Below are 57671 nucleotides of genomic sequence, written 5' to 3'. Positions count from 1 at the left end.
TCAGTTCAAATTCACGTTGGTTATTATGAAGATAGTTGGATTCCAGCCGTTTCACATCGAGCAGGAGCCGATCACCGGACAGGAGTCCTTTTTTCATAGTATCCCAGTAGTTATACTGAATCACATTGCTGTCTGCCGCCAGTTCAAACTGATAGCATTGTTCCGCTTGTTTGGCCATGGCAAATGCCAGCTGATATGACTGGAAGTAGAGCGTACTGATTTGCCCTGTCATCCATGCATACAGGTCTTTGTTGGTGTACTTACTGGTCATGAATGTATTTACTTCCTGTGCCTGTTGTATCCTTAGCTGTTGGGTGGTTGTTTCCTTCACAGCAATGTCCTTCCGGATATCCGCCACTACTATTTGCTGATCCATCTGTTCCAGTTCAAGGGAAGCCATGTCTTTCTGCAGGCCCCACTCGTCCATTCTACGCTGATACGCACCTATGTTACCAATAAGGCTGGAAGTAGAATGCAGGATGCCTGCGATGCCACGGAACAGGGTACCGAATTGCCCGGTAGAACTACCCACATTATTACCACCGAAAGAGACAGTCACCACTGGTGATCCGCCAAAACCGGCACCACCACCGGTGATGATCGGTATCATATGGGTGCCGCCAGAAGTGGCATCCAGTACGGTGGCTACTATTTCAGATATGATAGCACCTGCCGAAATACCTGCCTGTGCTATTTCCCAGCCATTCATAAAGTCACGGCTGCTGTAGTAATCGTATTTTTTCTGGGAAATTGCCTTGGTTTTCCGTAATGCTTCGATCGACTGTGTTGCTTCTTCCACCTGTACCTGTCGGATCAACAGTAACTGCTGTTGTAATTTTATTTCTTCTCCGGCTCTTAACAATGCCAATGCTTCATTGTCTTTCTTTTCCAAAGCAGACAACAAGGCTGCGCCTGTGGCTTTCACCTGTTCTGCCAGTTCAGTGGCTTTCTGCAGTATTACACGGAAACGGTATAATGGCAACGGCGCATTGAGCATACTGGTAACAGTACTGATATCCAAACCGGCGGCGGCAGCACGCACCAGCATACCAGGATCTATCGGCGGTGCAAACAATGCCAGTACACGGTGTACGCCATTGATATCTTCACTGTTCCGTATCTTGTACAACCTGTCATCAATCGTATCCCAGTAAGACAATAACTGCTCGTTAGCCGGTATGCAGAAGTAAAGGGAAGAAACCGTATTATGCGGAGTTGGTAATTCTGCTCCCTTATGCGGCAACACATTCAGGTCGGGTACCAGGTTTTCCAGGTCTACCATGGCGTTGCTGAAAGCATCCAACTTCACCTCCAGCTGATTGTAGGTTTCATCCGGAACGGGTACAACAGGCGGAATGATCATTGGCTTTGGTCCGAGCAGCTTATCTGCCAGGATATATAACTGTGTCGCCTGTACGAGCGATTCCATGGTATTCTGCATAAACAGGTTGTCACCCCAGGCGATCAGGTTGTCGAGGTATTTCATGAGCAGCGCCTTTTGATAGGCCAGCGGCCGGGTGCGGGCTACTTCATGTGGCATAAACGGATTTTCCCGCCAGCTCTCTACTGCATTAACCAGATCCTTGTAGACGGTACCGGTAGGGTCACTCGCAATGTCATTCATGATGGTATCAATACGTTGAGCCACGTAGTCAAAGAATTCATGGAAAGGCTTGGTGATCCAGTATTTCTGCGGAGCGCTGCCACCTGCGCCTCCAATAGGATTAAAGATGTAGTGATACCATTTACGTGCTTCTTCAAACCGCTGATTCTGGCTTAACTGATTGCCTATGAAGAAAGGCAGGTGATAAAATAATTCCCAGTTGTAGGATGAATAACTTCCGTCCGCATCAAAATCGATATTCTCTACCGGGTAAGGTGTTGCTACCGGTGATTGCGGCTGATAGGTGGTATCAAATTTAAAGCTGTTCACCTTCGACTGTACTTCATACGTCATGATAGCCGGCAGTCCTCCCTTGTACACGGTACTCTTGATATAACATACCAATGGGTGATAGAAGTTGCGGAACATCAGCTGCGGCTTATGTTTCTTATAAAAATCCCATTCCGCTGTGAGCCGGATATACTCCGTATCTGCGTGCAACTGCTGCAACATTTTATTGAAGTCATGCGCCGGATCTGCTATCAGGATTTTAACATACTTAACGACTAACGCAATGAGGTCAGTAACGAATTTGTAAATATCACTGAAGGTGCGCGCATCGGTACCATTTTCACCGAAGAAGCCAGGTATGATCACGTATTCCCTGGATCCATCGGCATAAAAGAACGGCATAAAACTGGCCATCGGCAGCACCAATCTTCTATGACCACCAAACTCGTTATTGGTAGGGTAGCTATTCTTAGCTGACATCAGCTCGAGTGCTACATAAATCCAGTCGATCAATGAGAACTCATGTGGATACGTAATCCGGAAGATGCCCGGGGTGGCATTAAGAACAGGATCAAAGTTGTAAGGACTTAATATGCTCCTCATCGAGAGGGTATCAAGTGATCTGCTGTCGTTTTCCCGGTACTGCATCTGCAGGAATTTGGTATCCATAAAATCCGGGATAAAATCGAGATAAGGAAGCGACTGATCGCCCCAGTAAGCCACTTCAGGGTAACCTTTACATCCGGTAAGATTGAACATACCAATAGCATGGCTATCGAAAGTGCAGAGAATACCATAGCCCACCGCCCCCATGTCGAAGTCCAGCATACGGAAGGTATCTTTCACCGGATTGAGATCAGCATAATAGTTTGTGTGCAATACATCCTGTGAAGTCCGTTTGGGTTGCCATACCCCATTGATACATTCACTGGTGGCCAGCTGTATTTTATACCGCTTCAATGGCGTTGGCGTTGCCTGGTTGATAGGTGTGCTGGGAATAGACACGCTCTGGCCTTGTTGTATTTCTTCGGTGGGCAGGTGCCAGGCCAGGAACAACCGGTTGTTAAGCATATATGCCAGCAGATGATCACCGGAAATATCCACATCAACTTTTGTCCATGGCTCCCACTTGCGTTCTTTCACTCCTGTTCGGTAGTAGTAGGTACTGCCTCCGCGCACCCGTGCAATAACGTGCATGGTATAAGTACTTACATCGTAGTAGCAGGCCCTTACATCGAGGGTGGCCACATCATCCAGTTTTTCCAGGTAATGTATGGCCGCTGTTTCTACGTTGTCATCTGTCACTTCATTTTGTTGCAGCTCAGAGATCAGGTCGGCAAAGAAATAGGATTGGTCGGCACGTAGTTCAGGCAGTATCCAGTTTTCCGGGTACAGGAAAATTTTCCGGTTGGCTACCCATACCTGGAAATTCTTCATCCAAATCCATTGGCTCCAGCCGTCATCATTCGTTACATCTGCAATAGCATCTGGTTCCAGTGCCATCAGACAGCGTTGTATGAATAGTTGAAGTATACCGTGTGCCATGACAATACGGGAACTTGGCTGCCCGGGTTGCATCATTACGTCCATGAGGAAATAGTCGTACAGATCATTCGAACCGTTCAGGTCAGGGTTAGATGCCAGCAGATAAGCAACGAGTGCATCTCTTTTCCGCGGACGCAACGCATCTTCCACCGGCTGAATGACGTTCAGCCATTGTTTGTCATCGTATTTATTACGCAGCGCCTGTGTGATCAAAGCTGCTTCCACTTCCGTGAGTACAGGCTGGATGAACTGTGTGGCCGTGGCCGTTGGTACGCCCAGCAACCGTAATGCCGCCGTAGCAGCTTCCAGTCGCAGATAGGTAGCGGGAAGTTTAAAATCTGCCGGGTACGTATAGCCGTACCAGGTAGTAAGATCACTGACGTCGGCAGGATCCCATCCTGTGAACAACGTGAGGGTCTGGAAAGTATCCGGCTGTGAAGCACCCGATGCCACCTGTCCCCATACATCCGTCCAGGACAACACCACATTGGCATCTGCCGGACTTTGTACCGTTCCATAATTTTGCATCAACAACAGTGCTTCCTGCCATTTTACCCATTTACCAAAATCAGCTGCCGGCACATCTCCCGTATACCGAAGCGTATCAGGTTCTAACCAGCCCATAGTAGCATTATTCTGCAGGAACCATTGCAGGTCTTTTGCGGAAATGCTGATCTTACTGAGATAACTGACCATCACCTTCAGCAGGCGGGTAGCCCGGTATTGCGCATCAAATGCAGCGGGTGTTATCAGCGGCGGAACTGGCGGTGTACTTACAGTATCAATCAGCGAATCGTCCGACAGGATGTCTCCAAGCAATGCGGCAGGGCCAGGGAATTTCAGTGCCCCATATTGCAGCAGTACCAAGGTGATTGTATCCGTTGTACCAAATGTGCCTTGCACCGCATTGTACAAAGCCGTTTGTTTACCGGCATGAAAAAGGTAAATGGAGATGGGCGTACTGAATGACTGTATCAATGCATTCTGGGCGGCAGGCAGACCAGGATCCCCCGGCAACAACGCCAGCAACGCGGTAATTTTAGCCTGGATATCAAGAGTACTGAAATAACCTCCCAGGTTGGCATCTACATATGCCTGCGGCGTAAGTGTATCCGCGAAAGCACCGCTGATGATAGCCATGATCTTATCGACCACCGCAGCAGTCAGACCGGGTAACAGGCTCATTTGTTGTTTGAGTCCATTCTTGTTTTCATCAGGAGACAATGCAGCATTAAATCCCGACCGGGTAGTATTGAAGGCCTGTTGATACGCCGTCTGTAAAGCAGTCAGCCAGATGGTAATGGTAGCATCCTGCATCGCTAATAAGCCGCCGGGATCACTATTCTGCAGGAACCATTGCAATTCACTCACCGTGAAACCTGCCGTCTGCATAAACCGTACACTGGCCACCAAAGCGCTGGTATCAGCAGGTGTGGTAAATAACGGTAAAGCAGACAACGTACTGAATGTAAACATATCCGGCAACTTCAATCCGAGCAGGTTGGCCAGCAACGCATGACGATACAGGAAGGCCAGGTTGTCGCGCGTCAGCGTGGTATCTGCCGGGTTTAACCGGCTAATGAGAAAAGTAATATCATCTGCCTTCGCTTTCAGGCTTAATCTCAGGGTAGTAAGATGTGCATTTAACGTATCACGGGTACCCAACGGCAACAGCTCATTAGCCGCGATGTTTTTAATTGTAAATGCTTCATCTATCGGATTGGTCGCGATCCTGTTCAGGTACACGGAGGTATATAATGCAGCTGGTTGCTGTCCATAAAAAGACAAGGCCTGTTCCAGTGTAATACCAAGACTGTTTTGCAGTTTGAATAGATCTACTATCACCACCAACGTGGCATCATTAAGTTGTTGATTACCCAACGCAGTATACATGATCATACTGTTCAGGTTATCCATGCTAACTCCTGCTTTCCGGTATAGGCGCAGGAAACGGTGCATACGATCCAATGCCGGTTCATCCAGGTTGGCAATTATTTTCTTTGCCGTATCACAGGTATTATCCAGGTGCTGGATAAAGAGATTGTTACCAGGATTAATGAAAGACTGATTCAGCAGTTGTTGCAGGTCTACATAACTCAATCCGCTTTTCTTTAAAAACACATCGACCTCCTGCAGAGTAGGCAGCAATGGAAGAGCGCCTGTGCTCCAGTAGACAGCCTGTCCGGCGGTAGTAGTATCAGGGGTAACGATCAGCGTTCTTTCTGCCGGCGATATTTTCAGGTACACAGCTGCTTTGGAAGGAGCATCCGGACCTGCGGTATTACCCAGGGTGTTCATCAGATCGGCCCGTTCGACACCTACAATTTCCAGCAGACTATTGCCTCTTTCCTGGTAGATATCAAACGGAAGCCCGAAGGAAATATGTGAGATTGCGAGCGTATCATACGCATCCCCATTTACATATTCCGGCGCAGCATTTAGTTCGGCAGCACTCAGGTGTGTTTGCCGCAATTGCCTTACCCGCCAGCCGGTACCTTCTGCGGATATTTTGGTCGTACTTTTTGCATCCCGCAACATATAAGTATCTACACCGGCAGCGGAATATTTCGGATACAGCAAAGCCTCATCAGTCACATTCTTTATACCGTTATCTGTAAGACCTTTCAGCAGGTGGGCATTGATTTTTCCTTTTACCATGTCGGCGGTAAAAGTGTTATCCAGTAATATGCCCAAATCGGGATTCACAGCATCTTCCAATACTTCGCATACGAGATCGATATAAGGAATGGGGGTATTGGCATTATCACAATTGAGATCTATATCGCCGATGTCCGGACGTCTGGCAAACAATACGTCTTTAGCCGTTTTGGTGCCATTGGCCAATAAGCGGTTCTTCAGGAACTGCAATACATCTGCCAGATAAGCAGCCGGGCCATACACCGATCTGCAATCCATGCATTCGCAAAGATCTATTTCCTGGAACAGGCTTTTCAGGTTAGGGAAATCTTTCGATATCTGTTCTATCTTCAACGACAATGCTTCTCCATTCAGTGCTTTCAGTTTACCTGCACCGGCATATTCCTTCAGTTCTGCACCGAGTGTTATCGCGGCGGTATGGATGTTTACCGCTTTCTGATAAACGGCGGTCGCTTCCTTTTCGGTAAAGGTCTGATCTTTACTATACCTGCTAACGAATTGTTTCTGTCCTAGTCCTACAATGTGATAAGCTGCTGTTAACTGATCATCCTGTAATTTTTTTGCTTTGCTATAATCCGGTGTGAGCTTATACAGTCTTTGCAGGGAACGCAATTGTGCTTTGGCATCGTCAGACACTTTCGTATCCTTCAACTGTGCATCTATGGAATTACCACCAAGATCTACATCCGGCAACTGTTTCAGTTGATCCATTGCTGCGGGTTGATCTCTTTTGAAATCAGCCATAAATGCCACATGCGGATATTTTTGCCGGAACCGGCTTTGCAGTATAGAGGCATGCATGTGTAATGCATCTTTACTGGCGGTCATGCTGGCTCTTAGCTGATGATTGGGAAGGCGGTTCAGCAAATCTTTCCACTCATCGGTAGATAGTGCAGCCAGTTGAGATACGTCTTTTTCTTCTTTTATATTGGCCGTCTCTTTTACGTGCTGTATCAGGGTTTCATCGGTGCCCAGCAAACTGGCGATATTAATATCTACAGTTGCTCCGTGCGCTGCGGTGGCATTAAGAAAGGGATTGGCAGCTACCAGGTTGTTCAGCAGTTGCGGTAGATTGCCAAAAGCATTTTTACTGATCAGCTCTACCAGGTTTTGGTAAGATCCGTTTTTGATACTACCCACAATCAGGTTAGCCCATTGCTGTGGTCTTTCTTCCTGTATATATTTTTTTGCTTCTTCCCGTAAGTCCAGTAACTGACGCAGCAGACGAGCTAATGTTTTACTGATATCGGGGATGATATTTGCGGCGATAGCATCCGAAATCGCAGCCTTGATGGTATCGGAATCTATCAATGCCGTTTCATACACCAATGCTTTCACATCTGAGGAAATGCTGATGGCCACACGTGTGGTCAACCATTGTTGCAGGTCATTCTTTAATAAGGTACCTTCCCTAAACAGGCCATAGAAGAAGGCCGGTTCAAACTGAAACTGTTGCTGGATTTTAAAGGACAGCGCCAGGTATTCGATGCGGTTATAATCGATACCTGTTTCCCGGCTAAGGAAAGTTACGTCCGGGTGTGCCGTTGTTTCTTCCAGGGTATCCAGTGTTATTTTGCCTGTTACGGGAGATAATATCTGCAGATAGTTTTCGTATTCACTGAGCGTACGTCCGGCTCTTTCTTTCAGGTGGATATCGATATTCACTCTGCTGGGCGCGTTGAATACAACATCGTTGATACCTGTTTCAAACAGTAGTTGTTTTTTCTGATATACTCTCATCAGTATATCTGCGCTTTCATACTCATTTTTTTCCACCACCTTCTGATCGTAAGGAATGCTGTATTTTCCGTCGGAGTCGGTGATCGCTTCTCCTAAAGCAGTTTCGGAGCGGAGGTCTTTATCAAATGCCTTCACCGTAAGGCCCGGGGCCGGTGTATTATCGGGTTGAAAAACGGTGCCTGTTACGATGGCGCTTTGTACGTTGGCGCGACTACCTTTTGCTTCCACTTCCAACACTATTTCTTCCACTGCTTCATGAACATTCCAGCTTTTGGTATCGTGGCTGCCGGAGAGTATAATTTCTTCATGCCAGATCCGGAAATAGATTTGCGGATTATGCCGGAGTAATTCCTGCACCAGGCCTTCGTTGAAAGTCAGCAGAAACCGGCCATTTTCGTCGGTCATTCCTTTGGCGAGCGGCACATTGATAAGTGCTTCTGTGCTCCAGGCCTCAATCCTCAATCCTTGGAGGGGGTGGCCTGTTCGGGAACTTTTAATGTGCCCTTTGATGAGGTTTGCTTTCATTTTTTTGGAATTAGAACAATGAAGATGGATTTACAGTGTACCGTGGCAGCCTGTTGGCTACCACGGTACCGACTACACGTTTTTATTGCTGCGCCTGTACGCCTCCTACCGTGGCGGCTGCGGGAGCAACCACATTAGGTGTCAGGCTAAGATATGGGCTCAGATAAGCCGGATTGAATACTGTCGGAGTAGCAAGTCCTGTCATAACGGGTGGCAATACGGGGCCTGTGAGATGTGTGCCCGCAAAGCTCACAATATTGTTGTAATCTGCAGCACCTACAAAGTTGGTGTAAGCAGTGATACTCCGTCCGGTTTCATTGGCCAGTGCCTGCACTGCTGCAGGGTCATGTGCCACGTTACAGGCAAGTACTACCGCTCTGCCTCCTGCAGTGCTTTGTATGGTAGGTGCCAGCTCTGCCAGCGGTACCATAGTACCTCCTACATCCACCATTCCGGGTATGCCATGTGTACTTAATACCTGCACACCTCTTGGCACAGTGGGGGCAAAAGTGCTGGCCTGTCCTGCGAGGGCAGGATCGGGAGACAGCATCCGATAAGATCCTCCGGAGAACCTGGATATACCAAACCTGGCGACGCCTGTTCCCAGCTCTGCAACATTGCCGATCAATGCACCTCTTTCCAGTCCTCTCTCTCCATCTACTGCCGCACCTACTGTACCGCCTACCAGTCCGCCTGGAGAACTGAGGGAAGACACTGTACTCAGTGCATGAGACATTTCCTGGTCTTGCGCAGCAGTAGTACCACCACTGTAGGAAACGCCCAGTTGTACGGCGCTGGCAGTCGTTACTGCGATACCTCCGGCTGTGGCCATGGCACCAGCTGCCAGCACCAGCAAAGGTGTGGCTGCACCGGCAGTAAAGATGGTCAGCAAGCCGGCGCCCAGCAATAACAAACCAGTGAGTAAGGTGGCACCACCGCGGCTCCAGAAAGAACGTTCTCCTCCGCCGCCTCCACCGCTGCCGGTACCTCCGGGCGTACCACTGGAGCTTCCTCCGGGAGTTCCCTGCGGGCTACCACCGGGACTACCGCCTGGGCTACCGCCAGGACTACCGCCTGGAGATCCGCCCGGAGATCCGCCAGCCGCACCACCCGGCGTGCCGGTGGAGCCACTTTGCGGGTTCGTATCCGGAGGAGGCGCTCCTGGCGCGCCTCCGGAAGAGCCTCCTGTTGGCGGCGGCGTAGTACCACCACCAGAGCCGGAGCCGGCCCCACTTCCACCTGGGTGAGTGGCGCCTGAACTATGGGAACTGCTGCGACGTCCACGTGGTAACCGGTAAAGATTGTCATCACCGAAATTCCATCTTCCACCAGTACCACTCGCATTTGGTACCCAGGTAGGCATTCGCCGGAAACCATAGCCCTGTCTTCTTAAAACCCTGGCAATATCTGCTTCCGTTTCATGACCCGTGGCATGACCGCGAATCGTTACCCCGTCCATGCCGGTAGGATCATGTTTCATCACAGGATTATTGGAACAATAACAATACAAATTCAGACCATCCACAAATCCCGCCGGATCGCTGCTGGTCCAGCGCCCCAGCCAGGCCGCATAGTAGCGCGCGCCTACATAATAAAAGCCCGTTTCCTCATCTCTTTCCTTACCACAGAACCGGTAACGTTTCATACTGAGGTCAGCCCCGGGTTTCGCAATGCGGTAGGCCGAAGTACCAAAAGGGTGATATTCTTCATAGGAAATCACTTCCCCGGCAGCATTAGTTTCCAGTACGGCCGAACCAATCAGGTTGCCATACTGATAACGTATCACCGGCACGTTTAGCGCCGAACCCGGATCGCTACCCAATGTATCAATGGTTTTGGTATCCACCTGGGCAATAGCACCGGCATTATCGGCCACCCGCAAAGTATAGCGCTCAAAATCAGGTGCTCCCATACCTGTGCTTTCACGGTAGATCTCCACAGCACCGAAGTAAATACGCTCCAGTTTTCTTCCACCAATACGCTCAATAATTTTCCGCGCCCGTTGTCCTCCGGAACCGTACACATAATATGCATGACCACCGCCTCCCAGGTTCACCGCACTTAGCTGCGACTGGAAATTCCAGGTGATGCTGTTGGCACCCGGCAAATGTGGCATGGAAGTCATATTGCCTCCGGGATTATGCACATAAGTACCAGAGAATACCCCCGGTGCATCTCCCGGCATACTGGTCGCCTTCAACCGGTTGGTGACATTGGAAGGATCATCTTCATATTCATAACGATAACGTTGTTGCCAGGTAGCCCCGGTAGCGCTGTGTTTCAGCGACTGAATATTACCACAATCATCAAAAGCATACTGCTCTGTATATATCCGCACCGCCGTACTGTTATTCATTTCCGGCAATTGCGGAATGAAGGCTATATCTGTATTATTACGCTGCGCATCCATCGATAAACCCGAGTGCTCTCTTCCGCTGGCTTTAGTCAACTGGTAAATAGCATCGTATTCAAACAGCGACTCCGGATACACCACGGTATTTTTAAAAAAGTGGGTTTGCTGCGCATCATCCCTGATCTGGGTGATATTGCCCACTGGATCGTATGTGAATGAAATGTTTTGCAGGGCTGCAGGAGTAGTATCCGTATCTTTCTGCAATGTTAACAGGTCCGTTAAACGGAAGGTCAGCGGATCATAGAAATATTTTGTCACGGTACCATTACCATATTGTGCCATTTGCCGTTGTCCTCTCGCATCATAATCCTGGCTTTTCAGGAATGGAATAAACGCACCGGCACCACCAATTTTCACGTTCAGGGTGGCAATAAAATTAGCTTCATTATACGTTGGCTGTACTACAGAGTTATCTGGCAAAGTAGCCGTGACAGGACGATTCAGCGCATCAAATGTTCCGGTGGAAGAATAAGTGGCTGTTTCCAGCAGTGGCTCAGCGGCAATGAGAATATCCGGTATAATGATGAGCCCTTTTAAAGGGGTCCAGTCTATGAGTTGTTTATAATCCTTGGTTAACCTTTTCTCTGCCTCGGTGACATTACCTTTGAAATCAATCTGCTTAATAGTGCTTACACCGCTCTGATCATATACCTGGTATACCTTTCCCTTCATGTTCAGTAATCTGGCCTGTGCATCGGGAAACAGATCACCATACACCACACGCGCAAACAACCATTCAATAGCACCTACTTTCAGGTAACTGCTCACTGGCCGGTCCAATGCATCAAACTCAAAGCGGTAATACTGACCAGCGGCATTCCACATTTTATAAATGCGGCCCTGTACATCCTGGAATACCCATTTATCTCCTTTCTCAGCAGTATTGGAATACATAGGTGCACCGGCCAGGTTGCTCACACCATGACTAACGAGGCGGTTCAGCTGATCAAACGACTTAGAATACCTGCCCAATGGATCTGTTTCTACCCATACGGCCGTTGTTTTACCACCGCCGTAATCTGATATCGTCATCAAAGGCCGGCCAATGGAGTCTGCATGAAAAGTAGCTGGTGTATGGTTATGCCGGGCTGCCAGCCATGCCGCCCTTGTTTCCGGATCAGATGGTTCAGGATCTGCCGGCAACGGGCTACCACGGTCACTGTACCATTGGCTGGCCACCACGTTATCATTTACATCGAAAGAGCTAAAATACCAGGGATTAAATTCAATATTGGAAAAAGTGCCATTGGGGAATACTGTTTTTATTACCCGGCCGGTAGGATCGTAATATCGTGTTGCCGTTGCACCGGTTTCCACCAGTTCACTTTCAGATTCGTAATCAGAAGTAGTACTGAAATAAGGTTCATATTTTTTCACCACATTTCCCTTATTGTTATAGATCGTGCGGCCGTTGCCGATCCAGCGGGGATTGGCGTCTACTTCATCTACGGTGTGGGTAACAGGATTCCAGACTTTGGCTTTACCTGGGTTCACTTGATTCTTAGTCATGATCACACCACCGTTGCCATTGGAATAAACGTAGCTTTCCTGCCACCGCGGATTGGAGGCGCCATGTTGTTCCCTGCTGAAGCAGTGTACATAATTGGGTTTTCCATTATTCACCCAGTTAAAAAGATCATACTCCATGCGGTTGGTAGGATCTGCCAGGGTATCCCCATCACTGCTACCCGCCTTCCCCATGACAGCTATTTTAACAACAAAGCCCAGTTCATCTGTTTCCACCGCGGAGCGGTTTCCGTTAGCATCGGTCAGGAGCCACGGCTTCAGTACCCGGTAATCATTATCTGCTGTCACCGTGTTACCGATAGCATCCGTGCTACTTTCCACCAGTATATGCAACGCATCATACTGCATATGATGTTCCCGTCCGAATACATCTTTTGTTCCCACCGGGATATAAAAATCAGCCGCCGGTGTACCAGAAAAAAGATCTATACCAGAAGGCGCCCACCAATGTGTATCGGCTTCCGTATGTGTGTAGCCCGCATCTGCCAGCATCACCGGTGTTACTTCTGCACCGTAATATTTGGTGACCAGGTTTTGTGTAAACGTGAGCTGGTATTTTTTATGTACAAAACCCAATGCGGCCAGCGTTCCCAATGCCAATGGACCGGAGAGATCATCTTTCAGATAATAGATCCGCCCGTGAGCGGATAATCTTTTCTGAACACCACCGGTAAATTCTTCTTCATATTGGATAACTGTGGCCCCCGGAGCGCCTGCCAGATTTATTTTATGCAGATAAAAACCGGGAGGGAGAGCAATGCCTGCTATTTCATATGCTTTCGATTCACATAGCTCACGGAGGCGATAAGTATCATCTCCTATCACATCTTTCGTATACGCTGTTTCATTGTAGGTGATATGCAGCTGTCGCTGTTCATCCCATACTTTATCGGGGATATCGTTGGGGGCTACAGGCCTGTTCAGCCGCGGATATAATACTGCAGCAGCTTTGGTGGTATACCCCAGATCGTCTGTTTCCAATACAAATGAATGTGCAATACGGGGATCGCCCGGGTTTCTCTCATAAGCATAGGTAATACTTTCTGATGGCAACACCAGGAAGGAAGCATATCGGTTGCTGCCTTTGGGTTGTATCAGTCGTATTTCGTTGTTGGCCTGCATGGCAGTATAAGGACACGACTGTTGCAGACTGCCATCAAACGCATATATCTCTGTGCGCAGATGTTGTCCTTTACAGGCCCTTAGTGCCTCATGAATTTCATACGGCTGCAAACCTGCCGGCAGTATGGGCTCCGGCATATCGTAAGCGGTAATAGTACCGTTAAAATATTCTGCGGCACACTGATGCAACAGGCGCTGATTGGCCAGGTAAGCACCTGTATGGAACCAGGAGATGCTGGTAACAGGCGGCTGGTGCAGATCTTCTTCTACTACATTCAGCGCCACATTCAATTTAAACTGACTGAATACTTCCGTATCATTTTGCTCTACCCGGGCAAATCCCCGGAACTCCTTTTCTGTTGCATCGTAGTAGCCGTGGCGATAGCTGTAAGTATTGGTAAAAATGGTTTCCCTGATCTTGTCGGTGGTCGTTACGCGGGAAATGCAATGTACCGGGAATGGTAGTTTCGTTATCCAGGGAATGCCTTTTGACTTATCTTCCAGATAGTAAAATGTGGAAGATTTGTATTCGATGGTGACCTCTTTGCCACAGTTATTTTTATACCCGATCAACAAAGCAGGTTGCTTACTCCCCATCAGATCGATATACTGCAGTGGTTTGCTGGCTATCGGAGACGCATATACGACAGCTGCCGTACCAGCTCCCAGGAAATCCATAACGGAGATATGGGACATATTATCCACTGCCGGAAAAGCCGTGAGTACTTCCGGGGCAGCTGCCCATTCGTTACCGTTTAAGTTCATCCATATACTGAAATTATTTTTACCCAGGTAAATAATATCAGTGGTACCGGAGCCATCAACATCGGCCAGTCTTAAAAATGCAGGATTGAACTGATCGGGGTGATCAAATACCGGTGCATGATCCATGCTCACCTTGGCACCAAAACGGCCATAACCAAGGTTTGGCCAGTAACAGATTTCTCCGTTACGTATGCGTACAATATCTGTCAGCGCATCTCCACTCATATCCGCGAGGAAAATACATTGTTCCTGGTCTGCAAAAACAATGGCAGGCCCCTTTTCTTCATCAGCAGCTTTCATCACTGTTTCCGGCACTTGAAATCCTTTCTCACCCATTCCTGCATACCAGCGAAACTGGTATTCATCGGTATAGAGCATATCAGGCATATGATCTCCGGTGAGATCAATAAAACGCATGTTCTTTTCTTTCGGATAAAGTACCGGCGTTTGCTCAAAATACCTCATCCCTTCCCACCCGGCATCTTCTGTTAGTTTGAAAAAACCATTGTATTGTTTATCTACCTGTACGAGGTATTTGATTCCATTCCCTTCCAGCTCCTGTATCATTACTCCTTTGTTGAGTCCTTTATAAGACGGCTTCGGAGCTACCGGCTGCGCAGGAGAAAACTGTCCATTACCGAGATTGGATTTATAATACCATCCGCCTCCCTGTTCTGTCAGTATACCTGCAATCCCTTCACTATAGAGATCTACCCACAGGTAAGTTTTATCGTCTATACCTACCGGCGCATGTACCAGGTTATCGGCACTTACAGATTGTACACTGGTATTCCATTCATGGGGTTGATACTGCAGTTCCAGTTCAGGGAAATATTTTGTGCGATAAGTGTTCGTGCCGGCATCCCAGAGATGTCCGTTTTGCCGGGCCCTTACCAGGAAAGAGAAGCCATTTACCTGATCACCGTTGCCGGTCAGCGGAAGCGCATCGCCATAAAACAGTTGCAGTGATTTTACCAGGCAAGGATTTACCGGCAGCAGTGCATCCGGGAAGCAGTGAAACATCATCACCCTGTTACACCTGCGATAGGTACGAATCTCAAAGCCTGAGCGATAGGTAGAAAAAGGATCTTTGCGGCAGGTCCAGTTGCTTTTCTCCTGGTCAATATCTTTCGGGATATCGACGGCGGTATCATGTTCACCATAATCAAAAATCACTTTGAAGAGAAAATCACTTTCAGCTGGCAGCGGGTCACCCAGGTAATACGCCTGTTGATTACCGTATAGTACTTTTTTGATGTATAACTGGGTGCAGTGATGGAGCCGGTTAGTTTCATTTTTTTGAGCCGGAATACCGGCGAAATCTTCTTTTTTATATACCAGTTGCACCAGGTTTCCTTTGTCGTCATGTGTGCGGCAAAGCAGCCATTTAAACACCCGGTTTTCGTTGTCGGGATCAACGAGCCTGCTGTCTGCAGTAAAGCCGTAATAAGAGGTATGATTGTCGCTGGAAATTATCCGCCAGTGTACCAGTGTGGAACTGATGTCTGTCCATTCTTCAATACGGGTAAATGAACCTTCAATTCTCGGGCGGTAACGCATAACGGAATAGTTAATACCGTCTACCGTTCTGGGGACAGGTGTATTTTTCCATTCGCTGCCATTCCACTCCAGGAGAGGGATCAGGTCTTCTGCGCCGGACAGCACGAAGATATCTGATTTCGCAGTGTCCTGGTAACGGGGCAGGCCGTTTTCCGTTCTGCGGCTGATAGCAGGGATGGTAATTTCCCATCCCAATCCGAAACTGCCATTACCGCTACCGGAATGATAGGCCAGGTCAAAGCCGGGCAGGTATCCGTTGCGACCTGGACTATATGGAATGGGGATGGAAAAAGCGGCAGTGCCGGAAACTGCATTGACATTAAATTTCTCGTCTACACCTTTAATGGCGCCGCCTCCTTTGGGCAATGCAACAACGGGCATCTGAATGTCGCCGGAAGAGGATGAGGCTGAATCGTTGCCGGATGAGAATACGCTCCGTCCGGGATAATCCGAAGGATTACCCGTTTTTTTGGGGTCATGAAGAGGCATAATCTACTTTTTATTTTAGGGTTTGGGGTTCCTGTAATAAAATTAAATCTTTTCTTGTAACGATGGACGTTTTTTTTCTGTTGTGCAAAAAATTAACGTTTGGGTTCCAAACAGCCATGCGTATATAGTACACAAAGTTGTCGGATGTATAAAAGGCCACACCAGTTAAATATCTCTCATATTATGGCAGGCATGAAGACATGATTTTCTTCTTTCAAAAAACGTATATTCGTAAACGTTATCGGTCATTTTTATCTCACCTTAGATAGCCACTTCTTTTTCAACAGATCGTGTATTATAGTTACGAACCTGGAAAATGTAAATATAAAAATACCCCTGCGGCAACACCGGTGGCTTTCGTATATTTGCATTTTCAATTGTACCTATGTCCATGAAACATCTATCTATACTTTTCTTGTCAATAATTTTTTGCCTGACTGGCTTTACCGCCCAAAGCCAGTCTGCATGGAAAACATTTAAGCATAAAAATGGATATACCCTACAATTACCCGATTATTTTAAAGAAGGCTCCCTGGTAGCAGGTGGTACGCTACAGTGGTATCCCACAAAATTAGACAATGACATATCCGTTACGGTTGAAATGTGGGGAAATGGGACGCAGGAAGAATTACAATCTTATTACAACAATGACCTGAAATCAGAGAAGGGCATTACCTACAAAATAATAAAACCCACCTGGTATGTGATCAGTGGCCATCTAACCGATGGCATCGAGTTTATCTTCTACCAAAAAAGTATTATCAGCAATGGCGCGCTGTATCATCTGCGAATCAGGTATCCTGAAAATCAAAAGCAACTGTTTGATAGTATACTGGGAAAAATAGCTGCTTCTTTTAAATAGTCTCACCTCTTCGCTGTATTGCTGTGATTGAAAAGATCGCCTAACTCACTGTTTCAATATACAACCGCTGCATATCGTTGGCATCAAGTCCTGCAGCTTTGCAGGTATGCACCAGCTGTCCGCTTTTCATGATTCCTATATGTGTACCGATGTTAACAGCATTAAAAATATCATGGGTAGCCATTAAAATTGCCTTCCCCTGTGCAGTGAGGTCTTTTACAATAGCGCTGAATTCGGCGGTAGCTTTAGGATCCAGGCCGGAGGTAGGCTCGTCCATAAAAATCACATCTGCATTTTTTGCGATGGCAATTGCAATACCTACTTTTTGTCGCATTCCTTTACTATGGTTGCCTACCGGCTTATGAAGTGCCGCCGGCTCCAGTCCTGCCCTGATCAGGAAAGAATTTAATGCCGTTTTCTGATATCTGAATCCAGCTATCCTGCTAAAAAATTCAAGGTTCTCCAGGCTGGTCAGATTCGGATATAGCATCACCACTTCCGGGATATAAGCAATATGCCTACGGGTATCCTGGCTATCTGCCTTTACTTTTTTCTGCTTAATAAATGCCTCCCCTTCCGTAGCTGCAATAAATCCGAGGAACAAATTGATGGTGGTTGTTTTTCCTGCACCATTTTGTCCAAGCAAACAAAATGCTTCACCGGCAGCTATATTCAAATCAAGGTGATCGAGCGCCAGATGCCCATTGTAATTCTTTGTTAGTCTACGAGCAACAATCATAGTACATCATTTATAGTGCCACGGGGCGTCCCCGAGGCACTATCCGGTTTATAATTTTATACCTATTGTAAATTTAAAATTCACAGGATCTCCTTCTATAAAGAAATAGTTCACCGCATTGGGAATCGGGTAATCACTGCCAATGTCACCGGATGCCACATATCTTTTATTCAACAGGTTATCTACCACCAGGCTTGCATAATAATGTGACGCGGAGAAATTGATACCAACATCAAATTTTGTGTAGTCAGGAAGATTAACATCCTTTGTATAAGTACTCCGTTTTACCTGGGTAGTTTGCCCAAGACTTACCCCAATTATTTTATTTCCTTTCAGCGGCATACTGTATTGTACCCATGTATTAATGATCTCTTGGGGTGTGCCTGGTAATTTGTTACCTATCAGGGCAGATCCAGCGGTATCTTTAGTAATCCGGGCATTGACAAAGGTGTAATTGGCGGAAACGGATATGCGGGAATTTACGCGACCTAAAATATCCACTTCTATGCCATCACTGGCATATTCACCAATCTGCCGCTTAAAGTTGAGTGCCGCATTTTGTACATCTGGCATCAGTACATTACGTTTAACAGTATGAAAGGCATTGACAGAAGAAAGTAACCTGCCTCCGTACCATTGTTTCTTTACGCCCAGTTCAATATCATTGTTCCGTTGCGGATCTACGGGTACGCCGTTGGATTTACCCGTTGCTTCATTAATGCCACCTCCCGCTTTAAGACCACTTTGTGGCACAAAAGACTGATCATATAAAAAGAAAGCAGAGAAGGTACTATCTATCAGGTAAGTGAGTGCAGCCCTCGGTGAGAAGGCACGTTGTGAAAATAAATTCTCTTTTGCCGGCCTTGATGGCGTTACTTTCTGGATAGTTTTATTATTGTACCAGGTAAACCTGCCACCCAGCGATAATATCCAGTGGGGGGTAAATTTTATGTTGTCGTATACATAGGCAGATTCATACGTCAGGTTATTCCTGAATACACTTCCTGCCCCAGGGTTCATGATGGCTACGGAGTCCCTGTTTACGGTATAGTCTAATTTATTTCTGTAGAGAGGGAAGGTATATAGTCCAAATCCTGTTTGAAGACTGTCCCTGCTGGAAGTAATATCACCTCCGATAATAAGCAGGTGAGTGAATGCACCAGTGATGACCTTTCCGTTAAAATATAATTGAGAAGCAAATGTTTTTCCACCGATCGCAGCATGACTGGATAGCCTGGAGGTTTGCCCCTGCTCATCAAAGCTCACGCCTGTATAGGTTTCAGAAGAAAGCATGCTCCAGGTATCGTAGGGCGACAGGTTATATTGTGATTGTGACGTCAGTTTCCAGTTGCTGTTAATAACATGGCTAAACAGTAGCCGCATTGTTTGCGCCTGGTAATATGATTTAGGTAAACCAACAGCCGCACCGTAGTTCAGGCCAATCCCATCATGCAAGGCGTCTGCTGCTGTCCGTATCTTGGTAATATCAGACCCATTTCTGGTTTCACCCCTGATAAGATCGTATTCTGCTAACAGGTAGGTGTTGGGCGTAAAATTATATTGCAGCACAGGCGCCAATACATACTTATCCGTTTTCAATTCATCCAGGTAGCTGTTCCTGTGCTGGTATGCGGCATTAAAGCGATAGGAAAATCCGCGGCTTTTCACGTTACTTCCTGCATCTACGGCAATCCTTCCCATACCAAAACTACCTGCGGTGGCGGTTACGTTCAACAGCCGGCTGCCAGGCGTTTTGGTGTTGATATTAAGTGTGCCGCTTGCTTCTCCTACGGAGTTTACAAATCCCGCCGGTCCTTTGATCACATCCACACTTTCAAATAATGCCTCATCATCGAGCACCGCGCCGTAATTGGCGTGCCGGGGCATGCCATTGATAATAGAATAGGCACTGAATCCCCTTATTTGTATAGACGATGAATGATCAAAGGGTGTGCTGTTATACCCGAAGTATACGCCGCTGGCGTTGCGGGCTACATCTTTCAGCTCCAGTCCTCCCTGTTGCTTTATCAGCTCCGCTGAAATCCCTATAATATTCTGCGGCATCTCTATGTAAGATAGCTGTTGCTTCAGCGAAGCAGGCAAAGTATCTTTTACCAGGTTCCTGTTTTTCCTGGACAATACATCCACGGCACGTAAGTCACGGCGGTGAAGCGTACTGTCTTTACGTTGTGCGTTTACCACCGCAGTATGCAGGAAGCAGGCCAGGCAAAAAAAATAATGCGTTGTTCTCATTTGTATAGATTATTACATGTTATGCTGTGGGCGTATAAAAATGCTGATCAGGAAAATAAGGGCGGTCAGGAAGAGTATAGGCAAGCTCTCTGTTAACACTATCGCGGCCATATGCTCCTTACGCTGAAGCGAAAATTCGGGCAGCTGATCAAGGTCTTTTTCGCGGAGTTTTTTATCATAAAAAAGATAGCTGTTCATGAATTGCAGCCATTGCCACCTGAATGCTTTTACCTGCCCTTCATATTGCTCATACTGTTTTAATCCCGATGCTGCGATATCATTAAATAAGTATTGTGATTGCATGACGGGGTTAAACCAACAGGCATTTCGTTCCATCTGTAAATGATGGGCCACTTCCTGCTGATAATCCCGCGAAATCACATCCATCCGGCGACCCAGCAAATCGTAGTAGGCCATAAATCTCCGGTTACCATAAGCGGTGGTATCTGTCGCTTTTCTTGCTGATAGCAACTCCGGATGATACTGATAAAAACTATCCAGCAGTACAGGAACAGGCAGCTCCCAGGTTTCTTCTTTGCATTCACGCTGCCTGGAGGCCAGTTCAGATCTCAGTGGAACAGGTGCTACCAACGCGGCTATGCTGTTAATAATACCAGGTAAAATAATCGTCACTGTTAACCAGAACGAAAGCAGTATAATTAAGTTTTTCCGGGATGATTTCCGAAGTTTTACGACAAGGTAACAACAGGCAAACCAGAACAACAATAATAATGTGAGGATATATATCCACCATCCCAGATCTGTGAAGCTACCGGCTACATTGCTGCCGGACAACAGGTAACCGGCAAGGCTCAATGCCACCACCAGCAACCATATAGCTATTAACCGGATGGTAAATACGATCCGCACCATCCTTGCAATGCTACCACCCTGCAATACCAACAACTTCAGTGTATGTAATTCTACTTCTTTCGAATAGCAGTTATAAGTCACTGCAATGATCAGTAATGGTAGCAGGTAAATAATAAAATAAGAAAAGTCGAAATTCCCGGCGGCCAACACTTCAGCATTTACAAATTCCGCGTTGGGTGGTGTGAGTAGATCATACTTCGTATTCACAATATCAAAAAAGGGCAGTAAATCACGCTGCCCTATCGACAGTACCGCCAGGCGATGCGGTGGATTAGTAGCAACAGGAGGCCTTCTGAATTCAATGACCTGCGGAACACCTGCCTGATCCGATAATTTTACGCCCGCCACCACTGTTATATCGGCAGTGAAGCGTGCATGCAGCTCACCCAGCCGCTCTTGTTGCTGCTGCACCAATATTTCCAGGGCTTTCAATTGTTTGTTGATCACCTCATAACCGCAGCCTAAACTATATATCCCGGTGAGCAGTACCAACAAAAATAAAGCGATGGCTACCCTGCTCCGTTTAAGCTGACGGATTTCGAACTGGCAAACAGCGGTTAGTAATGACATATGTTAGTGTATGGATAATTTAGCAGTACAAAAAAGGCCGCAGGCCACTATTACTACCCAAAACATCAATGCAGCCAGTAATAACCAACCCCGTGCTGCTGTTACTCCACCGGTATCATCCTGGTATACAAAAGGTCGCATGTCCTTAAAAAAAGTAGGGTCTTCCTTGAAGCCTTCCGGCATTTTTGATGCTACCATCCGGAGATTCAGCGTACGGATAAAATCATTGCGGTAGTGGCGGGCCAGCCGGTAAAATTGGTGATGATGATCATAACTGCTGCCGGACAACAGCATAGACAGGCGCTTAACAGCCAGCAAAGGATTGATGAACGATAATTTGTCCAGCAGGGATTCCTGTTTCTCAAAAGCGGTAGCTACACCGGCATAGTAGTGTTCAAATACACGCTGCTGATAATCTTCGTTGTGTTGCAGTATCAGCCCCTCCAGGTAGGCGGGCAGCTGACTGATCGTATCTACATGATACCTGTCCATCAGCTCCCGGGCAAACTGTTCTCCCCTGCTGTAATAACTGCCATCATTACCCATCCCTTTAAGATATCCCTGTTTCACACTGTCTTCAAATGCGGCCCTGCTCATTACCGGCACCGATCTGTTGACGGCATTCACCATTAGTTTGGGCAACAGTATGCCCGTGAGTATCCAACCAGTCAACACGACCAGCGTGGCAGTAGACGATTGCCGGCTCAGTGAAGAAACTGTGATGGCGAGTAATACCACCAACAGGTAATACAGCTGGTAAATACCTGTTATCAGTAATGGTTGCAAATAATTTCCCTGGAGCCATCCTCCCAGCATCATCAATAACCAGAAGGGCAGCAGGATCAAACTAAACAAACCATAATAAGCAATGGCTTTGGAAAAGAGAATAGTTATCCTGCCGGCACCAGCCAGCAGTAACATTTTCAGGGTACCTCCCTCCTTTTCAGCAGTGATGGCTGCCGCCGTGGTAACACCGATAAACAAAGGAATGATCAGCTGCAGCAAAGTCGAGAGACTTAAACTCCCAAACCGCATCGCTGCGTCACTATCCTGTGCATTGCTGTAGTCCACTTCATGTTGTACATGTGCTTCAATGCGGAAGGTAGTACCACTATAATCATTCAGGCCCGGATCAAAAACCGATGCCGGTGTAATCGGTTTAAACAGGTAAGTACCAAAATGCGCCGCATGGTGCGGATTCCGCTCCTGCTTATTCCATGCTTCCCTGAATGCCTCATTGGCCGCAGCTCTTGTTGATACGCCATGCTGATACTGATAATAGGATAACACCGTAGCTGCTAACAGTAACAGCCAGGTGATACTACTTACAAGCAACCATGTCCTTTCTCTGTAAATACTGCTTAACTCCCGGTTGACAATCGTTCTAACATGCATCAGAAAAGATTCAGAAAAAAAATTAGTAACTATTTGCAACAAAGTTGCACTTTTATACTGATATTAGCAACATCGTTGCAAAAATCAATGAAAAAAAACAGAAGACCCGTTACAACAGATGATAAAACAATTTCTTACCTGGCAAAAATTTCCGTTCTACCGCCAGGCAGACTCCATGGATTGTGGACCCACCTGTCTGAAAATGATAGCTGCTTATCACAAAAGATATCTGCCTATCCAGTACTTCAGACGCATTTGCCGCATTGGTAAACAAGGCACCACACTAGCCGGACTGCAGGAAGCCTGCACTGTAATGAGCATGAAAAGTCTGGCGGTGGAACTGCCGCTATCAACGCTGATAGAAAAAGCGCCGCTCCCCTGCATACTGCACTGGGAAAAAAGTCATTATGTAGTGTTACTAAAAATAAATACAAAAAAAGCACTCATCGCAGACCCTTCCCTGGACCAGCTGATTACTATTCCAGTAACAGATTTTTTATCATCGTGGCAAAAAAACACCACCACCGATGTGGGAAGAGCCTTATTCGTAGCCCCAACACCACAATTCCATCAGGCGGAAGACACGGTTGAAAACAATACTTCTCTATGGAGTTTATTGCCCTATCTGAAAAAACATTCCCGCGCCGTTATTCCCCTGGCACTCAGCATACTGGCTGTTATTGGCTTTTCCCTGGCGCTCCCTATCCTCACGCAACAAATAGTTGATAAAGGGATTAAAGAAAGAAGTGTGCATATACTGGTAGTGATTTGCCTGGCACAACTAATGCTTTTCACCGGCAAAACCGTAATGGACTTTATCAGGGCACGCTGGCTATTCCGTATCGGTGCTATCACCAGCATTGCCTTATTGCATAAATATCTCGACAAACTATTAAAGCTTCCCTTCACTTTCTTTGATAACCGGCAGGCCGGCGACAACATGCAACGTGTTACTGATAATCAAAGAATAGAAGATTTTCTTACAGGCGCTGTTATCAGCTTTGTAATGGCCGTACTCACATTGCTGATCCTTGGAGGCGTATTGCTGTTCTACGATTTCAGGATATTCGGATTGTTCTTTTTAGGTGCTGCCGGTAGCTTTGCCTGGTCTATATCCCTGCAACAAAGAAGGAAGTTGCTGGACCAGAAAAAGTTTAAAGTGCTGGCGGCCAGCCAGCAATTACAACTGGAAATATTTTACGCAATGCAGGAAATAAAGCTGTCCGGCAATGGCGATGACAAAAAACAAAAATGGGAATCACTGCAACGGCAGGCATTTGATTTAAAATCGGAAAGCTTACGATTAGATCAGTTTATGCAGGGCATAGGCGTTTCTATTAATGAAGTGAAGAACATATTCATCAGCTTCACTGCCGCCTGGCTGGTGATCAAAGGAGATATCAGTCTTGGTACCATGCTGGCCATTACCTATATCTGCGGACAATTGAACACACCGGTACTGCAGCTGATCGAATTTATCAGGTCTTCCCAGAATGCCTCCTTCAGCTTAAAGCGAATAGCAGAAATATATGAGGAACCGGAAGAAGACTTTCATCTCCGGGAAGAAAAAATTTCCGGCACTGCGGCAGACATTACACTGCAGCAGCTGCACTTCAGCTATGGCCAGCCAGGTAGTCCGTTGGTGCTGAAAAATATCAATGTGGTCATTCCGGCAGGAAGGGTAACGGCCATTGTAGGCATGAGTGGCAGCGGTAAAAGCACCCTCATTAAAATTCTCCTGAAATTCTATCAACCGGTATCCGGAAAAATTCTGATCGGTCAGCAATCGCTGAACACCATTCACGCCAACCAATGGCGAAAAAAATGCGGCGTAGTAATGCAGGACGGCTATATATTCAGTGACAGCGTGGCCGAAAATATTTATGCCGGAGCCCCCGTTAAAAACGAACAGGCACTGTATGAAGCGGCGGCCATGGCCAACATGCATGACTTCTTTTTATCAATGCCTTTTGGATATGACACCGTGATTGGGAAAGATGGTTACGGCCTCAGTGAGGGGCAACAACAAAGATTGCTGATTGCCAGGATGATATACCGCAATCCTTCTTACCTCTTTATGGATGAAGCCACCAACGCACTGGATGCCAACAATGAAAAAGTAATTGTCAACAACCTGCAGGAATTCTTTGTAGGCAGAACAGTGCTGCTGGTAGCACATCGTCTTAGTACCGTAAAACATGCAGACCAGATCATTGTCATGCACAAAGGAGAAATTGCTGAAACAGGTACGCATGAAGAACTGATCCTGCAAAAAGGGCCTTATTATCATCTTGTAAAAAATCAACTGGAATTAGCTAAATAAGTGATGACTATGAAAGTACACCTCTTTCCATATACATTAGTGCGCTATGCCGGCATCCATACCTCCCTGCTGGAACAATGGCAGCTGCCGGATGCGCATCTTTATCATCTTCACACAGCATCGCAGCAACAGCAGCGGGAAGCCCTCTGCGATAAACTGTATGAACTGGTCATGCTACAAACAGACGATCACCTGCGCCGGAAAATCATTGCGCTGAAAAGGATGATATACAATGATAAGCTACCGGACAATGATTTGCTGGATCTGCTGCTGCCCCTATTCGGAAAAGAAGTAGCCGCTGATATCAACAGCTATATCTCCACAAAAAAAATTCATACACAACAGCTGGTGGAGCAACATAACAGGTATGATGCCTTCCTGTTACAACAACGGCGTCAACTTCATGAACTGCTGGCACAGTCGGGTATTGAAAAGGGCATCATATTATCCTCGCCGGTGTTATTCCGGCAACTGCCGCCTTTCCGGGAGAAAGACCCCGCCCACTATAAAAATGCAGAAAATAAAATCGAATTCAGCCTGTTACGATATCTTACCAGGTCCTGTTACAAAACGTCTCCCTTCAGTACGTTTACCCATACCCGTTTGGGTACTTTCGCTGACCCTGAAACAAATCCTCCCGGCCTGACAACCGGGCGGGTAAAGCTTAACAACAGTATTTTCAGGTACCTGACAGGCATACTGTGCCGGCATCCCGAGCTAAATGAACTCCTGATTGTTTCAAAGAATATGACACTTCAGGAAGAAGATAAAAAGCTTCATTTCCTTGTCAACTACTTAAATGTAGAAGCCTTCCAGTCTATTCCTGCATCAGCTGTCAACACCCTGATTCTTGAGTTGCTGGAACACGGACCACTCCCTTTTCACCGGTTGATCAATACGCTTACCGAAGCAGCATCTCCAATTCCCCGCACTGAAATTAAAGACTACCTGCTAAAGATGATCGCTACCGGGGCGTTGGAAATGAGTACGGGCATTTCCGGTATGGAAGAAAACTGGGCCAGTCAGGTGATCGCTTTTTTTGGTCCCCATTGCACCGCGCATGATCCGGCTCACCGCATCTGCGAAGCGTTGGCATCTCTCGAAAAATATAAAAACAACTTTACTATTGCTAATGCCGGCGAACGGGCCAACATACTAGCCACCGCTGAAAATATAATCAATCCTATATTCAGTGGTTTGCAGCTGGAAGCGGGACTGTCGGTAGAGATAGAACCAGCGGCCGTGGAAGACAACACCAACGGCGGGCTAAGAACGATGCAGTTTGCACCACACTTTTTTAAAGGAAATGAATTATTCTACGAAGATTGCTACAACCCGCAAACAGAAGTGATCTGCAAAGACACGGTGCAACAAATAACTGAAAACGTAGATGCCCTGTTGGAATTAATACAACCACTGGATCAACTCTATGAAGAAAGACAACGGATGCGTCATCACTTTTACTCGCATTACGATGTCAACGAATCGGTGCCGGTAATCCGCTTCTATCAATCCTATTATCAGCAGCTTCGTCAGGAAGACGCGGTCAATAATCCTGATCCTGAAACCAGCGCATGGAAAAACAATTTTGTGCAATCTCTCAATAACCTGTTATACGGACAACCAGCTGTTATCCAGCTGCGCGATGAACATTTCCCTGCCATAGCAACAGTCACCACGCCACAATCCAGGGGAATGTTCGTACAGTTTCATTCATCGGAAAATATTACCTGCGGAGTGGTGAATGCTATACTTCCCGGTATGGGCAAGGTAAATGGCAGGTTTCTGTCCTTGTTTGATAATAAGGTAACAACTGCCTTCCTGGATTACAACCGCACACAGCACCCCGACAAGAAGGTGATGGAACTAAATGATGCGTCCGGATTTAATGCCAATATCCATCCTCCACTGGCCGCCTATGAAATAAAAATGCCTGGCGGAAATAACAGCTATCCACCGGAGCTGCAAATCTCCTTAAACGATTTATATATTACGGCAGAAAATAAGCAGCTATCACTTTACCATTGTGGGCAACAGGTATATGCCTATGATCTGAGCCTGGAAAGTTTTCGTAATCGCTCTCGCCTCTATCAGCTACTTGCACATTTCAACCCGGATATTAGACCCTCCATTACAGCACTGGTAAAAATAATAGATGGGGAATACGAAAAAAAACATCCCCGTCACGATGCGCCGGTATATGTTTGGCCGAGGATCACTTACGGCACACGGGTAGTGTTGAGAAGAAAGACATGGGAAATAGACACCAGGGACTTCCCTGTGATCAGGAATAATGAAAAGGAGCTCGAATATTTCATCCGGCTGCAGCAGTGGCGGGAGCAACACCAGATCGATGCAACCGTATTTCTTTTCCTGCGGCGCCGGGGCAACAACAAAACAAAAGAAAAAGCCGGCGGTCTGGCTGATGACTATAAGCCCCAGTTCATTTCCTTTCAACAGCCTATCCTGCTAACCATGCTAAAGAAATTACTATCCAGGGCAGGCAGCCATATCTGGCTGGAAGAAGCCCTGCCGGTGCCAACCGGACAGGTAAAGGAATATTTATTGCAATGGTATAAACGCTGACCACATGGAAACCTGGGTATCTGCCTACATTTATTATGATGAATGCCTGAATGATTTATTACTTTACTGTATCCATCCTTTTCTTGAAAAGCATAGGGGACTTTTTAACAGCGACACTCCTTACTTCTTTATCCGTTATCCGGAGGGAGGCGATCATATCCGCCTGCGGATACAAACCACGCAGGAAGAAAAAGTACTCGCGCTGTTATCGGCACACATCGATGCATTTAACCGTACAGGTGCGACTGGCGCCCGTATGACGGTAGTAGTATACGTCCCTGAAATAACACGTTACGGAGATATTCATAGTATCAAATGGGCAGAGCAACTTTTCTACCATTCGTCTGCAGCGGTACTGGAATGGTTGGCTACAGCGGCTAATCCATCGGCTATGGCCAGTATACAGGCTATACCATTTCACCTGCAATTACTGCAGGCGGCAGATTTTCCCATTGCACAACAATTGGAAATATGCGATTATTTTATTGATGAATGGTTAAGAATCTTCCATCCCCAGCGTGCAGCACTAACAGATAAAACAGGCTGGCTCTCCACATTTGACAAAGCATTCAGTAGCAGGAAAGAAAAAATCACCACCGCCATACGTGAGGTGTACCTTTCGTATGAAAACGACTGCCCCTCTTTACTCGGGGGAAGCAGGCCTGCCATGCAACAGTACCGCCACAGCGGGCTATCGGAATCTCAGCTCATGGAAGCTATCACCGGCATTATGCATATGACACACAACCGCCTGGGCATAGCAAACAGCGAAGAAGCTTATATCATGTACTGCACCAAAGCGTGCCTTCAATACATTCAACAAAATGATACACACTTTTCTGTATAAAATAAGGGATCAAATCATGACCACCGCCGTGCAGGATGAAAAAGGGCCTTTCTGGGAAACACCTTACTACGACAAGAACAGCGGGCAATTTCTCCGCCGGGAATATCACGAAATATTCAATGGCGGCGCAGGCATTGCATTGTTCTTTCTTGCTTTGTTTGAACTGAATAGAGAAAAAGCAGATCTGGAATGGGCAGAAAAAATAACTACCAGGATCCTGAAAAGTACCTATTGCCGGCGCCCTAAATTTTATTGTTTCTATACCGGCATCTGTGGTATCATTTATTTATGCATAAAACTTTATGAAATCACCGGTAAAGATAAATACCTGGAAACCGCCCTGTCGCTGGCAAAAGAACATCATTCCAACATTATTTATATTCAGGAGATGGACCTGCTGAGCGGCGCTGCCGGCAATACGCTCGTGATGACGTTACTATATCATCATACTGCGGATGCTACCATTTATTCCTATATACAACAGCTACTCAACCGCATCATTGATGACGCGAGGGTAGCCCCCCAGGGCATAAAATGGGATCATAAAAAAATGGCGTACGACAGTCTCACCGGTTTTTCACATGGTGCGGCAGGTATCGCTTATGTGCTGTTGCAGGTAGGTCATTATTTTAACTATGATGGATTAATCCGCCTGGCGAAACTGGGGTTTGACTATGAGATGTTGTATTACGATATGCCTACCCATAACTGGCTTGACCTGCGTATCGGGGCGCACCGGTACAATTTACCCGGTGCCCATACCTGGGACCTGTCCGTTTTCAGGCCAACAATGAAACAGGTAAACTCCTGGGCGCATGGCGCAGTGGGCATTGGTTTATCGCATATCCTGTTTGAAAACATTACAGGTGAAGGCTGTTACCACCACATCATTGAGGCAAGTGTTAAAAGCACTCTGACACACCTGGATGCAGCGCGGGAGGATTATACATTGTGCAGTGGTTATGGAGGAATGGTGACGTTCCTGTTACAGGCAACATCTTTCTATGCAAATCAACAGCCGCTGCACCATGCGCTTCATAAAATTGCTAACGGCGCTTTTAAATTATATGAACGTACCGGTACTTTCAACACTTTTGCGCCAGCCAACAGCAATGATATGGGACTCCTGTCAGGTATGGCCGGCGTGGGTTACATGCTGATCAATATTTTACAGAAAGGAAATGGCCACGACATTTTAAATATTCAACTGCCAGCGCGTAATATTCCGGTAGCACCATCTTATACCTCCGCATCCATAGGTCAAAAGATCTTCGGTAAATATTTCCGGAGAACATTATACCTGTTAAATCAAAACGACATTCCGGTGGAGCATTTGTCGCTGCCCGACTATCAACGGGCATTGGAAAAACTCATCACGGATCCATTCGTCCAACAGGTATACGCATATGAACAACAGCTTTGTCATTTCTGGCAAACGCATAAAGGCTTTCTTTGTTACTATAAGCGGAACGACCATACTGCCAGGCAACCGTCAAATCCGGCCTATGCCGCCGTTTGCAGCATATCGGATCATGTAAGGATAGTGGAATGCGCTTTTCATCCTGTTACACTTGAATGCAAGGAGCCTGTTTTTATATTACAGGAATTGACGCCGGAAGGCATCACCGAAAAAGTAACGAATCGTTTAACAGCCGCTATTTTGAGCCAACTCCAACAGAATATGGCGCCGACTGTTTTAGTAGCTAATATTGCGGGGTTGTTTGATGCCAGTGCCTCCTCGCTGGCGAAAGAAACCGTTTGGCAGCAGTTGCTGCTGCTGGGTGAGGCGGGATTGATTACAGCAAAGCAATAAAAAAAGTGGGATACAACTCTAAAGTTGCATCCCACTTGTAAATACCATGCTGTTTAGCAAATTACAGTTGTGCATTTTGCATGAGGTACATCATCTGTGTCAGTAGGCTGTGTATGTGTTGGGTGTTCCAAACTACCCAGGCCACCTGCAAGGCGTTGCGCCATTTCGCTGTCAATGCTGGTTACAAAACTTTCCAGTTGTAAATCTTCCAGGTTAAGCTTGATGCTGTTTGAATTGTTTCTCATGAAATAAGGTTTTAAAAGTTTGATGCCTACTGTTATCCAGGGTTTCGGCACTCCCTCGTTGCAACGCTATAAAGATATATTATTTGCAACAACGTTGCAAATAAATAAACAAATATTTAGTTACTTTTTTTGGATGCCGCTTTCACATCATCATTGCGGATCGTTTGTTGATTTTTCCTGATGGCCTGAGATAATTTTCCGAAGGTATAGGTAAAGCTGACGCCATAGTTACGATAGTTCAGCTGTTGCACTGACAACTGATCAAATGCTCCGCCAGTCTGCATTGTACGGATGTACCGGTATTTACTGTACGGATTGCTGACAGAAAAAGTCACTGTTGCCTTCTTTTTAAATAGTTCTTTATTAAGCCTGGTTGTATGTACTACGTTGCCATTGGTTTTTCCCTGTAAACTAACAGAGGGAGTAATAGCATAGAGCGTGGTAGTCAGCCGCCACGAGTCCGCTATTTTATACTGAAGATTTAAAAATCCGGATACGGTAAAACCACTATTGCGGTAGTTATTTTCACCATCGCTGCCTTTAAGCCATACATAACCCGCATCCCCATTCACTATTATTTTGAGCTGAGTAGTGAGTGGATAGCTAAAGCCTGCATTCAAATGAAGGTCCCTGTTATTCCCTATATTTTTATAGGTAGTAATGGCGTTACTATCGGTGAAATTCATCAGCTTCTCAATTGTATTATTGGCAAAAAGAAAGCTGCCGATCAAATGGTAACTCACTTTTTTACCTGCCAGGAAGGTGAGCTCTGCACTATTTTGCATTACCGGGCGAAGCGCCGGGTTTCCTGTATTAAACTGGTTGGGATTGCGCTTATCTATAAATGGATTCAGTTGTTCAATACCTGGCCGTTCTGATCGCCGGGTAAATCCGAACGACAGGCTGCTGTTAGGAAAATCATGCTGCAGGGAAAGCACTGGTATCAGGTTATAATAAGTGGTTGCGCTATTTTTCCCGGTACCATACCATACATCCATGGCCGTGTACTCCAGCCGTGCTCCGACTTTCACCGCCAATACAGGTGTATTCAGCTGGTAGGAATGATAGAGACTATACACCTGCTGTTTGTATAGGAAGCCTGGTGTGCCGGCCGTTTGTTCATCCAACAGGTATTTGCTGTTCCCATCTCTCCAGATCCCTTTTATACCACTTTCTATCTGGATGGATGACAATGGCAACACATAGTCGGCCTGCAACGTATGCTCATCCAGGTGATTGTTATTTTGCTGCCCGAAGTCTGTTAAACTTTCACCTGTTACCTGTTCGTAAAATACGCTATTGGCAAGTTGCTGCGGGCTATGATGAAAGCGGTATCCCAGCGAAAATACTTCCTTGCTGTTACGCCTGGCTGCTTTATCATATCCAACTGAAATATCCAGGCTATTATCGTATAAATGATGATCATTGGTATACTGATAGGAAGTGGCAGAAGTTGCTGTATGCTGACTGGTGAGATAATAGTCCCTGCTTTTATAGACAGATACGGCGGCGGTAAGCAGTTGCAGGGAATCTATTTCGTAGCTGGCTTCGAGTGAGGCGCCTCCGAAAATACTGTGATAGGCAGTAGTACCTTCCTGGCGCAGCACTGCCGTGGTACTTTGCTGATACAGGCTGGTGGTATTCGTTCTTTTAAGGTCTTCATATAAATACCCGGTGCTGTTGATTCCCCACTTTCCTTTTTTCGCCTGGAAGGTATAGTTCTGGCCAACACCACTCACTCTATTGAAGCCCACTCCCGCAGATGCATGATATCCATCGTTCCGTTGTTTTACGGTTACAATATTGATGATGCCGGTAAATCCTTCTCCGTCGTATTTAGCGGGCGGCGTAGTAATGACTTCTATATTGGCAATATTTACCGCCGGCATGGCTTTCAGTGCCTCTTTGGGGTTGCTGGCTGTAATAGCAGATGGTTTGCCGTTAATAAATACTTTGAAGTTACCCTGTCCTTTCAGCTTAATATTATTCTCTCCGTCTACTGTGATCAGGGGCACCTTCGCCAATATATCCAATACCGACTGGCTGCGGTGATCAGGATCTGATTGTACATCATAGATAAGCCGGTCCAGCTCCTTTTTCACCAGTGGCGTACTGGCGTGTATATCGATGGTACGGAGCTGCGAATACGGCCGTACCACTGTTTGCTGGCTATCCGGAACATTTTTTTTGATGGAGCTGTCTTCCGGCGCTACCTGTGCATGCAACTGCATAGGTAGCGCAAGTAGCCATATGGCGGTCAGTAAGATGGAAAATAACTTAACAGGGCAGTATAGATTTATCATGATGCTTTGCTAAAGAAAGCAAATATATTAATTTGCAACTATGTTGCAAATTAATATATTCACCATAAAGCCGGCTCACAAAGAGGGAGCCGGCTGTTATTAAATCTTCTTAAACATCTTTTGAAATCTCCGTTAATACCCTGGAAACTGTACCAGCTTTTTATTCCTGTCAATTTCACTCTGAGGCACCGGATAAAAATAAAATTTATTATTCCATTCGGCCCTGGTGAAGGCCACAATCCTTTTATAAAATTCAGGATCAGACAGGGAACTTCCTTTTTCAATATTCATACCGTGGAATTGTCCGCCCTGATGTTGTTCCGGTGTATTCGCCACTTTCCAGCGGCGAACATCCCAGTAGCGATGTCCTTCAAACATCAGTTCTATCTGGCGTTCCAGGTGAATCTGTTTACGCATCTCTGCCTGATCAGCCCCTGCAACCACATCGGCAAGTCCTCCCCTGTTACGGATTTTGTTGAGGTATTTTAAAATATCAGGATTTCCCGGATCATATTCATTCAATGCTTCTGCGTAGTTCAGGTAAATTTCACCGAGACGAATCATCATCGCCGGGCGGGAAAAACTTCTGCCGCTTCTGTAATCAGTATTGGGGTGAATATTTTTACGGGCCGTATATCCTGTTGTAGGCCAGTCTCTGGGAGCACCGTTCTTGCCGGAATTACCGGTAAAGAAAAACTCTACTCTTGTCTGGCCATTTTCCGGCACCACCGGAATAACAGACCCATTAAAGGTCACATCTACATAAAACCTGGGTTCCCTTCCGTTATACATATTGGAAGTACCACTTACATAGTAAGGAGTGGCAGTAGCAGTAAATCCATTTTCCGTGTAGCCGCTACTGTTATCTGTAATCGCCTTACCGCTGGCAGTACGGAATATATCCACCATCTCCTGGGTAACAGCGATACCGTTCCAGCCGGCGCCATTAGAGCATCTGGGTGAACAATGCCGCTCCCAGTTGCCCACATGATCGGAGCTGGTACGGATCCAGATGGCTTCCTTCTGCCAGCCATCAAAGAATAAATTCCGGCAGGAAAGAAAAGCAGCGCGGAACGGATCGGCATCAGCAACCGTATATAATTCCCATCTGTTGAGATCTATTACTGCCTTAGCAGCATCTGCCGCCTTCTTCCACTTTTCCTTGTCAAAGGAAGGATTAAACAAGGCAGCACCATCCATGTTTTTAAAGTTGCTCATCTCACTATTGCCATTGAATAAGGGGCTGGCACTATATAACAGTATCTGCGATTTCACTGCCAGGATAATAGGCTTGGTGATACGGCCTGTTTGCGTTACATCAGGCTGTGTGGGATCAACAGGGTTCATATGCTGTACCGGCACATCCGGCATCGCCTTATCCATTTCTGATAATACATAGGCTACACATTCATCCCATGGACTTCTCGGTATCTGGAAATCATCTTCCGGCAGCTTTGGCTCTTCACCCATCAATACCACCGGTCCGTATTGCCGCATCAGCAACCAATAGTAGTAAGCCCTTAAAAAGCGCGCCTCTGCTTTATACTGTTTCAGTAATTGTTCACCACCCGGTTGCGCCAGGATTTCCTTATTCTGATCTGCATTTTTTAAGAAGATAGCCGCCTGCCGGATCGTTTGGTAATAACCATTCCAATAGGAAGGACTGGCATTATCTGCAGTGATAGCGCCGGAGTTAATACCGGGTTGCACCCAGGCATAGTCCACTTCATCACACTGGCCTGTCCAGGGAACGCTGTAAGGCTGGTTCCACATATCCGGCATAGGGTTGTAGATACGAGCCAGCCATTGTTCGGTCATGGCTCTATTGGTAAATACATCTTTCAGTGTGGTGATATTATCCGGTACTGTATTGAGAAATCCTTTCTTACAACCAGCCGCCAACAATACCGGCAACAGTATCAAAAGGATATTTTTTTTGAAGAAATGACGCATCATAGTGATTCAGTTTTATTTGAAATTAGCGCGGATACCAAAATTGAATGAAGTCATGTTAGGATAAGCAGTGCCCCTGCCATCACCCAGTTCCGGGTCCCAGATTTTCCACGGTGAAATGGTAAACAGGTTGGTTCCGTTCACATAAGTGCGTACACTCTTCAATCCGTATCGCTGTAATTTGTCGCTGCTGAAAGTATAGCCTAACTCCGCACTTTTCAAACGGACATAGCCTGCCTTTTTCATCCACCAGGTGCTTGCATAATAGTTGGTGGTAATATCCTGCCGGGTTGACATTCTTGGGTAGAAAGGCCGGCTGTTGGCGTTATCTGGTGTCCAACGGTCCGTTGCTATGGTATATAGGTTGCCGATAGTAGGCCCTTCATAAAAAGGATTAGTAGCATGACCACCGCTATACATAAAATCTACCATCGCCACACCCTGGAAAAACAGGCTCAGATCAAATCCTTTCACTCCTACACTGAAATTGAGTCCGTATACAATACGGGGTACTGAACCATAACCTATCGCCTGCTGATCATAGCTGTTAATGATACCATCTCCATTCAGGTCTTTATATTTAATATCTCCCGGACGTACATCTCCGGCCTGTTTCGGCGATTTTGTGATCTCAGCGGAATCAGCGAACAAGCCAAGTGCTACATAGCCAAAGCGCTGATCAATGGGATGTCCGGTACGGTTCAGCCAGGGATACTGCCATGGTGGTAACCCATCATACACGTCCTTGTTGATATTGAAGTTGAAATTTCCCCTGAAGCCCACCCAATAATTTTTGGAGAATGATTTATTATAATCAAGGGTAACGTCAATGCCTTTGTTCTCGGTGATACCTATATTTCTGTAGGGGATGTTATCACTGGTATAACCAGAGGCATAAGGAATATCATATTGTCTCAGCAGGATACCTGTTCTGCGTTCCTTAAACAATTCCACAATCAGCGACAGGTCATCATRCAATGCTTTTATTTCGATGCCCAGGTTTTGCCGTTTACCTGTTTCCCAGCTCACTTCAGAACCGATCTGATCTTCCTGTAAGCCGCCGTAGCCCGTGGTGTTGCCCGGTACGCCGAAAGTATAGCCAAGACCACCATCGCTCTTTATCCTCGTGAGAAACAGAAACCTTGATCCGGTATTACTGTTGCCGGATAAACCATAAGTATACCGGAGTTTTAAATAACTGAGGACATGACTGATCGGTGCAAAGAAGTTTTCATTCGATACCACCCAGCCAACGCCGTAAGAAGGAAACAAGCCGTATCGTTTGTTGGGCGTAAAGTTTTCGGAACCATTGTAACCGAAATTAACTTCTGCAAAATAACGGTTCTTATAACCATAAGTACCCCTTCCACTCAAACCTCTTATGCGGTATGGTATAGAAGAGATGAGTGTGCCGGCGTCTGCATCAATATAGTCCGACTGGTTATACAATAGCAAACCGGATACATCATGATCACCAAATTTGTTGGCATAGTTCAACGCCGTTTCTGTATAAAAGCGGCGGTTTCCTCCTCTTGCCACATCGAATCCCAGCACATTGGATCCGGGGTCTACAATTTTTGTAAGAAGATTTCCGGCAGAGTCCCGTCCGGTAGCATAGTATGTTTGTACTTCTCTTTTCCTGTTAAGATTATTCCAGCCATAAGCATCAAAGGCAAACATGCTGGTAAATGACAAGCCCTTCAGGATGAAATCGAAATTTTGCCGGAGCCTGATATTGGATCGGATGGTATTACGGTATTCTGTAGCATAACCGGATTGTGTAAGATTGCGATATGGGCTGGGATAGCTACCACCGGGAATTTTAGGCCATTGTCCGTTGGAATACTGCGGCGGTATCAGGTGAGGCGGCACCTGGGTAGCCAGGTCAAAAAGTGCGCCGGTGCCAATGCCCGGATAATTACTGTTAATGATAAAACCGTTTACACCTAATTCAAGCTTGGTTGTTTTGGTAATATTAGCATCTACGTTTGTTGTAAAATTATATCGGTCCAGTTTAATATCTGAATTATATGATTGAACATGATCCCTTTTCAGCAAACCTACTTCCGAATAATAACCAGCGGAAATATAATAGGTCGCAAATTCGGATCCCCCCCGTACATTCAGGTTAGCTCTTCTGCTCTGTCCCCATTTATTAAACAGTACATTGAACCAGTCTACATTAGGGTAGAGATCGGGGTCTTCGCCGGAAGCATGTTGTTGTATCCGCTCTTCTGTATAAAGCGGTGTTCTTCCTCTCATCTGCAAACCTTCATTATACAATCTCATGAAGGTGGGCGCATCCACGAACTTAGGCAACTGTGTAAATTTTGTAATCGCCTGGTTCAGCTCCATATTGATTTGCGGCTTTCCCGGCTTACCTGTTTTGGTATTTACCAGGATTACGCCGTTGGCACCACGGGTACCATATACAGCGGTGGCGGAAGCATCTTTCAGTACGGTGAAGCTGGCGATATCTTCGGGATCCAGGTCATTGATGCTACGATCCGGTACACCGTCTACGATGATGAGTGGGCCGCGCGGACTGGACCCAAAGGTAGAGATACCACGTATCCAGATGTCGGAGCCATCATAGCCTGGTTCACCGCTCCGTTGCACCGCTACGATACCAGCCAACCGTCCTCCCAGTGCATTCGTCAGACTTCTCACCGGTAGCTTCAGTTCTTCCGGTTTTATTGTTGACTGCGCCCCTACGAGGCTGATTTTCTTTTGTGCACCAAATCCTACTACCACCACTTCATTCAGGCCACCTTCTTTTGCGAGCATCTCCACATTGATGTCTACTTTATTTCTCACCGTTATCTGTTGAGATTGATAGCCGATGTAAGAAAACTCAAGTATATCTGTAGGTTCCACATCCAGTTCATAGTAGCCTTTTTCATTGGTGGTAGTACCGGTGGGTGTGCCCACAATCTTCACCGTTACACCCAGCAATGGGGCGCCCAGTTTATCTTTTACCGTACCGGACACCTTCAGCTTTACCGCCGGCTTATGTACGGCAGGAGCAGCGCGGTTTTCTGCCGGCGTGATCACATACTGGGAAGGCCCCATTGGATTGAGAGTGAGATGATGCCCCTGCAATGATTTCTGCAAAAACGGGACTACTTTCTCCGGGTCCATTTGCAATACCTTATCAGGCAGGTAAATATCTTTTGCATACTTTTCGTTGAGTGCAATCCTGAGCTGGTATTTGGTATAAATTTTTTCCAGGGCATCCTTCAGCGGTATCATTTGCGTCCTGCCCGCATCAGGAGGACTGTTTCTGCTGCGTTCCTGGTTGGTTTGTTCCTGGATGCCGGCCATTGCATCCTGCGCAAAGGACGAAGTCGTAGCACTCAGTACAATGCACAGGCCAGCCACTCCCTTCAGGCAATGCCGTAGAGATCCAAATTTCATAACGGAAAAATTTTGGTTAAAGACTACATATTTGGTTAAAGACTACTTCATTAAAATGGTACAGATATCACTGCGTTACGCGTTATCATTGTTATAAATTGTCACTGTAATTATAATATGGTTTCTAAAGATGTATGTATTCAAATAGCCGCTCAGTACTTCGTTGATAAGATAGATACGTAACGTGGTCCTGGTTCGGTTTACATGATAACTATTTCAACCAATAAGGCACATAAAATCACTATACCTGCCCCACCAGGCTGCAATACGTAGGATTTTCAAAACAGGAAAATTCAGATTAAATGATTACCTGACAGGCATTTGACGACACATTGATTTAGTTATACTTATTTTGGTTGAACAATAATCCGGTTACCCTCTTTGCGCACACCTGCTTCCAGCATAGCGCCCAATGATCTGCATAAACTTACTTCATCTGTTATCAGTACTCGTCCACTGATACGGGTATCCCGGAATTTTTCTGGTTGTAATATTTCCATTTCATATCCGTAGTTCGCGCGCAAAAGATCTTTTATTTCATCTATAGATGTGTTCTCAAATTTATAATCTCCATCTTTCCAGGCAGCGTACAACTGCGGGTTTATATGATCCATCTGTATCTGACTATCTACGACCATCCCTCTTTCTCCCGGATGCACCAACAATTCCCGGTTAAAGGCAGTTGCTTTAATCAACCCTGTATTTACTACTACCGCTGTATGACGGTTACTTTCATTTACGGTGAAAGAGGTACCCAGTACTGTCACCGTCATATCCCGCATATGTACCATAAATGGCGTCTCTGCTTTTTTCACTACTTCAAAATAAGCACTGCCTTCCAGCCATATTTCACGTCCGCCCCCTTCTTTTACATCCCGCATTTTCACTAACCCTCCCGGCTTTACCCATATCCGGGTACTGTCTGGCAGCAATACCGTTTGTACGGATCCTTTTTTCGATACCAGCACTATCAAAGGCGTCTGCCGGGAGCCTGCATGCATAAACAGGTAAGTACCGATTCCTCCTGCCAGTATCAGTATCAGGATGGCCGCAGCATACTTCAGCCAGCCAAACTGTTTTACCGGGGACATACGATGATCCACTGCCGATAATCGCGCCATTACCTGCTGCCAGCTTTGATCTGCATCTGCAGCGGTGATCTTTGTTGCCAACTGCTGGTCGAAGATGTCTTTTATCTGAAAATACAATGCCTGATTATCGGGGGAAGCCTTTAACCAGGCAGCCACCAGGGCTGTTTCTTCGGGACTTGCCTGTCCGTCTATGAACTTAATTAAAATCGTATAATCCAAGTCGTTCGTATTGTAGTGTGGTGACATGTCATTTATTTAGACGACAAGAGGATAATTTCTACGTACCCGATTTTATATTTTTTTTCAGGAAGAAGAAAGATGGGCAAAAACGGGACTACAGGCTACAATAAAATAAAAGAGAACAGGTAATTTACCCTACGGACCATTCCTCTCAGCTGCTTAATGGCCTTATATAATTGTGTTTCTACGGTACGGGAAGAGATACCCATGGCAGCGGAGATTTCGCCGGTTTTAAGCCCCTGTAGGTAACGAAGCTTCACCACTTCCCGGCATTTAGGAGGCAATTCCTCTATGGCCCTCCATACGCTGGCCTCCAGGTTGTCCTGCTCCAGCAGGCTTTGCCGGGACCCATCCGGATTAAAATAATCCAGTTCAGCGGCCGTTAGCGCCGGCAAGGCTGCATTCACATAGCGCTGATGCACAGCCTGGTGCTTAATATAATCCAGGCAACTGTTATGAATACTTCGAAACAGATAACTTTTGATATTGGTGGTAATGTGCAGGGACGCACTTTTCCGGTGTACTTGTACAAAAACATCCTGTACGATGTCCTCAGCAGTTTCGCGCAATACATACTTACAGGCATAAGCCAGGAGAACTGCGTAGCACTCTTTAAATACCAGCTCAAGATCGGCAACGGCTGGCTGTAATAACGTGGTGGCTTTATACCCTTCCTCTACAGGCTCCCCCATGGCTTTACAAAAGTGTTTTGAAACAATTCATCCAAGATAATGATAATAATATTAATATACAATACGTAGAACAGGCGCATCAACAATGCAGGGTAAACAGGACATAGCAATAAAAATGTTGCAATTATGCATACGCAAATCCGCCTGTCAGATACCTGCTTTGGTGCTTCGTCTTTCCAGTAGCAGGGTATCACGCCAATGGTCCCCCATTTTACCGATCTTTTCCCGTATGCCTACCTCTCTAAAGCCATTGGATTTGTGGATCTTTATACTGCCGGTATTTTCTGGAAAGATACCAGCCTGAAGTGTCCAAATACCATTTTCTTCGCTCGCCTCTACCAGCTTTTGCATTAAAGCTTTTCCTACCCCTTTCCCATTTGCCTTCAAAGCTACATACACGCTTACCTCTGCTACACCTGCATAAACACATCTGTCGGAGACAGGAGTAAGTGCGGCCCAACCAATCACCTGGTCATTTTCTATTGCCACCATACGACAAATGGTCAGGTGAGATTTATCCCAATCTTCCCAGGACGGAGCAGTAGTTTGAAATGTTGCATTTCCGGTAGAGATACCTTCCTTATAAATTTGGAGGACACTTGCTGCATGATCAGCTGTCATTGAGTAAATGGTCATAGCTTGTAAGTTGATCTTTACATAACAATTTTAAAAACTGCCTGATCTGAATAATTTAAGAGAACGATATCTTTTATTGCCTTGCTCTTAATACGTGCCCAGGAGGCATCTCACTAAATTAAAAAAATCAGCTATCCGGTTGATTTTTCTCTTTTCCTGATACTACACGTGACGGTGCTGGTTTCGTTGGTGACGATATGGATAAATACAATCAGGTACCCGGCTATCTGCTGAGTACCTGATCGTTGAAACGGAGGCAGGGCTCGAACCTGCGTCTATCCGGATAAGTGCCGGAAGCTCTACCACTGAACTACTCCGTTAGTTATGTTCAGGAAACAACGGCTTAGTGTCTTTCCCTGAAAAGTATTTATGCTGTTTTAATATTTTTGCAAGATAGGGATTTGAAACGGTGACACCATGTACCAGTTCTGGTGTAGGTCGGAAAGGCACTACTCCATGGGCTCTTGGTGCTATCCAGCCGGATTTTTCCGGATCGAGTCCCGCTGCTTTGCAGGCTTCCAACACCATAGCAAGGTTGCAGTTTGCTTTTCCCGAAAACACTTCCCAGGGAAGCGGCAGCGTATTCCACACAGGAAGGTTTGGATCTCCGGTACTACCTGTTGATTGATGCCAGGCAGCCACATCTCCCGCTATCAGCCGCATCGCTTTTCCGAAACACATCTCCTCCAGCACAAATTCCATTCCCAGCGCATAGATCAGGCTCATCCAGTTGTCTCTTGCCTTATTCCAGGCATTGGCGGTATTGTTCCAGGTAGTAGAATCATTCCCCAGCCGAACCGTCATGGTGGCACGGTTAAAATCATTCTGTGCCCAAAGTTCTCCTAAAAAAACGGCTACCTGCTCCAGCAGGGAAGTCCACTTGCCAAGTAATGCACCCTGCTGCTCACCGGATAACTTATCCAATACCTCCGGGCTCGCATATACCTGCGCTATTGCCCACCAATTGGTAGTCTTCTCACCCCGCAGGCAACGCTGAAAAAGCATATCAGCAATTTCATCGTAAGGCCGTTGTTGTCCACTCACCGTAAATTCGCTACGGAGATTACAACGGGCAGTATAATAGGCGATGAAACAAGCGCTGTTTACATCCGCCATAAAATCTTCTTTTGAAATATCTTCCGCAAAAGCATGCTTACCTGCCCGTTGGAAAAAACTTTTTTTCCGTTCCCTGATCAGGGTATTCAACTTCTTTTCCAGGAAGCGCAGGCAACGAAACAGTTTATTGTACTGACGTCTGGAAATATCAAGGCCGGCAGCCGCTCTTTCCTCACGATTCAGCCGATCCGTTTTATAATCATTAAATCCGGGGTTCTTATGTATCAATGGACTAACGATGGCTATAAACGCCACGACTACGTCCGGATCATCATAGGCATCTGCCCCGGGTGTAATGTCCTGTTTAAACAATTCGATCGCTTTACGCACCTGCTTTTCCGCACCTATTACTTTTGCAAACTGTTCCAGCATAGCCGTGTACTTCCACACCGTATTGCGTAAGGCTGTTGCCACCGCTTTTTGCAATATCTCCGCTTCAGCTGCGTTCAAACGGGAACCCAGCACATCCTGTATCAGGGCGGCTACGTCTTCCGGTCTTTTCCGCAGATGAATTGTTTCATATAGTGCTTCCAGTGTCAAGGCAAATAGTTGTTTAATCGTAAGTTAAAAAAAATGTATGTACCTCTTTATTTTTTCTACCAGCAAATAATAAATGCTGCGATACAAAGATGCATACCCTACTGCGCAACTGACCTGCGCAGTATATTTTATTTTTAAAAAGGAGGAATTTTTTATTTTACCTCAGCATAACAGGAATCAAGTTGAAACTAAATGCCCATACACTCGCGTTTGTCATTCTCAAATCCCTACTACACTAGCTTTGAATATTATACAATACACCATACACTCCCTTTAGATAATCTTCAATCTGCCCAAAAACTGGTTCCCCGGATTATGTTATATTTATAGTAATCAAAATAATCTTCCATGGCAAAACAAATGTCTATCATTCCCTTTACGGGAAAACTCGGCCCTCTCATTGGGTATAAGCGCAATGGCAGCTACTTCCTGCGCAGCATGCCTCAAAGCGTGCAGCAAACGGCTGCTACCCGCCGCGCATCCCGGCGCTTTGGCATCGCCAGCAGGAAAGGCGCTTTTATCCGTCATGCTTTCTACAGCAACCTGGATATCCATTGTGATGGCGGCCACATCAATCGCCTAAACAGGCTGCTCATTGCTGCCGGCGATCATCACGCGGCCCTAACCGGCTTCCGCTTCAATCAGTATACCGGAGTAGATCGTTTCTTTCCGGTGGCTCCCCGCCTCTTGAGTAACGGGATATTAAATATTCCAGCACAAACCATCGCCGGGCATAAAGGTATTGCCGCACTGGAAGTAAAAGTGATCGCAACGCGTATTGATTTTACATCACGTCAGGTGGCGGGCACCGAAACGGTGACGCTAATGATAGCCCCGGATACCACTTTCCAGGAAACAAATGTTTCACTGGACGTACCCGGGCAGGGCTCACTGGTAGTCGTTTTCCAGGTAAGAGCCATGCACAAAGATGGCCCATCCGGCAACAGAAAATATATGGCTGCCGATATCATTGCGGTGGCAGCGCCACAAATACCCAAATATGCTCATAAACGTACCTACCCCAAACGGACGAAATTGCTTCCCAAACTTACCTATACACACGCATATCCAGCTGTCATTCAACTGGAATAAAGCCATCTTGCCCCCGGAGATATTTTGATAAATAACCCCTTTATACCTGCTTTCTTTCAATAGTACATCTCTTTCCGCAGCTACAGCATAGCACTGAAGCAGCCCTGCTATGGCCACTTCTCACCTCTATCCATTTGCTGAATCAATTTCATCCCGGTTACACATCCGGACGTCCCTCCCGCATCAAGTCCACCTCTACTGCACTGCTTCTATAGGTGCTAAGCATAACCTCGGGATAGTCTACATAATGAAAAGGTAAAGAATGCTCTAAAGGAATATATCACTGGAACGGTGCCACTGCAAACCGTTTACAAGCCTACCGATAAAGCAGCAGCACTGATTGAAATATTACGGCAACTACATTTATGGGGAAAGAAAAAATATGCCGGAATATTACCAGATGGTTAATCCTTTTTATTCACTTATCTGATTCATTTCCACATGGCTGTTCATTTAACTTATGAGCCTAACGATAAATACACAATGCATATTATTTAACGGCAAGTAAAGAATTTGAATTTGTGCCACAACCTGTGGCACAATTACCCTAGTCTTATCATTTGAACAAACCGATAGGGATAAGCTCTTTTGAACTTTCAGAAATTATTCCTGACAACCTCGCACTCCTATCTTCTTTTTTTGGGAGTGTTTTGTGAAGTCTACGCTTGATAATGCCGAGCGTTTATTGCTAAATGTGATACTGCTGAAATTATGTATTAGTTGATAGCCTGGCTCAATCAACTGTAGAAGAATATTTTAAGTGCAGATCACTAGTGCAATATCGAAGCAGGGAAAGATTTTAAATTGGAGAAATTCTATTGTACAATATAAAAATGCCTTATTCTAAAACTGCTGTACCATGCTACTAATCCTATAAGCCATCAAAACCATTCATTAATTAGAATTACTTATTCTATTCGTAATCCGGAATATTATCACCCCTGAATATTAAACAGGCATAACCAGTTTATGCCTCATAGTACCGAATATAAAAAGGGCTTTGATTATTTCCCTGATTAAATAAGTACCAAAGTTTTCTATCTATTTTTTTCAACCGATATCCATTAACCCACAAATAAAGTGTATGAAAAGAAATGTTCAGTTGTTTTTTAGTATAATGATTCTTCACCTGCTGTTTGCAACAGCATGTACAAAGAAAGAATTAGCTCATGCAGATGCCGTAAAGGATTTGACCGATACGAAAAATTTCCAATTACGCATTGGTGGTGATGGAGCATATGATGTTCTTGGTCATGGATATGATGTAACAGGCGAGTATGCAAATGCCTCCTCTGCCGGTTTCGCTGTGCTCGATATCCAAAAGATTAAAAATGAGAACCCAACAATACTGATAAGTGAAAATGCTCGCACGCAGGAGTATTTGGAAGAATATGCAGAAGATGGTGTACAATATTCTTCAAAAATATCGAACAAGGTGACAGTGACGACAGGCTTCTCTGTATTCAGTGCTTCAATTAGCAATTTTTTTAGCTCCTCTGAATCTTTTAATTCAAAATATATTTATGGGAGCTATAATTTAACAATTAAGCAAAAGAGAGTGCGATTAAATGCCATTAACGATACACTGATTAACTATCTTTCAGCCAATTTTAAGTCGGCATTGCAAACAATGACAGCGCAGCAATTGGTTGCAAATTATGGAACACATTTGTTACTTGATATATACACAGGTGCTAAGATGGAGATAATATACCAATCAGAGACAACTAACCAGAGCCGCGAAACGGCAGCAAGGGCCGGTATAAAAGCAGGTGTCAGCACGATATTCGGAATTGATATCAGTAATGACATTGATAAAAATGAAGCAAGGCAGAATTTTTCAAAAAAGCTTTCCTACAGAACCAGAGGCGGGGACCCGACTATAGGATTAGTAGGTGAAATAAATCTCGATCAGAATACGCCGAAAATAAATATTGCAAATTGGCAAAGCAGTGCGACTCCTGCTAATTCAGTTTTAGTTGATTTTGGCCCAAATGGTCTTGTACTTCTTTATGATTTAATAAAGGATATAAATAAAAGGGCAGAGGTGAAGAGTTATGTCGACAAATACATTAGCGATCATCAGGCAAAGCTTATTTATCAAAGAGTTCCTATCGTTTCATACGTAGCCCAGGGCACAGGAGGACATTATTTTACGCCTTTGAATGTTCCTCAGATTTCCGGCCCCGGATATGTATTTAACAGAGAGGGGGTGGCCTTTTATGCTCACAACCGGCCAGTTCCGGGAGGAGTTCCTATATATGTATACAGAAGTCTTACTTCTGATGATCACTACTACACCACGCTGAATGTTCCTCAGATTTCCGGCCCTGGATATTTATACAGCAGAGAAGGAGTTATTTTTTACGCTTATGGTACCCCTTCTATTGGAACAGTTCCGCTTTATTCCTACCAGGAGGTTAGTTCAGGCCAACATTATTTGTCAACAGATAATATACCGCAGATTATTGGCCCTGGTTATGTTTTTAATAATGAAGGTGTTTTATTTCATGTTTTCAAAACAGGAAATTAAGCGCTTTGCGAAAGCCATTTACACGTAAACTGTTTTAAATTCTCCCTTAAAAACTGGAGGACCTTCCTGACGCGATCTTGTAAGTAATTTAAATGGGGGAGCATTAAAAGACTGGTACTAAATTATACAGCTAACGTCAACGCTCTCTTTCGATATCGAACCCCAAGGATAAACGAAGTTATCCGTATTATATCTGGGTTGGATAAGGCTTTCAGCGAAAAAGAAAATGGGACAAGCGTAGATATTTCTAGCTTGTCCCATTCAGTGATCCCCTTGGGATTTCCGGTGTGAAATTCATCTTTACAGATGATGACACAAGACTACAATAACTCTATGGTTTTCAATATTCTATAACTCCTTATAGGCGTTAAGGGAATTACCTTTACAAGAGCCGACATAGTTTTTATAGAGTAAATTATAGAGTATGATGTTACCCATTAAGCCCGTATGCACCAAAAGGATGTGTGCAAAGACGGCACCAGCATTATTTTTCTTCAGTACTGTTATTCCATTGACAAACGCACCTTACTAAACACCAGAATATCCATTCCGCCGGGATTCTGGAACCGCAAAAAGCTACGCATTGACGATAGCCTACCCGCCCGTTACTCCTCAAAGGGAACGATACTGCAATCCTTTGTTTTCTATTATATCCCGCCACCATTGCGGTGTGAAACCCTGCAATCTCGGATATTTTCTAAATTCCTCGATAAATGGTTCAAGAGTAGGTTCTTTATCTGAGAAAATTTTAGGATTGTCAAAATTGTATTCTACCTTGTATGTTTGATCTGGATAGATTATTAACAAGTAGCTAAACCATGTGCCTTCATTCGGACTCTGCTCATAAATATGCTTTTTAACTTTATTCATGAGTTTTACCGCAGATTGATCGCCATCATACAAATAGTAGGTCAACTCAAATCTGTTCCTTTCATTTTCGTTACTAAAATAAAACCCTTTCATCCCCATGCCGCCAATATCTTGCCCTTCTATCTCAATTCTTGTCCAGCCAGATCCTGCTTTTGATCCTTTCAGGTCTTGCAGAACCAAATCAACAACTTCCTTTATTTTAGTATAAAGGAAAAAATCACTATAATCTTTACTTCTTATTATAGAAGTGCTTTCCAAAATTCCCCCTTTAATTTCACTATCGACAATTCTATCAGGTGAATTGTCGATTTTAAGGGCAGTCTCCAAATAATAATCCCAAAATTCAATTCGCTTTTGGATGCTTCCCTCATTTAGAAATGGACTTCCACCTGAATAAGCATTGGAAGCGAAAAAGTCGGCATTCCAATCTTCCCAATCAAATATATTGTCATCCTGACCTTCATATTCTTCAATATTCAATATACCTGCAGAACCGGTATCCAGGCTGCGACACAGGGACAAACACGCCAGGGCCAGGTCTGACAATGGCCGCCTATCTATACTTTCGATATAGTTCTTATTTTGCTCATAGATCAATCCAAAATCATTTATCCCTTTTTTATACAAAGTACTCTCGGTTTTCTTTAGAATACCCCAAAGTTGATTGTCATTGATATGCAACTCAGTAAAAGCAAATTTGCAACATGCGAGAAATATTTTGTTTATCTTTTCTGGGTCTTTAATTTCCCCCGCAATCTGGACCCTTTTTGTCAAGGGTAAATGCCCATTTGGATAAGTACTTAGATTTATTCGTTCTTGCTCAATGATATTCGATAGCATTGTTTTAAAGTTTATACAAAAAAAATAAGGAAAGTTGTAGCTTAAATAGTTATCTGGATTAGCACTTTCGAAATCCGTTAATCAAACGCAATACAGTATAGCATTTAAGGCCAGCGACGGTTAGCGCAATTTAATATTTATATTGCTAACCGCGAGGCTCACTTTTCTACCCTTACTTATCTTTTCACAACTTTACCACTAAAAACAAAAAAACCTTGTAGAATCAGCTTCTACAAGGTTTCAAAGCAGCATCCAATTCAACTACCCTGCCTTTATCTTCACATATATACCGGCAGCAGTCATAAAAACTCCTGCTGGTAATCACTTTGCTAATCATTTGTCAGCCAGTATCGGACTGGCTACTTATGCTATAACCTAATTCCTAAGATTCGTTGGCTCCACTTCTTTAATTCTTACTATATCACTTTTCCTCGTTGGCGTAATTGACATTATTTCTCTGTCATGATATATCTTATATATAAGATCGATATCTTTATTTAAGAATGTGTACTTTATATTCACTTCCTGCGAGTTCCTTGTTATTTTTTTCAACCGCCACCCCTCGCCCCAGAAATATCTAATATTCACAGGGATCAGCTTTACCGATTCATCCACTTGTATTGACTGCCCATTCTGTAATATATTTTTTATAATTGTCTGATCTATTGCCAGCTCCTTTAAATACTCAAGGTGTGCCTCTCCATTATTTAGTTTGTAACCATCTGAATGATTCTTCGCTAAAAACCTATTATCAATAGTGTCCTTCCAAGGGAAAAATAATGCCTCCTCATCCTGATAATAAAAAACGATATACCCTTTTTGATTGCGGATTACATCCTTTTGGGGAACAAGCAAGGCCCGATTACAGGACATRCAAAAAAAGAGCAATCAGGAGATTAAATATATTTTCATAATGATCTATTCCACAAAATGGTTTAAGATAAAATTATTTCCCTATTGTTGTCCGGCTCGAAGATCCTTACCCCACTTATTCCAATGTATTTAGTGGATAATGGGTGTGGGAAAACTGATCTGTTCACTATATCATTAGGCCCTACCGCTTTTTTTGCTTCTGCAGTTTTATACCAGTAACTGAGTTATGTATAGGAATTTACTTTTGCCAAAAGGAACGCTAGAAAACGCTCAATTTCACGTGGGCCAATAGCCATAAAATAGTCATAAATAGTATCGGAGAAAGGAGCAGCAGCACAACTACAAAAATATTACCTACGACTTTTTGAGTACGGGTTTCCTGATTAAATAGGGCTAATGCTTCTCTAAATTTCTTTTTAGTCAATCCTTTTTTTGTCATTAAATAGATACCAAAACAATAGAGTAATAACAAAGGTAAATATACTATCTCCGAAAGCCTTCGGGCAAATAAAGCCACAATATACAATGCAAGCGGTAATGCTAAAAACAAATTTACAACCGAAAGATATAGCAGAGCTGTATCAGCAGCACCTTTCCGCCTTATCTTACGACAGACTTTGTACATATGAATATATAAGTATCTAGAAAAAAGATGCATATTGTATATAATAAGAATGCAAAAATAGTTTTTTTCATGAAACTATCTTTTTGTCAAAAATTCCTTGATACCTGTCACTGAAGCCGAATCAGAGGTTCCGCCGGTGCAGATATTAATTCAGTATCATCAATTCCTATTGCAGCTTTCAGCGGATCTAAAGCTCCAGCAGCATCCAATAAACCATATATTGCAAAGCCCCCTACTAATACTGGGTTTGTAAGAACTACAACTGATAAAACAACTGTCACCGTAGCATCAAAGACATCCTTGCGGCTAAGCCCCTCTCCTTTGACAAAATATTTGTTTCCCAGATTTAAGCCAGTAAGTGCAATCCCGGCCCATCCCAATCCTTTTGCCGTTTTATTTATGCCTTTAAGGCTTTCTCCAAGATTATATAAAGCTCTTTTATTACCTGCGGCTGCTTTTAGCTGATTTAAAAGGTGCGCCTGTGTTATCCCTACAAAGGTAGATGCACCGGCCAATGAATAATTTATCCAATCCTGAGCTGTGGTTTCACCATTAACGATACTGCTGTAATAAGTATAATGATAATCATAGCTGTTCGATTTGCCAACAGATACTTGCTGGAGAGACCCTCCATACATTCCTCCACCTACCCAACCGTTTGTTCCATAATTATAATATGCTTCACCACCATTTGGCATGGGTATTACATATACATCGCCCGGCTGCGGATTAGTAGGTACCGGTCCCCTTGACGTATCCAGGCCCAATGGATCACTATATAGCAGCGGATTATTAAGTGCAAAATTATAAGGATTATTATCCGGGTGAATTTCAGCTAAAGGATCCAATTGTAAGAAGCGTCCCAATTGATGATCATAAGATCTGGCATTAAAATCATACAAATCAAGCCCCCCACCAGATTTAAATTCCTCCGACTGAATTTCATTGCCATTATATTTTAAACGATTCTCGGAATAATTTTCCCCTTTCATAGCATTTCTGCTGATTCCTGCCATCACTAAGCCAAATGGATAAAAATGCGTTTCTTCCAATAGTGGCCCTCCTGCATGTGTTACCACTATATTATCAAAATAGATATCTCTTTTTTCTTCATTAGTAGTGTATACATAAAAGAACCCAGATTTCTTTATTATTATATCCCCTGAGCCTAATACCTGAATTTGATCAGGAACTGCCTTTACCTGTTTTACAGCTGAATTATCATCTACCAAGTTAAATTGATCATCAAACAATACATAATTCAGATATGATTTTAGATTATTGATTTGATTTTGTGATTGATCCTTGTCCTTCAGATGTTGGTAGGTATCGTTTGTGAAATTAGTTGCAAAGGAAGATGCCCCTTCTGTGAGTCCTCCATGTATACCTCCCGAGTTATTATCTCCATTGAAGACCTGAAGAAGAGATGCCAACATCTCTGGTTGTGTAACTGTCCCATTAACCGGTGCATTTGATTTATAAAATGCCTGAGTACTCACTTTCAAAGTGTCTCCAGCCATAACGCGAAGTACCAGAGAAGGGCCCACTTTTGCTCCATTATCCGCATTTAATTTGGAAACAAAGGCATTTGTTGATGTGGTACCCGTATTAGGATATCCTATGGGCAATGGAGTTCTTGTTTTATCTACATTATCAAATAATACATTTTCTTTCGCTGCCGAGGCTGATTCCATGGTTGCTACATAAGAACTTATTTCACTATTTTCGGTAAGAACTACCCTCACATTACCCAAGTGATCTTTCTCAAAATAATCATACGCAAATGCGGGCGGCAGTCCTGTTTTATATATAAGTCTAACCCTGCCCTCCTCGTGTCCAAAATATTGTAACGTGTCTTGCTGGTATGTRAATCCACTCATGTAGTCAGTTACTGTAACCTTTCCATTAGGAATTGTATTATCGGTTACAATTTTCTTTAATTTGGTTCCACTTGCATCATACAAGTAAGAGATAGTCCCTTTATCCTTAATCGAAATTGTCTGGGGTAAATTCAGGTAATTATATACAATACTAGTTATATCCCTATTCTTATCCTTGTTTACATTTCCATCGGCATCATAGCCATAGCTATCCATGCTTTCAATAGCACCTTTAAAATCCCCTAATCTGCTTTTAACAGGGCTCTTATCTACTACGCTATCCAGTCTATTAGTCATTCCCTTATAGGTATAAAGCAGCTTATCCATCTGAACTTTAGATATACCATCCATCCCATTTTGGTTCATTGTTAAAATGTTCCCATTCTCATCATAAGTGAGGTTATCAACAGAAAAATCATTTTTATCAACTCCCCAGGTAGTCCCAGTACTATTCTGTTCTGAAAAATCTGCTTTCAATAAGCGATTTACAGCATCATAGTCATAACCATAAGCTCGGGCTACACCATCACTTTTGCCTTTCCATTTTATACCGGAAACATTCCCATTATACTGATTTTTCAAGAAGCCATTATCATAATCCAGTTCCTGCCCAAACCAATTCTCTCCACCCGTGTTTACAAAATTCTTATTAATACCAGATAACCATCCCCGTACGTTATATTCATAGGTTAGCGCGTCTAATGCACTGTTGTTAACTACATTGAGCTTTTTAATCTTCAAACGACCAAGCTCATCATATTCATTATCAGCTACGGTGCGCTCTGTATTTACGTCGCCATTCAGCCGCTTAATTATTCTCTTAACCCTCCCCATGGGGTCATAAGTCATTTTTGTCAGAATTCTGATATCAGGAACTACAACACTTCTCAGATTTCTATGCCGCATATAATTGCTAAGAATGCTTCCATTGAAGTTGTATAAGTTTGTTGAAATATCCTTCCCACCTGTTATATTCTCCGTAATTACCTGTATAGGCCGACCTTTATTATCATAATAAACAGTACCTGATATCCATTGATTCGTGCCGACAACACGCAACTTTCCACCTGTAACAAGACCGTTTGTCATATTACTGAAAGTGGAAGGTTTTTCTGCATATGGATCATCCGAGGAAGGCTCCTTCAAATCATCAATAAAGCATGGATTTGCTCCCGTAAAATTATAATTATCATAGAAATCATAGGTTAAGGGAATTAACTTTCCTTGATCAAGATTGGGCAATGGATTGTTAACATTTAATGTTATTTTCCCATTATTACTATTAGGCTTTATTTCAGCATTCATTTCCGCATTAGCACCCGTCTCAAATCCATTCTCAAATGTAATGCTATTGGTGGCATTATATTCCTGTCTCCCATCATGGGAAGATACTACCAGATCTGCCACGGCAGGGAAAGTATACTCAATAGTTCCGACGCTAACCGCAGAAGTATTCATGCTTTTTTGTAAACTATCTCTACCCAATGTCGACCCATACAATCCTGTCATTATTTTACGATTTATCGCATCGTAAAATATTACCATCCATTGCTGTTCCTTATTTCTTAAATTACCGTCACGATAGAATACAAGCCGGTCACGTTTGTCATACACTAACTCTGTTGAATCTGCACCTGGCAGCTTTTTCATGACCATCCTTTCCCTGTTATCATAACGATAAAAATAGCATAACCCGTCGGCAACTCCGCTCGTAATTGACCAATTGGTTTTAATTAGATTTACTGCCTTAGGTGGAATAACTGCGCACAGATTACCTACTTTATCATATACATAGTAGGTACATAACCAGCTATCATGTCCATCGGGAGCATTTTTTATCATTGCAGTTTTCTTCAAAATCAATTTGCCATCCAGATCTTTAAATTCAATTTTATCATTTCCATTCTCATCTTTTACTAAATTTTTAAACAATTTATTTACCGCATAACTCTGTGTGCTAACCGGAATAATGCTATTTCCTGTCATAGTCCACATCCGTACATTATCCGCAGCAGTATTTGATAAATACTCATATCCATGAGGCCTGTTCCCACCATTACGCGCCCAGTTATTACCCGCTTCGTATGTTTTTAGTATGCGATTCAATGGAGAAGCATCATAGGCTATTTCCCTATAATAAATATTCTCGCCTATAACACCAGGGTTTAATGTCTGAGACTGATAGAAGGAAGTTTGATTGTTAAACGGATCTGATTTGAATTTTCCATTATTAAGGCCTTGTGAGGCATACGGAAGATACTGGTACTGTTCTCTACCAAAATCGTCATAAACGATAGGTTTAATCAAGTCATTTCCACTTCCGCTTGCTCCTTTATTCACGACTTGTAAAGATCTCCCTAATCCATCAATGTACTCTGTAGTCTGTTGAACCTCGTTTATGCCACGCGCCGGATCAGTTACAACATTAGGATCCGCTATTGGAATAGATGGCAACCATGTACGGACGTAATTTATAATGGTAGTATTATAAGCGGCGGGATTGGAAGTTCCTTGTGCCACCGGTCGTGTATTTCCGGTTGGCTTATTCTGCCCTTTCAAGAAGCTAATGTTCGCAAATAATAATAAGCCAACAAAAACCGGTCTTGCACAAATATAGATTTTCATATTCTTGAGTGATAGAATGTTAATCATTAAAAGGCAGGGTACAGTTCTCCTGCAAACTGAGCAATGGAGGTTTGAATGATCCTTTTTTAACAGCAGGAAACCTATTGCGTTATTGGTTGTTTATATTGATAACTGTATTGTCTTAAGATTTTTTTATCGTTGTCTCTGATAAGCTTTAAACGTCCAAAATCGTCGTATTCATAATAGGTTACTTTACCTTTAGAATCAGTTTCACTTGTAATACCTATCGACGGCCTAAACGTATAAGTAATGACACTTGTACCAGGGCTAACCAGCCCTGAGCGTATTTTGGCTATTTCGTCCCTTAATTGTTGATCTGAACCAGGGTTGTTTAAAATATTCTGATTCACAAAGTTCTTAACTGTATTGTAGTCACTTCCCGTAATTTTAGCTACCGGATATTGATTATTGTATCCCCACAAATAGACATCATGTGTATCCAATGATTTGGCCTGTTCCTGAATATTTCCGCTGCTATCATACTTCAGGTACGAAAACCTTTCTTCCAGTATTCCTTGTCGTAGAATAAAAATCTTCTCAGGTGCGACAATATTGTTTCCCCAGTTTCTGAAGTAAATATTTTTTGAACTTAAAAGTTCTGTACCATTATAGTCTTCTTCCATTAGTACCGGATCATTGATGTTCTTGCCTATCAATTCATTCACTGCAGCTGCATTTGATGCAGGTAGCTTAGAGCGATCAATGTCTAAAGGGTATTTTTTCACTTTAATAATGCGCTCATTCCTGCTATTTATACTTTCTATTTTAGTGGGTAATAAATGTGACAAATTATCGTATGAAAATGTTTGCGTTGTACTGATTCCATTCATCCCATTGTTATCAAATACTGTGTTAGTAAAAGATTCAATATATATACGTTTGCAGTATATATAATTCCGCATTACATCAAACGCAATAAATTCATCATACGAAGGAGGAGTAGACATACATTTTGAATCATATCTTTTAGCTACTGTATAACCAGAATAGAGCTCAAAAAGTCTTGAATCTTCATTGTATTTTGTCTCTTCTTTTTTTACCGATATAAAGCTATTATTTCTTTTTATAAAATAATGCTGCAGCGTTTCTTTACCATTCATGTAACCACTATTTGTTAGAGTGGCCCCTAAAATCTCGGATCCCACTTTTATCTCTCCCGGGCTATCGGGTGAAACTTCGAATCTGTGCTCAATACCACCATTTTCGAAATTCTCACCAAATGATTCAATTACGCTATTATAGCTGATGTTGCTACCGGAAAAGTTGTACAAATTAATCAGAGAAGAAGATGACAATTGCATATACTGACAAACCCCAGTACATTGAATACCGCAGTCAACACCCACCTTAAAAGGAGCCAGATACTTTGGCGCGAATAAATAATATCCACTCGAACGGGTAAAATCAGCAAGCGAGGCATAATAAAATTTCTTAACTGTTGCTTTCCCTGCAATTGGATCTCTGGTATATACTTTATCCAACACCACTCCGCCAGTTAACTTATTGGTTCTAATTATACTAGTGTCAGGTCTGGTGTAATGGAGTAAAATTTGTCCGTTCGAATATTGTCCATATGATGTTATCTTCAATATATATTTTGACTTAGCATCGAGGCTTACACCTGAGGTAACAGTAGGATTATCCTTATTCATAGTATCATAAAACAACTCCGCTCCATCTGATAACCGAATAAAACTARCCATTGACTGCGCATGAAAATCTTCATCTTCCGGGTTCCCGCTAAAATAGTAGCTGGCACCTACCATTCCATCCTGTGAATTCTCAATATAAATGGTATCAGAATAAGCTGTAATGGGGGTACTAAAACCAGAACCAACTGTAGCTGCACTGGTTACAAGTGGTTTTGGAGGAGATTGTTTTTCTGTATATACGGTGGCACCAGTATATAAGAGCGAATCATATCCTCCTGTAGGATATGTTATTTTAGAAAGCATTCCTTTTGCAGTCAACGAGGGATCTGGCTCACGGTTGGCAGCAGCATCAGGAAACAGATTTCGATACTGACCTTCCACTGGAGGTAAAAGTGACTGATTACCACTTCCGTTAAAATATCCAAAATGGTCTTGTGAATAAGATAGCCGAGCTGCAACTCCATTTATGTCATTGTAATCAAATGAATGTACTAATTCATTCAGCTTCAATTTATCCCACTCTGAAACCTTTGTAAGAAATGGTCTCAGAAGCAACGTAGAATCCTGGAAGCTATACACATTAGCGATAGGAGCCTTTGCATATGTATACTGGAACTTGAAACTTTTAAATGGTTTATTCAGATCATCCGGTAAATATATTAAGATACTATCTTGCAAATAATCGTATGGTAAATCCCGCCTTCCTGTATAGGTGAATCGCATCTGCAAATTATTCGAAGTTTTGATCTGGCTTAAATAAATGCTGTTTATAGTTGCTAAAGATTTACATTCAGAAGATGGTACCTCCGGACATTGAGTAAAACATGGACTTCCAATATTTACTTTCCTAGTTAGTGTTTGAGTAATCCCGATTGCGTAGTTATAAACAGTACATGGTTTATAGGTAAACTCAATTGAATCACCATTTGGGTGCTTTATTTTTGTCAGGTACCAGGCGGTTGTAACAAAATCATTATAATTTTTAGCACAGGATTCTGTTCCTATTGAGTTATTTTTTGATGACTCAGTAGCATTTGAACCCCCAAAATAATAAGCAGTACCATTAGGTTCTGTTATCTTAAATATACTGCCATTACTAAGGCTTTCTATTTTGATAGTCGTTTTTTGCAACTGTACTACATTACTTCCATTCAAGATAAACCTACCTCTATTCCCATTAAAGTTATAGGAGAAAAAATCAGGCGCAACATCCCATCCGTCATTATTAGCATTGCTGGCAGTACTCAGATAGTTAAGCAATTCGTTATTTAACTGAGTAAAATCATTAGGGATATTGAGTTTATTACTTTTTTCATCCGGATCATCTTTTACATTACGGGTAATTACTCCACTTCCGTTTAGTACCCATGTCATCCCTGTTCTTGTCGCAATTTCATCTACCCTAATGCCATTCGAGGCATAAGTTAGCTGTATCGGATATTTAATATTTTTAGTTTCTATATTATAAATCGGAACTTCAAGCATTGGTGTCCCAGTATTTAGTCCAACATTAATACCTCCATATTTAGTCATAGCAAAAGACTGTGGCGAAGGGGGCAATACTTCCGGTAATTTTCCTGCGTCATGCTGAGCATTGCCGGTCTGCGCTATAAGTATAGGCAGGCATAGAGATAAAATAAATAATACTTTCTTTCTCATCAGAGAGGTTACTACTTTATTAATGATTAACAAACAACAAATACCGGTATAGTGTAAAATTCATAGATCCCCATGATAACTTAGGCCTTAAATTTATCTAGACTGCTAGTAGTACAAATAGCCCTTCCATTATCCGAAAAGTAGATTAATTTTATATTCTATAGGGTATATAGGTTATTTCACGCAATAGTACTAAAGTAAAATTGAATCCACAAATCTAGTTTAAAATAAACATTACCTTCATGTCAAAAAGTAAATAGAATACCCTT

At 44.1% G+C, this 57671-nt stretch carries 26 protein-coding genes and 1 tRNA gene (1 of these 27 running past the window's edge); 7 read left to right on the top strand and 20 right to left on the bottom strand.

All coding sequences use genetic code 11. The annotated features are described in order from the left end of the window. Both AC1DP6_RS13695 and AC1DP6_RS13690 read right to left on the bottom strand, forming a co-directional pair. A protein-coding gene (locus AC1DP6_RS13695) for a Tc toxin subunit A-related protein (protein ID WP_477055343.1) crosses the window boundary here: on the bottom strand, nt 1-8362 show its 5' portion. It extends 1004 nt beyond the left edge of the window; the window shows 8362 of its 9366 coding nt (coding positions 1-8362); it begins with the start codon at nt 8360-8362; its stop codon lies beyond the left edge, outside the window. 82 nt (nt 8363-8444) lie between these two features. Beyond that, on the bottom strand, nt 8445-16238 hold the full coding sequence (locus AC1DP6_RS13690) for a SpvB/TcaC N-terminal domain-containing protein (protein ID WP_477055342.1): 7794 nt from the start codon (nt 16236-16238) through the stop codon (nt 8445-8447). A gap of 415 nt (nt 16239-16653) precedes the next feature. Here AC1DP6_RS13690 and AC1DP6_RS13685 point away from each other — a divergent pair, with 415 nt between their 5' ends. Next, on the top strand, nt 16654-17100 hold the full coding sequence (locus AC1DP6_RS13685; protein ID WP_477055341.1) for a hypothetical protein: 447 nt from the start codon (nt 16654-16656) through the stop codon (nt 17098-17100). Between the two features lie 40 nt (nt 17101-17140). Here AC1DP6_RS13685 and AC1DP6_RS13680 read toward each other — a convergent pair whose 3' ends face one another. From AC1DP6_RS13680 to AC1DP6_RS13665, 4 genes are read right to left on the bottom strand one after another with little or no spacing between them, the layout of a single operon-like run. After that, entirely contained in the window at nt 17141-17839 is a 699-nt protein-coding gene (locus tag AC1DP6_RS13680; RefSeq protein WP_477055340.1) for an ABC transporter ATP-binding protein, read from the bottom strand. A gap of 48 nt (nt 17840-17887) precedes the next feature. Then, entirely contained in the window at nt 17888-20092 is a 2205-nt protein-coding gene (locus AC1DP6_RS13675; protein WP_477055339.1) for a TonB-dependent siderophore receptor, read from the bottom strand. Between the two features lie 12 nt (nt 20093-20104). Continuing rightward, nucleotides 20105-21535: a DUF3526 domain-containing protein gene (locus AC1DP6_RS13670; protein WP_477055338.1), complete on the bottom strand. Its 1431-nt coding sequence runs from the start codon at nt 21533-21535 to the stop codon at nt 20105-20107. A 3-nt stretch (nt 21536-21538) separates the two neighbouring features. Then, nucleotides 21539-22930: a DUF3526 domain-containing protein gene (locus tag AC1DP6_RS13665; protein ID WP_477055337.1), complete on the bottom strand. Its 1392-nt coding sequence runs from the start codon at nt 22928-22930 to the stop codon at nt 21539-21541. A 118-nt stretch (nt 22931-23048) separates the two neighbouring features. On the opposite strand from AC1DP6_RS13665, the gene AC1DP6_RS13660 reads away from it, so the two are divergent. Genes AC1DP6_RS13660 through AC1DP6_RS13645 form a run of 4 tightly spaced genes read left to right on the top strand, consistent with a single transcriptional unit; the run spans nt 23049 to nt 30499 of the window. After that, nucleotides 23049-25253, top strand: a complete 2205-nt coding sequence (locus AC1DP6_RS13660; protein WP_477055336.1) for a peptidase domain-containing ABC transporter — start codon at nt 23049-23051, stop codon at nt 25251-25253. 9 nt (nt 25254-25262) lie between these two features. Beyond that, a complete protein-coding gene (locus AC1DP6_RS13655; RefSeq protein ID WP_477055335.1) occupies nt 25263-27839 on the top strand; it encodes a lantibiotic dehydratase in 2577 nt (858 codons plus the stop codon). 4 nt (nt 27840-27843) lie between these two features. Further along, entirely contained in the window at nt 27844-28686 is an 843-nt protein-coding gene (locus AC1DP6_RS13650) for a thiopeptide-type bacteriocin biosynthesis protein (protein ID WP_477055334.1), read from the top strand. Further along, the gene (locus AC1DP6_RS13645; RefSeq protein WP_477055333.1) at nt 28664-30499 is read left to right on the top strand and encodes a lanthionine synthetase LanC family protein; all 1836 of its coding nucleotides are present in this window, start codon (nt 28664-28666) and stop codon (nt 30497-30499) included. The genes AC1DP6_RS13650 and AC1DP6_RS13645 overlap by 23 nt, the downstream gene beginning before the upstream one ends. 53 nt (nt 30500-30552) lie before the next feature. On the opposite strand, the gene AC1DP6_RS13640 is transcribed toward AC1DP6_RS13645, so the two are convergent. The 9 genes from AC1DP6_RS13640 to AC1DP6_RS13600 all read right to left on the bottom strand — a co-directional run bounded on the left by AC1DP6_RS13640 (nt 30553) and on the right by AC1DP6_RS13600 (nt 42732). Then, entirely contained in the window at nt 30553-30744 is a 192-nt protein-coding gene (locus AC1DP6_RS13640; RefSeq protein WP_441575754.1) for a pinensin family lanthipeptide, read from the bottom strand. Nucleotides 30745-30860: 116 nt separating this feature from the next. Next, on the bottom strand, nt 30861-33047 hold the full coding sequence (locus tag AC1DP6_RS13635; RefSeq protein ID WP_477055332.1) for an outer membrane beta-barrel protein: 2187 nt from the start codon (nt 33045-33047) through the stop codon (nt 30861-30863). 132 nt (nt 33048-33179) lie between these two features. Then, nucleotides 33180-35003, bottom strand: coding sequence for a RagB/SusD family nutrient uptake outer membrane protein (locus AC1DP6_RS13630; RefSeq protein WP_477055331.1), 1824 nt, complete (start codon nt 35001-35003; stop codon nt 33180-33182). 12 nt (nt 35004-35015) lie between these two features. Next, nucleotides 35016-38417 carry a SusC/RagA family TonB-linked outer membrane protein gene (locus AC1DP6_RS13625; protein ID WP_477055330.1) on the bottom strand — a complete coding sequence of 1134 codons (3402 nt, stop codon included), beginning with the start codon at nt 38415-38417 and terminating at the stop codon, nt 35016-35018. A 347-nt stretch (nt 38418-38764) separates the two neighbouring features. After that, nucleotides 38765-39754 carry a FecR family protein gene (locus tag AC1DP6_RS13620; RefSeq protein ID WP_477055329.1) on the bottom strand — a complete coding sequence of 330 codons (990 nt, stop codon included), beginning with the start codon at nt 39752-39754 and terminating at the stop codon, nt 38765-38767. Between the two features lie 95 nt (nt 39755-39849). Continuing rightward, on the bottom strand, nt 39850-40440 hold the full coding sequence (locus AC1DP6_RS13615; protein WP_477055328.1) for an RNA polymerase sigma-70 factor: 591 nt from the start codon (nt 40438-40440) through the stop codon (nt 39850-39852). A 147-nt stretch (nt 40441-40587) separates the two neighbouring features. Next, on the bottom strand, nt 40588-41076 hold the full coding sequence (locus tag AC1DP6_RS13610; RefSeq protein WP_477055327.1) for an N-acetyltransferase family protein: 489 nt from the start codon (nt 41074-41076) through the stop codon (nt 40588-40590). Between the two features lie 248 nt (nt 41077-41324). After that, nucleotides 41325-41396 (bottom strand) — tRNA-Lys (locus AC1DP6_RS13605). Further along, nucleotides 41395-42732 carry a hypothetical protein gene (locus AC1DP6_RS13600; RefSeq protein ID WP_477055326.1) on the bottom strand — a complete coding sequence of 446 codons (1338 nt, stop codon included), beginning with the start codon at nt 42730-42732 and terminating at the stop codon, nt 41395-41397. Before AC1DP6_RS13600 ends, AC1DP6_RS13605 begins: the two co-directional genes overlap by 2 nt. Before the next feature lie 348 nt (nt 42733-43080). Here AC1DP6_RS13600 and AC1DP6_RS13595 point away from each other — a divergent pair, with 348 nt between their 5' ends. Together AC1DP6_RS13595 and AC1DP6_RS13590 are read left to right on the top strand one after the other, a co-directional pair. Further along, nucleotides 43081-43824 carry a hypothetical protein gene (locus AC1DP6_RS13595; RefSeq protein ID WP_477055325.1) on the top strand — a complete coding sequence of 248 codons (744 nt, stop codon included), beginning with the start codon at nt 43081-43083 and terminating at the stop codon, nt 43822-43824. A 1084-nt stretch (nt 43825-44908) separates the two neighbouring features. Then, nucleotides 44909-46357: an MAC/perforin domain-containing protein gene (locus AC1DP6_RS13590; RefSeq protein WP_477055324.1), complete on the top strand. Its 1449-nt coding sequence runs from the start codon at nt 44909-44911 to the stop codon at nt 46355-46357. A gap of 612 nt (nt 46358-46969) precedes the next feature. On the opposite strand, the gene AC1DP6_RS13585 is transcribed toward AC1DP6_RS13590, so the two are convergent. The 5 genes from AC1DP6_RS13585 to AC1DP6_RS13565 all read right to left on the bottom strand — a co-directional run bounded on the left by AC1DP6_RS13585 (nt 46970) and on the right by AC1DP6_RS13565 (nt 57402). Next, the gene (locus AC1DP6_RS13585; protein WP_477055323.1) at nt 46970-48067 is read right to left on the bottom strand and encodes an Imm5 family immunity protein; all 1098 of its coding nucleotides are present in this window, start codon (nt 48065-48067) and stop codon (nt 46970-46972) included. Between the two features lie 375 nt (nt 48068-48442). Next, nucleotides 48443-48922 carry a hypothetical protein gene (locus AC1DP6_RS13580; protein WP_477055322.1) on the bottom strand — a complete coding sequence of 160 codons (480 nt, stop codon included), beginning with the start codon at nt 48920-48922 and terminating at the stop codon, nt 48443-48445. A gap of 277 nt (nt 48923-49199) precedes the next feature. Then, on the bottom strand, nt 49200-49565 hold the full coding sequence (locus AC1DP6_RS13575) for a hypothetical protein (RefSeq protein WP_477055321.1): 366 nt from the start codon (nt 49563-49565) through the stop codon (nt 49200-49202). A gap of 107 nt (nt 49566-49672) precedes the next feature. Next, nucleotides 49673-54070, bottom strand: coding sequence for a DUF6443 domain-containing protein (locus AC1DP6_RS13570; protein WP_477055320.1), 4398 nt, complete (start codon nt 54068-54070; stop codon nt 49673-49675). 101 nt (nt 54071-54171) lie between these two features. Further along, complete coding sequence (locus AC1DP6_RS13565) at nt 54172-57402, bottom strand: hypothetical protein (protein ID WP_477055319.1); 3231 nt, start codon at nt 57400-57402, stop codon at nt 54172-54174. Between the last annotated feature and the right edge of the window lie 269 nt (nt 57403-57671).

The sequence above is a fragment of the Chitinophaga sp. 01L420 genome, assembly GCF_056399985.1.
The sequence above is the reverse complement of the archived record's forward strand: the minus strand, read 5'-3'. Positions and strand labels throughout refer to the sequence as shown.

Bases quoted from the DNA above. Each gene is read 5' to 3' on its own strand.
- AC1DP6_RS13690 (WP_477055342.1), bottom strand. From the start codon at position 16,238: ATGCCTCTTCATGACCCCAAAAAAACGGGTAATCCTTCGGATTATCCC.
- AC1DP6_RS13680 (WP_477055340.1), bottom strand. From the start codon at position 17,839: ATGATTGTTGCTCGTAGACTAACAAAGAATTACAATGGGCATCTGGCG.
- AC1DP6_RS13675 (WP_477055339.1), bottom strand. From the start codon at position 20,092: ATGAGAACAACGCATTATTTTTTTTGCCTGGCCTGCTTCCTGCATACT.
- AC1DP6_RS13670 (WP_477055338.1), bottom strand. From the start codon at position 21,535: ATGTCATTACTAACCGCTGTTTGCCAGTTCGAAATCCGTCAGCTTAAA.
- AC1DP6_RS13665 (WP_477055337.1), bottom strand. From the start codon at position 22,930: ATGCATGTTAGAACGATTGTCAACCGGGAGTTAAGCAGTATTTACAGA.
- AC1DP6_RS13660 (WP_477055336.1), top strand. From the start codon at position 23,049: ATGATAAAACAATTTCTTACCTGGCAAAAATTTCCGTTCTACCGCCAG.
- AC1DP6_RS13655 (WP_477055335.1), top strand. From the start codon at position 25,263: ATGAAAGTACACCTCTTTCCATATACATTAGTGCGCTATGCCGGCATC.
- AC1DP6_RS13650 (WP_477055334.1), top strand. From the start codon at position 27,844: ATGGAAACCTGGGTATCTGCCTACATTTATTATGATGAATGCCTGAAT.
- AC1DP6_RS13645 (WP_477055333.1), top strand. From the start codon at position 28,664: ATGATACACACTTTTCTGTATAAAATAAGGGATCAAATCATGACCACC.
- AC1DP6_RS13640 (WP_441575754.1), bottom strand. From the start codon at position 30,744: ATGAGAAACAATTCAAACAGCATCAAGCTTAACCTGGAAGATTTACAA.
- AC1DP6_RS13635 (WP_477055332.1), bottom strand. From the start codon at position 33,047: ATGATAAATCTATACTGCCCTGTTAAGTTATTTTCCATCTTACTGACC.
- AC1DP6_RS13630 (WP_477055331.1), bottom strand. From the start codon at position 35,003: ATGATGCGTCATTTCTTCAAAAAAAATATCCTTTTGATACTGTTGCCG.
- AC1DP6_RS13620 (WP_477055329.1), bottom strand. From the start codon at position 39,754: ATGTCACCACACTACAATACGAACGACTTGGATTATACGATTTTAATT.
- AC1DP6_RS13615 (WP_477055328.1), bottom strand. From the start codon at position 40,440: ATGGGGGAGCCTGTAGAGGAAGGGTATAAAGCCACCACGTTATTACAG.
- AC1DP6_RS13610 (WP_477055327.1), bottom strand. From the start codon at position 41,076: ATGACCATTTACTCAATGACAGCTGATCATGCAGCAAGTGTCCTCCAA.
- AC1DP6_RS13595 (WP_477055325.1), top strand. From the start codon at position 43,081: ATGGCAAAACAAATGTCTATCATTCCCTTTACGGGAAAACTCGGCCCT.
- AC1DP6_RS13590 (WP_477055324.1), top strand. From the start codon at position 44,909: ATGAAAAGAAATGTTCAGTTGTTTTTTAGTATAATGATTCTTCACCTG.
- AC1DP6_RS13585 (WP_477055323.1), bottom strand. From the start codon at position 48,067: ATGCTATCGAATATCATTGAGCAAGAACGAATAAATCTAAGTACTTAT.
- AC1DP6_RS13575 (WP_477055321.1), bottom strand. From the start codon at position 49,565: ATGTACAAAGTCTGTCGTAAGATAAGGCGGAAAGGTGCTGCTGATACA.